We start from the raw sequence: 57,671 nt of genomic DNA, 5'->3' as shown, positions 1-57,671 counted from the left end.
ATTGCTGGACAAAACCGGTATAGCCCTGGGCGATGTTATAACCGCCGTTAACGGAAAACCGGTTAAGCAGGCGCTCTTTGAACGCGTTGGGCAATACCTGTCTTACGGCAACGAATACCGGCTTAGGGAACGGGGCGTATGGCTGTTAAGGAGCGCATCTGAATATGACACATATACCGTTGTGGGCAAAGATGCAACCCCGCGCGATGTAAGGGTGCAGCAGCTAAGCAGCTTTGAAGGCCAGTTGCAGCGCGAAGACCTTCCGGCACCTAAAACGGCCTTTCCTGATGATGTAGCCTATTTATGGATGGGAACTGCCACGAAAGCGGACCTGAAGAAATTTTTTAAAGACAATGCCAATAAAAAGGGGGTAATACTGGATATGCGCAACTACCCCGACAAATTTACCGTAGAAGACCTTTCCGGTTATTTGTATCCTGAAAAAAGAACCTTTGCCGTTTTTATGGCGCCCACAAAAACCCCGGGCATTGCAGAAAAAAACAACCAGGCCGCACTGGGCTTTATAGACGACCCGCTGGCTGCCGGCAGCAGCAGCAAAAACTACTATAAAGGCAAAGTAATACTGCTGGTAGACAACCACACCATAAGCCAGTCAGAATTTATGGGCATGTGCGTGCAGGCAGCACCTAACTGCACAACCGTAGGCACACCCACGGCCGGTGTTGTGGCTAATGTAGTGCAGTACACCCTGCCCGATAAAAGTACAGTAGACTACACCGGCTACCAGGCGTTTTACCCTGATGGCACCGTAGTGTTTAAAAAGGGGCTTAAAATAGATATACCCGTAGGCCAAACCGCACTGCACTTTAACCCGGGCCTTATTTATGAAAAAGCAATTGAGGTTATTAACGCGCAATAAATATGCCCGCACATCCCACCCGCACATTCAGTTACACTCAGTATTGAGGCCGGGCATTTTAGGCAACGTAAGTCATTCGTGCAATTTTAAAACGTCTTTACTTAACCTGATTCCAGTCCTGGTTTAACCGCAGGGCATATAGTATTCTATGTAAATAACGTAATCCATAGGTGCCCTGCACGCCATAATCTGTAATCGTTTTAACCTTGCCACCATTGTAGGTTATTTTTAATACCGCACTCTGGTCATCAGTCCATGATACATTGTAATTATCCTGTAAGTGTGGGAAATCAAGATAATTAAGCAGGGTTTTTATTTGGGTATAATCAGCTTCTTTTAATGTAGTTTTATAAGTCCCGTTCAGCAATTCGCCTTGCTGCCATGGTTTGGTGTAGTTATAATATTCAGCTTTAAATGTTGCCTTGCTGTTTTGTTCCATACTCAGCTTAAATATGGGGCATTCTCCCATACAGCCGGTAGTGGCATATTCAATTTCTTCAATTGAGAAAACAGGTGGAGCCGAATTATACTCAACAAAATCACCAAAGGCATAGCGTAAAACTGTTCGGGTTTCGGGTTTTCCGGGGCCGGTAATCCCTTTTTTCATTGGCGGCTTATAGACTACCAAAGTTGGCTGGCTATTAATAGTTTCTACTTTTGGTACAAGGCCATACCACAAGCCATCAGTAAGGTCGTGCAATTTTACATTGCCCGCCCCAAAATTCATTAGTACGAACGCATTAAAATCCCTTGACCATTCAACCAACATATCAGGATGTGTATTGGCGGAAGTATAGGTGCGGTTAACACCTGTCACTACCAGGTCAGTATAGCCATTGTTGTCAAGGTCTGCCTTAATATAAGAATAGTTTACCTTTAGCCGGGTGGCGAGGTTTTTTAGCGCTGAATCGCAGCTGATGCATGTTATATCCTGTACTCTTTTTAATATGAATTTATGGTAAAGCGTATCATGCCTGCCAATGTACTGTTCAATTTGCGCATTGGTTTGCAGGGAATCTATTTCGGTTGGTAGTAGTTCCGCTTTCGCGAATTTTGTCTCTTTACTACAGGAAACCAAAATCAAGAAGAATAGGGTAAGGTATTTCATGGCGTATAGGTTTGAACAGCTAAAATAAAGAAAAAGATTGCTTCGTCGTTCCTCCTCGCAATGACTAACTACATAAAAAAAGCCCCAAACGGGGCTTTGTATTTTTCAAATAAGAGAAAAGATTACTTCGTCAGTTCGGGCTCTGCCCTCGTGTCTTCGACTCCGCTGCGCTTCGCTCAGAATGACAGAGAATGCTTAACAGCATATCAACTGTAAGAACAACTCCCAACCCTTAACTCCTAACAAGCTAAGAAGCCGCTTTAAGCCTCTTAAGCAGTGTTTTGTTCAGGTGGTGCTCTACATAATCCTGGTCAATGTGCAGGCTGGTATCGTCTGACCCCGGAAGCTCATACATGGCTTCAGTTAGGATGGCTTCGCACAATGAACGAAGGCCGCGCGCACCCAGCTTGTACTCCAGTGCCTTGTCTACAATGTAATCAAGGGCATCATCAGTAACGCTAAGTTCTACATCATCCATAGCAAACAGTTTTATGTACTGCTTTACAAGGGCGTTTTTAGGCTCGGTTAATATAGCGCGAAGGGTTTCGCGGTCCAGCGGATCCATGTGCGTAAGCACCGGTAGCCTACCTATGATTTCAGGTATCAGCCCGAAGTCTTTTACATCTTTTGGAATGATGTACTGCAGCAGGTTGTCTTTGTCTATATTGTCGGCGTTTTTGCTGGTGCTGTAGCCCACCGCCTGGCGGTTAAGCCTTTTAGATATGATGCGCTCAATACCATCAAACGCGCCACCGGCAATAAACAGGATATCCTGTGTGTTTACCTCAATAAACTTCTGGTCAGGGTGCTTGCGTCCTCCCTTAGGCGGAACGTTAACCACAGTACCTTCCAACAGTTTAAGAAGCGCCTGCTGTACACCCTCACCGCTTACGTCACGTGTAATGCTTGGGTTATCGCTCTTACGGGCAATTTTATCTATCTCGTCAATAAACACAATACCGCGCTCGGCTTTCTTCACATCATAGTCGGCGGCCTGTAACAGGCGCGTAAGGATGCTTTCTACATCTTCGCCCACATAACCGGCCTCAGTAAGTACCGTGGCGTCTACAATGGTTAGGGGCACATTTAGCATACGGGCAATGGTTTTGGCCACCAGGGTTTTACCCGTACCGGTTTGGCCCACCATAAGTATGTTACTCTTTTCAATCTCAACCTCATCATCGCCCTGCTGCTGCAACAACCTTTTGTAGTGGTTGTATACCGCTACCGAAAGCACCTTCTTGGTTTGGTTCTGGCCAATAACATACTGGTCCAGGAACGCGCGTATTTCTTTCGGTTTCTTAAGCTCAAGTTCTCCGGCCAGTGTGGAGTTGCCGCTTTGTTTCAGCTCTTCCAGCACAATGCCGTGCGCCTGCTCAATACACCTGTCGCAAATATGTGCGCTTATGCCCGCTATAAGCAGGTTGGTTTCCGGTTTTTTGCGCCCGCAGAACGAACATTCTAATACTTCTTTTGCCATTTTTTCATTTGTTATACAATAACAGGGACGACTAAACGCCTTCCCTGTTACCTATAACTCATTATTGTTCAAATTATTCTCTTATTAACACTTCGTCAATCATGCCATAGTCTTTGGCCTCGAATGCTTTCATCCAGTAATCGCGTTCGCTGTCTTTATACACCTTGTCATAAGGCTGCTTAGAGTGCTTGGCTATAATGTTGTAAAGCTCTTCTTTAAGCTTCAGCATTTCCTTCAGATTGATTTCCATATCGGTAGCCACGCCTTGTGCACCGCCCGATGGCTGGTGAATCATTACGCGGCTGTGTGGTAGTGCGCTACGCTTACCATCGGCACCGGCGCAAAGCAGCACCGCACCCATAGAAGCCGCCATACCGGTACATATTGTAGCCACATCGGGCTTTATGTACTGCATGGTGTCATACATGCCAAGGCCTGCATACACGCTGCCGCCCGGCGAGTTAATGTAAATCTGGATGTCTTTGCTGGCATCTGTACTTTCCAGGAACAGCAGCTGCGCCTGAACGATGTTAGCAACCTGGTCGTCAATACCCGTTCCAAGGAAAATGATACGGTCCATCATAAGGCGCGAAAACACGTCTATCTGGGCAACGTTCATCTGGCGCTCTTCCATAATGTATGGCGTAAGGCCGGTTGGGGTAACGCGGTTTACCAGCTTGTCATAATATAAGTTGTTTACACCGTGGTGTTTAGTGGCATACTTTTTAAATTCTTTACCGAAATCCATAGTTTTTTATTGTTTTTTGAATGTGATTCGACAATTTAGGTCCTAATAATATAAAAACGCCAGCTTAAAAAAGCTGACGTTCAAATATACTCATTTTTTTCGATATATTATTCGCCGTACATCTCCTTGATAAACTCCTGATATGTAACGTCTTTAGTCTTAAACTTCACGTTTTCTTTGAAAAGGTTAAGCATTTTTTCGCTCATAACCTGCTCGCTAAGCCTCTTAACCTCGTCTTTGTTAGAAAGCACACGGGCAACAATTCCGTCTACATCCTCATCGGTTGGGTTTAGCTGGCCAAACTGTGCCATTTGCTTTTTGATAACCGTAGCAGTGTAGGCTTTAAGGTCGTCAAAAGTAATTTGCAGGTTGTTAGACGTGATTACTTTACCTTCAATAAGCTGGTAACGCAGGCCGTTTTCAGACTTTTTGAACTCCTCTTCAGCCTGTTCAGCAGTTAGCGGGGTTTCGCCTGCTGTCTGAAGCCATTTTACAAGGAATTCAGCCGGAAGGTCAAACTTGGTTTCAGCAATAAGGAATTCGGTAACATCGTTAAGGAATTTCTGGTCGGCCTGTTGTGCAAACTGCTGCTCAGCATCTTCCTTGATTTTAGCCTTAACCTCTTCAATAGAAGATACTGCGCCTTCGCCAAAAAGCTTATCAAAAAGCTCTTGGTTAAGCTCTGCCTTATCGTGTGTGTTTACTTCTTCAATAGTAAAGTTAACCTCAATATCAAGACCGTGAACATCATCATGGCCTACCGCAAGGTAATCCATTAGTTTGTGGTCGTCGTCAAAAAGGCCTTTAGTGCTTACGGTAACTACATCGCCTACTTTTTTACCTATGAATTTCTTAGCCTCTTTTTTAGCCTTGAAAATTTCTGTAGTGATGGTAGTGCGGTTGTTGATGCCTTTTTCTTCGTTAGTAAAAGTACCTACTATGTCATCTCCGGCTTCAACGGTATCTTTAGCTACAAGCTTGCCAAATTGCTTCTGGATGCGCTCTATCTGCTCATCAAGAAGCACGTCATCAGCAACGATGTTGAATTTTGTAATCTTGTTCTTAGCGCCAAGGTCTACAGTAAACTCTGGGGCAAGGCCAAGCTCAAATTCAAATTTAAATTCATCGGCATCCCAGTTAAAGTCTTCCGTTACTTTTGGAAGCGGGTTGCCCAGTATATCAAGTTTTTCTTCTACAAGGTAGTCGTTAAGCTTAGTTTGCAGCAGCTTGTTAACCTCATCAAGAAGCACGGCTTTGCCATACTGCTTTTGTATAAGACTCATAGGCACAGCACCTTTGCGGAAACCCGGTATTGAGGCGTTTTTCCTGTAGTCGCCAAGTACCTTGTCAACCTGCGGTTTATAGTCCTCTTTAGTAATAGCTATTGTTACAACAGCATTTAGCGCGTCAACCTGCTCTTTTGTGATATTCATTAGTCCAAATGTTTTATTCAAATAAGTGGGCGCAAAATTATGCTTTTTTTGATATGTGAACAAATTTTTAAGCCCCTGAATTACAATACTGTTAATTAGCGCCTGTCCCTGTCGTTAGTAAGGCCTGCCACAAGCGACTGGCAAACCGAAAGCACCAGGCTAAACAGCAGTGCCACCCAAAACCCGTCGAGACGGAAACCCGGCACGAGCTCGGCGCAAATCATTACTATTATGGCATTTATAACCAAAAGGAAAAGCCCCAGCGTAAAAATGGTAGCCGGCAGTGTAAACAGCACCAGTATGGGCTTTACAAAAATATTAAGCAGCCCCAGCACGGCCGCCACCAGCACTGCGGTTGTAAAGCTGTCTACATGTACCCCGTGTAAAAAATGGGCCAGCAGCAGTACAAACACTGTAGTAAAAAAGAGGTTGATAAGCGTTTTCATATCGTGGTGTTTTTTGTATAAAAATAAAAAAAGCGCCATAAAAACGGCGCTTTTGTATACAATATTTAGCAATTAGTTAGATGGCAGTACTGTAGCACCCGGCAGGTAAGCAGGGCTAACCAGCGGCAGGTGTGCGCCATAATGTTCGTTAATAACCTTTATAACCTCGCTGGCTACAAGGGCATAACCACGCGCATTAGGGTGAATACCGTCAAGGCTGAAGAGCGTGGTGCTTAGCCTTTCTGTACTAAAATAGTTGGCGGTATAAATTTGCCCGTCCTCAAGCCTTAAGCCTTCTACAAGCGCCCCTAAAATGGCGTTCATATCGGCTACGGCAAGGTCTTTAGATGCTGCAATGGCGCGTATGGTAGCGTTAAAATTATCAGTAGCGGAGTTGGCCAGTGTTTTCTCTGCATTGGTAAGCACGTGCTGGTCCTGTAGCGGATAGGTTACCCCAAATATGTTAAACGGCGCCGGCACACCCGCAGGCGCACTGCCTATAACAGAGCTTGTGGTAAGCAGTATTAAATCTGCCGAAGTAGCCTGCCTGGCCTGGCCGTAAGTAGCACCAATAAAGGCTGCAGTTTGCGCGCCCACCAGCGGTGTAAAGGCCGCCGTAAGCTGCACCTGCAGGTTAGCAAGGGCTTCGTCTTTTATAAGCACAGGGTTAGGCGTTTCTGTACTGAGCATATTAACCCTGTCTCCCTGGCCCAGGGCTGTAAGCACCTGCTTAAGCGGGCCATACAGCTGTGTGTTAAGCGCGGTTATGTTTTCTGCACCACCCAGTGCCTCGGCGGTTAGCGGTGCATAAGGTACGGTTGTAAAATACGGTATAGACGTTACATAAGGTATGGTAGCCACCACACCCTTGGCGCCGTTAGACGTTAGCGTGTTTACAATGGTTGAATACACGCTGGCAAAAACGGTTGGGTCGGTAATATCGTTACCGCCGTAGGTAGCCGGGTTCATGTTGCCCGTTTGGTCTACACCCACCCCGCCCGATGTGGCATAAGCCAAAACATCGTTAGCGCCTATCCAGTTGGTAAAGAACGTGGGGTTTAGCGACATGGCATCGGCCAGTACGGTAGTGTTAGGGTTTGTAGCCATACGTACAAAATACGGGTTTGCAAGCCCGGCAGAAAGCCCTGCGGCGTTACCATACCCGGCAGCCAGCAGGTGGAACGACTTGGCACCCGGAACCCCCATGTTATTAAAGGCCGTAGCCTGTGGCGTTAGCGTTATTGATGTGGTGCCCTGTATAGGCTCAGGCCCTCCGGCAGAAGCATCTATAATAAGGCGTGTATTAAAGCCCGGCAATGGCAGGCCGCCCAGGTTGTTTACATCGTCAGCATAAGAAGGCTGGGTAAACGCGCCGCCGCCCACAAGGGCAAACTGCTGCGCCAGCAGGTTAGGGAACGAATACATTTGGCCGGAACGGAACACAGTACCATCCATAAAACCGGCGGTTAGCGAGTTGCCCACTGCCACATAGCGGCTAAAATCGGCCTCGCCTGCGCTGTAGCTGGCATTGGTAACCTCGTTTTCAAATTCGGGTTCGCAGCCTGCAACACCCATGGCCAGGAGCGATATAAAGAGTATATTTCTATTTTTCATTGTGATTAAAAGCTATAGGTTACACCAAGGCCCGGAGAAAACACCACGTTTTTGTAGGTACCGCCAAACGATACATTTTGCCCGTCTTCGTTAAAGTAGTTGTATGAATTATCAACCTCGTCAAAGTGCAGGTACAGGAATGAGAAGTCTATACCAAACTTAGGCATAATCTGGTAGGTTAACCCACCGGTAAAGCCCATAGAGTCGTTACGCGGGGTTTCGGGTGCAAAGTAGCCGTCCTGCACGGGGCTTTCGTCAAAATACCATCCTGCGCGGAAAGCAAACTTGTCGTTTGGCTTAAACTGCGCACCCACCCTGTAGGTACTGGCATCTTTATAGTTGCGCGGGTTAACCGATGTGGGCGTACCATTGGCAAACTTAACGGTTAGGGCTTCATATACATTCCAGTAAGCATGGTTGTAATCAAACGCCACAAGCCACTTATCGCTTAGCGCTACCGATATACCGGCACTTAGCTCGGCAGGCAGCGGCAGGTCGGCATCAAACTGTGTATTGGTATAAATAGCCTGTGCAAAAGCAGGCAGGTCATGAAAAGTAGCGGCACCGCCACGGGCTTCCATTGTAATTTCAGAACGGTAGTTAACACCCAGCCTTACCTTATCGGTAGGGTTAAACATAAAGCCGGCACTCCAGCCCCAGGCCGTTACGCCTTTATCTTCTATGGTAACATCGCTGCGCATGCCCTGCTCGTTAGTAAGGCTGCGGGTAAGGTTACGGTTAAACTCTACCCCGCCGGTAACAAATATAGGGCCGCCACCCACGCTAAACTTATCGCTAAGCTTTACAGATGCTATGGGCTGTATGTAAATGGCCTTAAGGTCTATATTATTAACAAGGTGCGAACCTACCCAGTCCCTGTCCCACTCTACGGCGCTGCCGTAAGGGCTGTATACGGCAAGGCCCAGTGCAAGCCAGTCGGTAGTTTTATACGAAAGGTAAGCTTCAAACGGGGTACCCATATTTTCTGTACTGGCCCTCCAGTTGTAGGTTTCGTTCTGGAAACCGGTACGGGCAAACAGCAGGTTGCCGCCAATAGAGAAGTTAAAGCGGTCCGGTAAAAACACGGCACCCGCAGGGTTAAAGAACAATACTTCGGCACTGTTTACCACGGCTGTACCGGTATGCCCCATTGCCAGCTGTTTCTGGCCCTGAAGGCTTATACGGTAACCGCCTGCCCATGCTGCGGCTGCCGTTGTTAGCGCCATCGTTAAAGATAATAGTCTTTTCATAGGTTATAATAATGGGTTATTCTGTTTGTTATCGTTATATCAAATTTAAGTAAAAATGCATTTGCCGCAAAGGTTTTCGTAAAAATATTATGCATTCATAATAATTGCTTTCACAAAAATTACACATCTATTTTGAGAATTTATCATAACAATTCCTTAAAAATACAGCTTTATTAAATTTTTAACACCCTATGCACGCATAGCACCTAAATTACACCCAAACAACGCCTTAAATACTAAGAAAAATATAAATCGTATTGCCGTGAGAAAATCCTGTAGTAATTTACAGCATAAATCACTGAAAATGAAGTTTATCAAACCCATACTGATTACCCTTGGCGTTTTGCTGCTGCTTGTACTGGTGGCCAATTTTGCGCTTACGCGATACATTACCAAAAAGCTGCCTACCATTATAAGCGAGCAGAAAGACTTTCCTTACAACCTGAGTTATAAAGACCTCGATGTAAACCTGCTAACCGGAAGCCTGAGTGTAGACCAGGCGTTCCTGGCCCCGAAGGACAGCCTGGAGAATGCAGTTAAAAACGGGGTGTTTGCCAAGATAGAATCTATTGACGTTAGCGGGGTTAAAATATGGCAGCTGATTAAGCACGATAAGATAATTGTAAAAAAGGTTACGCTCAACAAGCCCGAGGTTATACTATACAACCGCGAGAAGAAATACAGTGTAGAGAACGACATACAAAAACCGTTTGAGCAAACCATACAAACCGGGAGCCTGTACATTAAAAACGGCAGTTTTAAAATGATGGACTCTGTACAGAACCCCAAACTGCGCGGCACCAACATTAGCTTTGAGCTGCACAATATAAAGGTAGACAGCGCCACGGTTGAAAAGAACATACCCATTCGCTACCGCGATTACAAGCTGAGCTGCGACAGCCTGTTTTTTAATGCCGGGCAATACTATAACATTACCCTGAACAACATTACCACTACTGACAGCACATTATCTATAGACCGGTTCAGGATGCTGCCCAAGCAAAACCGCAAGCAGTTTAGCAATATGCTGCCCAAAGAGCTGGACCAGTTTAATATTGAGGCCGGCAAGATAAACATACCCAAAGCCGACTGGGGGTTTGCCAATGACACGCTTTATGTTCATGCGCCGGAGGTTGCCCTCGAGAAAGTATTTGCAAACATATACCGCAGCAAGGAGCCCAAAGACGACCCTACCCGTAAAAAACTGTACAGCGAACTCCTCCGCAGCCTGAAGTTTGACCTGAAAGTGGATAAGCTGCTGATTAAAAACAGTACTATTGAATATGAGGAGCAACTGAATTTTGGCAAGCCCGCCGCCAAGGTGAGTTTCTCTAAGTTTTATGCCACCATCAGTAATGTGTACAGCCCCATTGCCAAGGCAAAACTGCCCAACACCACTATTGATGTGCAGTGCCTGTTTATGAAATCGGCGCCGCTGAAGGTTAACTGGTCGTTTAACTCGCTTGACGAAAGCGACTCGTTTACCATAGTGGGCAGGCTGCAAAACATAAGGAGCGAAGAAGTTAACCCCATAACCAAACCTCTTATGAACGCCGAAACAAGCGGCACCATAAACGAGGTGCGGTTTACTTTTAACGGCAACCGCATACGCTCTAACGGCAGCTTTGCCATAAACTATGAAGACCTGAAGGTAGACATCTATAAAAAAGATGGTAAGAAAAAGAACAAGGTTACCAGTGCGCTGGGCAACCTGCTGGTTAAAAACGACAGCAAAGGCAAACTGAAGGAGGTACAAATTGCCGTAGACCGTAAACAGGATAAATCAGTCTTTAACTTTTTGTGGCGTTTTGTACAGGAAGGATTAAAGGAAACGGTGCTGCCGAAAATAGTTACTTAAGTTTTCAGTCGCAGTCACAGTTTTCAGTTGAGTGAACCTGAAAACTGCGACTGCGACTGAAGACTATTTTAAAAAATCAATGGTATAGTCAAAAAACTCCCTTGGGTTTTCGGCGTGTACCCAGTGGCCGGAGTTGCTTATTGTCTTGATTTCATGGTCTGGGAAGTGCGCAGAGATATCAGCTAAATCACTGTCCTGTATATATTTAGACCTATCACCCTTTAAGAAAAGCGTTGGCCCGCTAAACACGCTGCCCTGTGGCAAGGCTTCGCCAATGTTCTCAATTTGCTCGTTAAACACCTTAAGATTGAACCTGAAACCCAGCTGGCCGGGCTCTACCCAGTACAGGTTCTTGGTCAGGAACTGGATAGTGCCGGGCTCTGTAATATACTGTGCCATAACGCTTTCCACTTCAGCACGATTGGGTTTTACAGAGAAATCAACAGCATTAAGTGCCTCAAGCTCGCGCTGGTGGTGCGGGGCATAGTGGCGTGGGGCTATATCTGCAACTACCAGTTTATCAAGCAATTCCGGGTGCAGCACAGCAAAAAACATCCCTACTTTACCACCCATAGAGTGGCCAATAAGGTCTACCTTGCCCAGGTTGTTAGCCGCTATGTATTCCGCAACATCCTCAACCATAGCCTCATAGGTAAATTCATCGCTATGAAAACTCTTGCCGTGGTTACGCATATCAAGCGTATGTACCTCAAACCCGGCCTTGGCATACTGCCCGCCAAGGGTTTTCCAGTTGTCACCCATACCCATAAAGCCGTGGATTACCACAAGCGGCTTGCCTTCGCCCTCTACCCTACTGTGTATCATTACTTTAGTTTTTGGAGATACATATTTACCACGTTCTCAAGCCCCAGGTACAGTGATTCCGCTATAAGCGCATGGCCTATAGACACCTCAAACAATCCGGGTATATTCTCCTTAAAGAACTTAATGTTATCAAGGCTCAGGTCGTGCCCTGCATTAATTCCAAGTCCCAGATTCTGAGCCAGTTCAGCGGCAGCCACATAGGGTTTAATGCCGTCTTTATTGCCCAGGCCATACTGGCGTGCAAAGCCCTCAGTGTACAGTTCAATACGCTCGGCACCGGTTTCAATGGCGCCTTCCACCATTTTAAGGTCGGCATCTACAAAAATAGAAGTACGTATACCGTTGTTTTTAAACTCTTTAGTCACTTCCTGCAGGAAGCTTTTATGCTTTACGGTATCCCACCCGGCGTTACTGGTAATGGCATCATCGGCATCGGGCACAAGGGTTACCTGCGCGGGTTTGGTCTCTAAAACAAGGTCAATAAACTTGCGTATGGGGTTGCCCTCAATGTTGTATTCAGTATACACCACAGGCACTAAATCACGGGCATCCTGGTAGCGGATGTGCCTTTCATCCGGCCTTGGATGTATGGTTACACCCTGGGCACCAAACTTTTGCACATCTGCTGCCACCTGTAAAAGATTAGGCACATTGCCCCCGCGTGAATTGCGCAGGGTGGCGATTTTATTTATGTTTACGCTTAATTTAGCCATTTTTTGGTCGAAAAAAGTTAATTGAAGCACAAAAGTACAAACTTATAGGGCAGATTAACCGTATTTTTAATTATTTTGCATTTTATATTACCCTACTGCAATGACAGAAATTACCGACTTTTTAAACAGCAACATAAAAGCCCTGCGCACTACCGATACGGTGGCTGATGCACAGGACCTTTTTGCCGAATACCCGTTCTCGCACTTCCCGGTTTTAGACAATGGCGTTTACATAGGCTGTGCGGGTTCTGAAGATACTGAGCTGCTGGATATTGAGAAAACCATGGATGAGGCACGCTACACTTTTGAGCGCTTTTTTGTGCGCGATACCACCATGTGGCTTGATGTGCTGGAGGTTTTTGCCAAGAATGAAACCAACCTTGTGCCGGTGCTGGATGCTGATAATAAGTACTTGGGGTATTATGAGATAACTGATATCATCCGCTTTTTTGACGAAACCCCTTTCCTTAAGGAAGAAGGCGGTATACTTGTAGTAGAAAAAGGCACTACCGAATACAGCATGAGCGAGGTATCGCAAATTGTAGAAAGCAATAACGGCAGGCTGCTGGGGCTATTCATAAGCGAAGCCAGCCTTGAAAAAGTACAGATTACCCTTAAGATAAGCCTTGGCGGGTTAAGCGAAATTATACAAACCTTCCGCAGGTACAACTACAATATAGTATCTGAACACCAGGAAGACGCTTACCTGAACACGCTTAAAGACCGCAGCGATTACCTTGACAAATACCTTAATATATAGCCTTTTATGAAAATAGCGCTTTACGGCCAGTACTACAAAGACAATACCGAAGACATTATAGAAAAGGTATTGCGCGTTTTTGACCGGTATGCACCGCAGGTGCTTATAGAGGCTAATTTTTATACTGTGCTTAACGAAAAGGGGCTGCTGCCAAAACCCTTTGATACCTTTAGCGAACACGAAGAACTCCAGGAAGGCATAGACCTGTTTATAAGCATTGGCGGAGACGGCACCATGCTGCGCGCCGCTACCCTTGTGCGCGATAAAAACATACCTATAGTAGGTATTAATGCCGGAAGGCTGGGCTTTTTAGCTACCGTACAGCAGGAAAACATAGAGGCATTGCTGCCCCAGATATTTACCGGGGGATACAAAATTTCTTCGCGCTCGCTTTTATCGTTAGATTATCAAGGCATGAGCCCGGAAGACAGCGCGCTCGACTTTGCCCTTAACGAGGTAACCGTAAGCCGCAAAGACACCACATCTATGATAACCATCGATGTAAAACTTAACGGAGACCACCTTAACTCATACTGGGCAGACGGCCTTATTATAAGCACACCAACAGGGTCTACCGGCTATTCGCTTAGCTGCGGCGGCCCTGTACTAATGCCCGATGTTACCAGCCTGGTTATAACCCCTATAGCACCTCACAACCTCAATGCACGCCCGCTTGTAATTCCTGATGATACAGATATAGAACTGCGCGTTAGCAGCCGGGAAGAGCAGCACCTTGTATCGCTTGATTCGCGTATTATATCGGTAAATGTAGAAACGGTTTTACGCCTTAAAAAGGCCGGCTTTACCATTAAGCTGGTAGAATTTCCTCAAGAAAAATTCCTTGATACCCTACGCAAAAAACTACTGTGGGGCGAAGACAAGCGAAATTAAAAATTACCAAATTTATACTGGCACATATACTACAGTAACACTTCTGCCGTTTTCAACCTGTATAATTTATAATTTGTGCATTTTATAGGTGCAAATTGTCTATCAATAGGCTAATTAGAAATCTATATTGTTATATTTGCACCCAATTTTTGTTTAATGAAGCGCATTCTGTTTTTATTATTAACCACTGTAATGGCACTACCTGCTGAAGCACAGATACATGAACTGGGGCTTTTTGTTGGCGGGGCTAACTATATTGGCGATGTAGGCCCTACAAACTACATCTCGCCAAACGAGCTTGCAGTGGGCATTTTATACAAATGGAACCGCAGCCCCCGCCACTCATGGAGGGCTTCATTTACCTACGGAAACCTTAGCTCTAAAGATGCCGATAGCGATATGGCCTACCGCAACACAAGGGGCTTTGAAATAGAAAACAACGTTAAAGAGCTTTCGGCAGGGCTTGAGTTTAATTTTTTTGACTTTAACCTGCACGAATCGGGCTTTTTAATTACCCCTTATGTTTACAGCGGGCTTAGCTATGCCTGGTTTAACGAGCTTTATATAGACACCGATGGTATAAGCAAAGAAGACGGCAACCAGAGCAGCATTGCAATACCCATGACTGTGGGCATAAAAACCCGCATTGCAGATAAGCTTATACTGGGTGTAGAAGTGGGTGCACGTTATACTTTTACAGATAATATAGACGGCAGCAACCCTGATAACCAGCGCAGGATGCGTTTTGGCAACCTGGAAAGCGATGACTGGTATGTGTTTACCGGGCTAACATTAACCTATACATTTGGCCAAAAGCCGTGCTACTGCGATTAATATGGATAACACAACTACCATAAATAAAGATAACCTGCCGCAGCACATTGCCATAATTATGGACGGCAACGGCCGTTGGGCAAAACAAAAAGGTATGCTGCGCGCCTTTGGCCACGAAAACGGCGTTAAGTCGGTACGCACAACGGTTACAGGGTGTGCCAAACTGGGCATAGGCTATCTTACCCTTTATGCCTTTTCTACCGAAAACTGGAACAGGCCCAAACTTGAGGTAGATGCTCTAATGACCATCCTGATGAACTCTTTAAAAAAAGAGCTGCCCATAATGCAGAAAAATAACATCAGGCTAAACACCATAGGCAATGCAGATATGCTGCCTAACAAACCCCGCAAACAGCTTTTTGACGTTATAGATGCCACCAAAGATAACACCGGCATGGTGCTTACGCTGGCGCTTAGCTATGGCTCGCGCGAAGAAATTTTGCAGGCCGTTAAGCAAATTGCACAAAAAGTTTTAGACAATCAATTAAACATAGCTGATATAAGCGAGTCTGACATACAAAGGCACCTGTACACCAGCACAATGCCCGATGCCGACCTTGTTATACGCACAAGCGGCGAGCAACGCATAAGCAATTTCCTGCTGTGGCAGGCTGCCTATGCCGAGTTGTATTTTACAGATGTGCTTTGGCCTGATTTTACTGAGGGAGACCTTCATACAGCCATAGCCAGTTACCAAAAAAGAGAACGACGATTTGGAAAAACCAGTGAACAAATTAAATAACACAAAGATGTTTCGCAGAAGCATTCTATTTTTTACCGCTACATTACTGCTAACCGCATTTAGTGCCTTTGCCCAGCCCGGAAGGATTGAGCCCGGCAAGTATATACTGGGCGGCATAAACATAACCGGAGAAACCACTTATAACCCGCAAACCATTGTAACCTTTACCAAGCTCGATAAAGGCCAGGCTATTAATGTACCGGGAGAAGAAATTAGTGCGGCTATAAAATCGTTATGGAAACTGGGGCTTTTTAAAGACGTAGACTTTTATGCTACCCGCATTAGCGGAGACAGTATTTTTCTTGAACTTGAGGTTAACGAGCTGCCTAAGCTAAACGCCGCACGCATTCAGGGTGTAAAGAAAAGCAAGCAGGAAGCCCTTATTAAAGAAACCGGCCTTACAAAAGATAAGTACGTAAACGAAAACCTTATTACCAATACTAAGTACTATATTGAGAATAAGTATAAAAAAGACGGTTATTTTAATACTAAAGTAGCCATAAACGTGGTAGAAGACAGCGCCAACACCGTTAATATGGTGGTTAACATAGACCGTGGAGACAAGGTGCGCATACACTCTATTACCGTTAACGGAAATGAAAAACTTAGCGATGCCAAGGTTAAAAAGGCCATGAAAAAAACCAAGGTTAAGGCTTTCCCTAACCCGCTGCGCATTTTTAGCCCGTCTAAATTTATTGAAGACAAGTATAAGGAAGACCTTGCCAACGTTGTAAAAAAATACAAGGAGAAAGGCTACCGCGATGCCCGTGTTACATCAGACACTGTTACCTATGATGCCAAACGCAATATGGTAGATATTGTACTTAATATTGAAGAAGGCCGTAAATATTACTTTGGCGAAATTAAATTCCTGGGCAACTCTGTATACACAAACCAGGAGCTGGCCTCTTACGTAGGCCTTAAAAAGGGCGACACCTACAACGGGGTACTACTAAACGACCGTATATCTGAAACTAACCCTGATGCAGAAAGCCTTACCAACCTGTACCAGAACAACGGTTACCTTTTCTCTAATATTAACGCGGTAGAGGTAAAAACGGTTAATGATACTATTGACTTTGAAATACGCATTACCGAAGGCCCTATAGCCTACTACAACAAAATTAACGTTGTGGGTAATGACAAAACCAATGACCACGTAATTTACCGTCAGTTAATGACGCGCCCGGGCCAGAAATGGAACAAGGAAGACGTGGTAAACACCATTCGCGAACTTGGCACACTGGGCTTCTTTGACGCAGAAACCATTCGCCCTGATGTTAAAAATGCCGACCCTGCTTCGGGCACGGTAGATATAGACTGGAACGTTACAGAACGTGGCTCAAGCCAGATAGAACTACAGGGTGGTTATGGCGGCGGCGGCTTTATTGGTACGCTGGGCCTTTCATTCAACAACTTCTCACTACGCAACATATTTAAAAAAGAAGCTTATGACCCGCTGCCTATGGGCGACGGACAAAAACTATCGCTACGTGCGCAGGGTAGTACGTATTTCCAAACGTACAGTTTGAGCTTTAGCGAGCCTTGGCTGGGTGGTAAAAAGCCTATACAGTTCTTTACCTCATTTTCATACAGCAGGCAGTTTTTATACAACTACTACACACGCGATGTAGACCGTTCGCAAAGCTTTACCATATCATCAATTACCATGGGCCTTTCAAAAAGGCTTAACGAACCGGATTACAACATGAGGTTGTCTCACTCACTTACCTACCAGTATTATGACCTTGACAACTACAACACCGGTTTGTTTACCTTTGGTAACGGTACATCAAGAAACTTTGCCTACACGGCAGAACTTACCCGCGAAAACAGGGGGCCGAGCCAGATATACCCAATGTATGGTGCTTTGTTCAGCCTGAGCTTCAGGACTACATTCCCTTACTCGTTTGTTAACGGTATAGATTATGCAGCACTAAAAGAACAGCCTGAATATAAATTAAGGGCTACTGCCGCAGGCACATCGCCTACAGGCCAGTATATAGCCGCCGGTGACTTCCTTACAGATGCAGGCGAACCAACGGCAGACTACCGCCAGGCCGGTGTAGATGATGCTAAGTATGACCAGAAAAGGTTTAACTGGCTTGAATATTATAAAATTAAATTCAAGGCAGACTGGTATACCAAAATTTATAATAAATTAGTACTTCGATCTTTAGCCGAGTTTGGTTACATGGGGGCTTACAACCCTGACAGGGGTCTTGTTCCGTTTGAGCGTTTTTACCTTGGTGGAGATGGCATGGCCAACTATGCGCTTGATGGCCGCGAGGTTATACAGTTAAGGGGTTATCCTAACCAGTCTTTAAGCCCAATTGTAGAAGACCGCACCAGCACCCAGTACGGACAACAAATTGGTGCAACGGTATACAACAAATTCTCTCTGGAGCTGCGCTACCCGATTACGCTTAAGCAGCAGGCATCTATTTATGCACTTACGTTTGCCGAGGCAGGCGCATCGTTTGCAAACTTCCAGGAGTACAACCCGTTTGCACTACAGCGTTCGGCAGGTTTTGGCCTTAGGGTGTTTATGCCGGCGTTTGGCTTACTTGGTATAGACTTTGGTTACGGGTTTGACCCGGTTCCGGGATACTCTCAGCCTAACGGATGGGAAACCCACTTTATCATAGGACAGCAGTTCTAAAAAAAATTGGCATGATATTTTCTAAACATAAAAAAGAAAATTATGAAAAAGTTTATAATAGCGTTTTTTACCCTTATAGCCACAGCATCTGTATTTGCCCAGGGCGGGGGCCGGGTGCTTAAAATAGGCTACATAGATATGAATTACATCCTGGAAAAATCTCCGGATTATGCCGAAGCCAAAAACCAGCTTGAGCAAAGGGCCGGCAAATGGAAACAGGAAATGGATGCCAAGAAAAATGAAATATCGCGCCTTAAAGAAGCCCTGCAAACCGAAAAGGCTTTGCTTACAAAAGAGCTTATTGAAGAGCGCGAAGAAGAAATACAGTTTCTTGAAAAAGACCTTAGCGATTACCAGCAGGCAAAATTTGGCCCTAACGGAGAGCTGATAAGCCAAAAGTCGGTACTGGTTAAGCCTATACAGGACCAGGTGTTTACTATAATCCAGGATATAGCAGAAAACAGGAAGTATGACTTTATTTTTGACAAGTCGAGCGACATGACTATGCTGTTTGCCGCTAAAAAATACGACCTTAGCGACCTGATTGTAAAAAGGCTTTCAAGGGCTGCCAAGACAGACAAAATGAGTTCTAAAGAGCGTAAGGCGCTTGAAGAGCAGGAAGCAAAAGAAGAGCTTGAAAACGACCCTGACTTTGCCGCCCGCAAACTGGCCCAGGACGAAAAGAAAGCAGAGCGCGAGCGCAAGCTTGAAGAGCGCAAGGCACAAAAAGAAGCTAAAATAAAAGAGGCGCAGGATAAAAAGGAGCAGCAAAAAGCAGAGCGCGATGCCAAACGTAACGGCACAACCGCCAAACCTGCTAACAGTACTACCCAGGCTGATAATGATGATGCTATAGAACAACCTGCGGGCACTCAAAAAAATACCGCCCCTGCCGGCGCTACAGCCAGCGAAAAAGCAGCTGAAGCCAAAGCAGAACGTGAGCGCAAAATAGAAGAGCGCAAAAAACTTATTGAAGAACGCCAAAAGCAGCAGGAAGCTGAGCGCGAAGCCGCACGTAAAAAACGTGAGGATAAAAAAGCCGAGCAGGCTGCTAAAAAAGAAGGTAACAGTACACCTGCAGATCCTACAGACGGCGATGATGCCGCACCGCAGGACGGACAATAATTATTTAAAGAAGAACTAAAAACAAAAATTAATAAAAATCGTTTAATGATGAAACAATTGAAATCTCTACTAATTGCCGGTTTACTGTTTGTTGGCATACAATCTGCATCAGCACAGGCTAAGGTGGCACATATCAATACCCAGGAGCTTATGAAAGCGATGCCTGAAATGAAAACGGCCACTGCACAACTTGAAAAGCTTGATTCTGCACACAACACAGAACTTAACAAACTGTATGCTGAGTTTCAGGCTAAAATCAAGCAGTATGATGAAGAGGCACAATCCGGCAAAGTAACTGAAGCTGTAAACAATTCACGCGTTCAGGAAGTAAAAGATATGCAAAACAGGATCAGGGCTTATGAAGAAAATGCAAGCAAAGAGCTTATGCAAAAGAGAGAAGAGATATTTAAGCCTATCCAGGATAAAGTAATGGCTGCAATACAAAAAGTAGCTAAAGCTAAAGGCTACCAGTATGTGCTTGATGCATCTGCCGGTAGCGGTATTCTTGTTGCAGATGGCCCAGACCTTCTTGCTGACGTTAAAAAAGAACTTGGCTTCTAATTAAAGCTTAATCTTACAAATTATAAAGTACAGCCCATTTTAATTGATGGGCTGTTTTTTTTTATATTTGTGCTATGCACACCAAAACAAACCCTATAGGTCTATTTGATTCCGGAATAGGCGGAACGTCTATATGGAAAGAAATACACGCCCTTTTGCCCCATGAGGATACCATTTACCTGGCCGACAGTAAAAATGCACCTTATGGGCAAAAATCCAAAGAAGAAATAATTGAGTTAAGCTTTAAGAACACCCGCCACCTTTTAAGCCGCGGAGCAAAGATTATTGTTGTGGCCTGCAATACTGCCACTACAAATGCCATAAAAGAGCTAAGGGCGGCATTTGATGTGCCTTTTATAGGTATTGAACCTGCAATTAAACCGGCAGCCATAAGCACCCAGACAGGCTCTATAGGCATCCTGGCCACAAAAGGAACGCTTACCAGCGAACTTTTTGCCCAAAAGGTATCTGAACTTAAAGACGTAAATATTATCGAACAGGTAGGCTATAACCTTGTTGCTTTAATTGAAGACGGCAAACTGAACAGCCCGGAAATTAAAGAGCTGCTTGTAACGTATCTTAAGCCTATGATTGATGCCAATATAGACTATCTTGTACTGGGCTGCAGCCACTACCCTTACCTTGTTCCGCAAATTAAAGAAATACTGCCGAAAGGTGTCCATATTATAGATTCAGGCGAAGCGGTTGCCCGTCAAACCCGCAGCATATTACACAAGCACAACCTGCTTAATGAAACACCTAAAGCTGCCGAATCTTTGTTTTATGCCAACAACAGCCCTGCCGTACTTCAAAGTATAATAGGCCCTGAATACACGGCAGAACACCTTGACTTTTAGCCCGGTTTATTTAAACCAAGAAGAATACAGCACATAGTTAGTAGAGATACGGTCTATCTCGCCGGCAAAATCTGACGCGTTAATATCTTTTACCTTTTTAGCAGGCACACCGGCATAAATAGTACCGCTTTCTACCACGGTATTTTGTGTTACTACTGCACCGGCAGCAATTATAGAATTGCTTTTTATAACGCAGTTATCCATTACAATTGCACCCATCCCTATCAGCACGTTGTCTTCTACTGTACAACCGTGCACAATAGCATTATGCCCTATTGAAACATTATTACCAATTACTGTTGGGTGCTTTTGGTAGGTACAATGAATAACAGCACCGTCCTGTATATTTACTTTATTGCCAATTTTAATAAAGTGTACATCGCCCCTTATTACCGCGTTAAACCAAACACTGCACTGTTCGCCAAGTGTTACATCGCCTACTATTGTAGCATTATCTGCTACAAAACAATCCTGTGGTATTACAGGGTGTTTACCGTTTACTTCTCTTATTAACATAGTATCTTAAAAAAAATAGTCCCGGATATACCGGGACTGAATTAACAATATCTTTTTATAATAATTATTTTTAGTTATTAACCGCAGGACAGTTACAGTGGTAAGGCTCACGCTGGCAGAACAGGTTAAGGCCTATTGTAATCTGGTGGAAACCGCTGTTATCAAATTTCACATCTCCCGTAAGGTAAGAGTAGGTATAGGCAAACATAAAGTTTTTGTAGTTAACACCAACTATAGGCGTTATGTACTGAAGGTATTGCTCTTCAACAGCTCCACCCGGTGTAGCCTGGTATTGTGCACCGTCAAGGCTCCTCCTGTATGAAAGGCCACCCCAAACCCTACCCCAGTCAAGCTCTTTATAAGCTTTAAGGTTAACGTCTATGGTTTTCTCTTTAGTTTCATCAACTGCCTGGAATAATACCGAAGGCTCAAGCTGCCATGTATCATCAGCAATACCAAAAACATAACCTAAGCTCAATAGGTATTTTTTAAGGTTGTCGCTTTCAAATGCAGAGTAAAGTTCCCTCCTGCTTGATATAAGGTTTTTAACCGTAAAGTGTGCATAAAAATCAAGGAAGTGATAAGATGCACCCAGGTCAATATTAAAATAGCTGTCTTTAGTAATAACACCCGGTGTTACAAAAGGGTCGAAAATACCGCCGTCTGAACCATAAATAAAGTCAGTACCGTCAAGCTTGCTTTGCACAAGGCCTGCACTCATACCAAACGAAAGCTGGTTCAAGTCATAGCTGCTGCGCGAAAACATGATGTGGTGGGCATAAGTAACCTTAGCACCTACCTGAGAGTGGTAACCGTTTTTATCATTAAACGCAATAATACCCACACCAGACCTTTCGCCAAGGCGCCCATTAAAACTAAGGGTTTGCAATTGTGGTGCATCGTCTTCACCAAACCATTGTTGCCTCGCGGTAAGCCTTAATTTGGCACAGTTTGCAGCACCGGCCATTGATGGGTGGATTAGATAATAGTTATCCGACAAATAGTCGCTATAAACCGCAATACCCTCTTGGGCAAAAGATAATTGGGTTAAAAACAATCCGAAAATGAAACAAACTTTCTTAAAATTCATATTAACCTCGTCGTTTAATGAGAAATGCTTTTTTATTAGATGCCTGGCTGTTACTGCAAGTTTTATGTCAAATACAAATCTTTTTTTAACCTATAACGCCGCGCCATGCCTATATTTTACATAGCGGTCAAATATATAAATTTTTGTTATAGGTTGGTTATTAAAACCTAATAATATTAGAAAAAATGCTGCCATTGCTGACAGCATTTTATACTATTTATGTTAAATACTACCTCTTCAGTGCAAAGTGGGCTTTAACCGTCCTTCGGTACTGGCCTTCGGTAAACTCTACTGTAAACCAGTAGTCGTCCGCAGGTACTGCGTTGCCGTTAAAGGTACCGTCCCATCCTTCGCCGTCAGGGCTGATTTGTTTCAGCAGCTTGCCGTAGCGGTCGAAGATGTAAATGATAGCCTGGTAGCCTTCGGCCTGTAGCCCAATGATGTTCCAGGTGTCGTTGTATCCATCACCGTTTGGCGTGAAGTAATGCGGGTAGTTGATCACACTCACATTCGCTACCACACTGATTGGGTCGTTACAGCCATCGGCAGTTGTATCCATAATGTATACCGTATGCTCGCCAGGGGCTACATCGGTAAATACATTCGAGTTTTGCCATGGGCCTTCAGGGTAAAGGCTGTACTGGTACTGCCCGTAGCCTTCTACCAATACCGTAATGGTCTGGTTCTCGCCAAAGGCGTTGCTTACCACAAAGCCATCGCCTATTGGGCTGGCAGGGCCTGACTGGATTACTTCAAAGCCTTCTGACGGGTCTGACACACATCCGTTTGGTGCAGGGCCGGTTACAATTACAGTGTACGTACCCGGGGCTTCTGCCACATAGTAGCCGTCGCCGTTCGATTCAACAAGCACACCGTCAAGGTACCAGTCGTAAATGTGGCCGTTTGGTGCCACACCGCTCTGTAGCGTAAGTGGCCTTAGTACTTCTCCGGTTACAAAGTCTACACATATCGTGTGGTTGTCGCCTTCTGTTGCAATTACAGGCTCAGGTAGCAGCTCAATAACTACTTCAAAGCTTGTAAAGTCAGGACAGCCGCTTACTGTTGATGTGTTTACTATCCTGGCCCAGATGGTTTGCGTGGTGGCATCAAACGTAGCCGGGGTGGCTATCGCATTGGTGCCGTCTATAGCATCCTGTTCGCTGGTGTAGTAGGTTACAGTATGTATTGCCGGGTCCTGGCTGCCGATGATATCGGCATCGGCCTGCGTAAGGTCGATGATGAACTGCCCGTCGTTGTCGCCATCGGTATCGCACACATCAAAGTCAGGGGTCGTAACATCGCCTGCTATGGCCTGCTCTTCTACCAGTAGCTGTAGCTGTACCGTGGTGTTACAGCCTGTTGGCTCATACTCTACATATACATCTATGGTCTGGTTGCCTGCCACTACATTGGTGTAGATATACGGTACCGGGGTACCGTTGTAGCTGAACCTAACGGTGTAGTCGCCATAATCTGCCGGGTCTACATCAGGGCCCAAAATCTCATCCATATGGGTGTTGAAGTCAAACTGGGCAAAGCCATCTGTATTCTGCTCGCATATGGCATAAGGGGCTACTGCTCCCTGTGCCGGTAGCGGGTGTACAATCAGCGGTAGCTCTACCAACTGGTAGCATACAGGGTCGTTGGCATTGGTGGTGTTGGCCATTACCCTTACCCATACGCTGCCCGTACCGCTTACGTAGTTTTCAGGATCTGTAATCTCATTTGTTGGCGGCTCGGCTATGGCGTCTGCCTGGGTTGGGTAGTACGCAAAGTGAACCGTAAAGTCGTTATCGGCTATGTCGTCCTCGGCTTCTGTAAGGTCAAATTCCTCTAATCCGTCTCCCGTAGCGTTCTCATCACACAGCTCTAAGGCATCAGGGCTGAAGTTTGGCGTTGGAAGCGGAAGGACTTTTATCGTTAGCGATGTATAGCTCCTGCAGCCGTCAGGGGTTACTACCCTTACAAAGATTACTTCTGGGTTAGACTGGTTGGTGTAGGCTGTTGCCGGGGTGATTGGAGCCTCGCCTGTCTGTGCATCGGCCTGGCTGTGGTGGTAGCTAACCACGTTGCCCACGCCTACGCCCATTGGGCCCAGTATCTCGGCTTCCTTAACCGTAAGGTCAAAGCTCGTGCTGTTGTTGTTCGGTAATTCCTCATCACACAACACAAGCATACTTGGGCGGGTTAGCTGCCATGGCGTGTTGATGATCAGCTCAAAGCTGCTCAGGCTGTAACACTCCGTGCCGGTAAGCTCTACCCTCACCCAGATTACCTGGCCATTGCTGCCGTTGTAGTGTGCAGGGGTGGTGATCCTTGGGGCGCCGTTGTTGGCCGCCGCCTCACTGGCAAAGTATTCTATCGTCAGGGTGCCTTCTTCTGCCCCTGTCTCTTCGTAGATAAAGTCTTCGTATACCGTAAGGTCGATAAAGGTCTGTGCATTCTGGTTGTTACTGTCGGTATCGTCGCACAGCTCCATATCCTCTAAGTCAGGGGCCTGTGGTGCGGCGGTTACATATAGCGTGATGGCATAAGGGGCGCTAAGGCAGCCGGTCTCATCGTTGGTGGCTACTACATAAATTTCCTGCTCATAGGCTACCATGTTTACATAGCTCTGCGGGTTAGGGATGGCGTTAAAGCCGTTCTCTGCATCCCACTCGCTCTCATAGAACGCTACGCTGATGCCTACACCGTTGTTGACCATGTCTTCCACAAGGGCTTCAAGGTCAAACGTGGCATACCCGTCGCCATCGGTATCACACTCGGTCGTCTCTGCAGCTGTTGGCACTACCAGTACCGGAAGCGGCTCTACGCGGATGTCTAACAACACAATCCTGAAGCAGCCTGTCTCGGCATCGGTTACACGTACAAATACCGTTTCAACGCCCGGCTCTACGTTGGTGTAGGCATCAGGGGTGGTAATGAACGGTGTACCGGCTACGGCCTGAGCATATGTATCGTGGAAGGTTACATCCACACCAAATGCGCCGCCTGTGATCTCGTCTATCCTGCTGGTCAGGTCAAATTCTTCCCTGGCATCGCCCGGATTGTTTACATCACACAGGCTGTATGGAAGCGGCTGGGTTACTACCGGTAGCGGGTTTACAATAAGCTCCAGTTCTACTACATCATAGCAGCCTGTGGCATTGTTGGTTACCCTGATGTATACGGTAGCGCTCGGGCTGTTGTAGCTGCCAGGGGTAGCGATTACAGGGAAGCCGGCATCGGCTGCTACCTGCGTGCTGTGGTAGGTTACCGTATATTGGGTTGGGTCTAAAGTACCCAGTACTTCCGCATTGTATTGTGCGATGTTGAACACCCCGATACCATCGGTATCGTTTGTGCCGTTGTCGCAAAGGGCATAAGGGCCGTCCGGCGTGGTGGCCTCAGGGGCCGGGTGTACGATCAGCTCCAGTGTGGCTACATCAAAACACGCCGTCTGGCTCGATTCTACCCTTAGGTATAAATTGGTCATTACGCTCTGGTAGGCTACAATCTGGCCCGCAGTTAGTGCATTGGTGCCAAAATCGGCATCCTCAGGGGTTTCGTGTACCGTTACCGTTACCGTGCCGCCCAGTGCCGACTCGATAAACGCTATTGTGCTGCTCAGGTTGAATACCGCAAAGCCGTCGTTGTTAGGGTCGCACTCTTCAAGGGCGGCTAATTCAGGGGCAATTGGTGCAGGCAGTACTTCTAACGTTACAGGGCTGATGATGGTACAACCGGTAGCTACGTCTTCTACCCTCGCATAGATTGTGGCATTTGGTGAGGCGTAAGGCGACACTAAATAGTTGTCATCAGCGCCGGCTACGGCATCTTCCATCGTGGCATAGTACGCTACCGAATAGCCTGCCGCGCCCTGGGTGATTACAGGGTCGATCTCGTCAAAATCAAAAAGGCCTACCCCAGGGGTCTCTTCACACGCATAAAACGGGTCCATGTTCTGCGCAATTACAGGCAGCGGGTTTACTACCAGCTGCAGCACGGCCACATCTGAACAGCCAAAGCCGTTCTCAACGCGTACCCAAACCTCGCCCGTGGCACTCTCGTGTGCCGTGGCATCGGCCAATGGGCTCGTGCCCGCAATGGCATCGCCTTCTGTAGCATACCATGTAACTTCTGCATCAGGGTCTGAAGTAGCCTCGCCGTTCTTAGTAGTCAGGTCAAAAATCTCAACTCCGTCTGGCGAGTTGTTGTCGTCGCAAAGAATGTAGGGAGTTAAGGAAGGGATCTCAGGACGTGGGTGTACTATAAGGTCTACCTCCACAACTGTAGCACAGTTGGTTGTAGTACCTGCTGTTACCACCCTTACGTAAACATGTGGGTTTTCTGCATCATCAGGGAAATCTACCGTTGTGTTTACATAGTTGGTAAGACCGGTTACATCATTCTCACCTGCCTCAGCATCTTCTATCGTGTTGTGGTAGGTTACCTCTAAACCTGTCTGGTTGCCGATGATCTCAGCTCCCGCAGGGGTTATGTTAAAAATACCGTAGCCATCGTTGTTGTCATCGCAAACCTCTATAGGGCTGGCTGTGCCTACAACAGGGGCATAATTAACGGTTATGGTAAACGTATGCTCGTCTGAACAAACTACATCATCATTATTACCACTTTCGGCATATATATATAATGTTGTGGTTGTGGTAATTTCTGTAGTAGCAGAAACCACATCTCCGGTTCCGCCCGGGCCTGTATAGTACTGGCCTGCGTTTAATGTTGGCAGTACATAGCTGTCGCACACGGCAATGTTAGCCGGGGTATCTACAACCGGGCTAGTGTATATGGTTACATCAAAGCTTGTTTCAGCACTACACGTGTTAGGCGCTATACCTTCAATAGCATAAATGTAAACTGTTTGGCTTGTTGTAAGGTTAGTGTTAGTTATAGCACCAATACCACCCGGCTGAGAAAAATAGTTACCGGTAGTAAGCTCAGGAAGCTGGTAAACATCGCAAGCTTCTACATCTTCAACCTCTGCAATTACCGGCAGCGGGGTAACTATAATATCAAACTCTACTACATCAAAGCACGGTGCAAACATGTTTTCAAGGCGCACATATATAGTTTGCCCTGCACTTTGAAACGCTGTAGGTTCAGTAATCTGGTCTGTATTGTTTTCTATATCGGCTGCACCGGCAGCGGTAGTATAGTATGAAACCCCATAAATATCAGGATCAAAACCATTAAATATTATACTTTCCTGGGTAGTAAGGTCAAATATTGCAACGCCGTCATTATCTTCGTCACACACCGGTACATCTTCAGGCTGGCCTGCAACCGGCTCAGGGTTTTTACAAATCTGGAATTCTTTTACAATATAACACAGGGTTTGCATATCCTGTATCATTGCATACATGGTATAACACTCGGCATTACCCGGCGGGTTAAAGTTGGTTTCGGGCCATATACCCGGCTCACCGTTTTCAATATCGGCCATATTAGTGTAGTAAAATACCTGGTAGTTTTCAGGCTCTACAAACGGCGCTAATATTATAGGGGTGTTATCGTTAAGGTTCCATGTTTCATCGTCTACAGTTGGGTCATCATCACATGCATACAGGTTTTCAGGCTCAGCTGCAAGGATTTCAGGATAGTAGTCAATAATAATATCATCTTCAAGAAAACAGTCTGGGCTTGACTCAAAATAACCCATAACGGTATAAGTACCAGGCTGGCTTACTGTTATTGTATCATTTTGTACAAATGTAATACCGTCTTCTTCCATAATCCACTCGCCGTCTTTTTTCCACTTAACAAGCATATCAGGGTTTCCTATAGAAGCTGCAAGTTCGTGTGTTTCGCCATGACAAAGCAGTAGCGCCTGGTTTTCGAGTGTAATATCGCCCGGAAGCTGTGGCTGGCCAATATCAAAACTACCTGCCTCGATAAATACCGCCGAGTTGTGGCTGTTATCGTTGCCGTTTGCAATTACAAGCTTAATAGAATATTGGTTATTTGGCACTACTGTACCAACTGCTGTAAGTACTGCAGTTTGCCCGTTAAAGTTAATAGGCGCAGTGGCAGCATCCGTACCCAGGTTGTACTGCCCGAAGAAGTCTACGTTAGCAGCTGCACAGCCACATGGTGTGGCAGGGTGCACCGTAGTTACCAGTACGTTTACCGGAGGCGTTGTAGGCAGCACTGCAAGGTTTTGTACATCTGTAGGGTTTTCAAGATCTGTAAGAATAAACGCAAACACATCTGAATAGTTACACTGGAAGTTACAGTTGTCATATTCTTCTGACGCAAAAAGGTAGTTAAAGCTAAAGCTGTCTGAAACCGGTGTAAAATTAAACTTAATCCATGTGGCGTCACGGTTTTCACCGGGCGCATAAGCAAGAAGTTCTGTATCGCCCGGCCAGCCATTTGCCACCCCATTAACAAGCAAAGTGGTATTAGGGCCGTCTACCCCCGGAACATCCTGAGAAGGAACAGCATTACCACAGGTAAGCACTACACCCTCCTGTATTGGGAACGCGGCATTGTTGCGGTTAAAGTAGGCAATACCATTAAAAGAGCCGAAGTTACTACCCGTACTCCAGGTAACGTTATCTATACCCACACAGTTTACATCTATAAGCACATCCTCTATAAGCTCAGGAATGGTATACTGGTCTGTAGATGTGGTTACAAAGTTGCCTGCGGGAGTATCTGTATCTGTACAAGTAGTACAACCCGGAACCGGATCTGGCGTGGTACTGGTTACGGTTACCGTATTTGTAAGCGAACCTACAAATGAGGCATAATCTACAGGTATAAATAAGTTAACGGTATATGTAACGCTTTCGCCGGCAGGAATTACCGGTATAACATTATTTAGCGAACCGCTACCTCCTGTACCGTTGCCGGCCCACGTCATGATTTGTATATGATACGGTTTAGGATCATTAACCACTACGTTATAGGCATCGCTTGGGCCCGGGTTAGATACTGTAATAGTATAGGTTGTTGTGGTTTCTACAATATAAGAAGACTGGTAGTTGGTTTTTACCGTTACCAGGTTAGCCTGTGGGTTAGGCGTGGCAGTATGCGTAGCCGTATTGTTTGTCGCAACCGGGTCTGGCGTATCGCTGGTTACTGTTGCTGTGTTTACAATATCGGTTTCCTGGTCAAAGCCGCTTGATACCGGTATTGTAAAGGTATAGGTAACGGTTTCATCTGCCAACAACAGGTCTATGGTATTGTTAAGGTTACCGGTACCAAAACCACCGTTGCTTGACACCCAGTAAGCCCCTGTAGCACTAAGGCCGACAGGAACAAGATCGGCCACTACTACGTTTTGGGCAGCCGACGGGCCTTCGTTAGTAACCGTAATAGTATATACAGCGTTATTACCCGCAGTATAGGTAGCGCCGCTTTCAAGGCTTTTTGTAATGGCAAGGTCTGCCGAAGTTACATCATAATCAGTATCAGAACACTGCGTACATGAAGGATCAGGATCGGCAGGTGTACTTGTAGACGAGGCTGTAAGGGTAAGCGCACCGGTGTGCCCCGCAGGGACACCTACTGTAATAGTATAAGTTACCGAAGCCCCATTAGCCAGTGTGGCAATAACATCGCTTAGCGCACCTGTGCCCGATGTAGTATTGCTACCTGTCCATGTAAAATCAGTGATACCGGCAGGCAGCGGTACAGACACGTTTACGTTTGTGGCAGCCTGCGGGCCATTATTAGTTACTGTAACGGTATAAACCGAATCTTCTCCCGCTGTATATGTAAGGTTTCCATCGGTAGTTACTATTTGTATATCGGCACCTGTTGCAGGCACATCTGTATCGCTACATTGTGTACATGCAGGAGTTGGGTCTGTTACATTAGCAATATAGGTAACCGCATTGGTAAGGTTTCCTGTAAAGGTTTCCGGAACATCAAAACTAATGGCATAGGTAACCTCCTGGCCTACAGCAAGTATACCTGTATTAGCTATCATGGCAAAATTATAAGTACTGCCATCTAAATCAGTCCACTCATAATTGGTTACACCTGCGGGTATGGCATTAGAAACCTGCACACCTGTTGTAGTAGCCTCGGGACCGTGGTTTATAACCGTAACCGTATATTGTACTGTACTGCCCGGGGTGTACGTAGCCTGGTTGTCGGTATTGATGATTTCAATATCGCTCTGCGTTCTCCAGGTTACCACCGGAGGGGGTATTTCCTGGGTATACCCGTTAGGTATTTTTACGTTAATGGTATACGTAATTGTCTGGTTTACCGCTAAAGACGGCACAGTATTGCTTAACTGCGAGTTTGTACCCGAAGTACCGTTACTGCCCGTCCACCAAAACTTGGTTACACCCGGCGGAATGGTTATGCCCGACGGAATAGGAAAGTAAGTTTGCACGTTAGACGCTGCATCCGGCCCGTTATTGGTAATAATTATGGTAAAACTCATGGTTTCACCATCCTCATACACCATTTCGGGGTTTGAGCTAAACACCGTTATGTTTGACTGCGCAAACACGGTGCTTACTGTACCCAGCAGCAATAATAGCAAGAGTAATAATTTTCTCATATAGCGAATTTTAATGTCGGTTCTATAGTTAAAAAAGCTTTAAAAAAAGCTAAAAAAAATGTTAGAGCATCCAATTTCCAAATATAGATATTCGGTTATATTTTGGCTGTTAAATTTCAAAAAATCACAAAATACATAGAAATACGTGAATTAAATAACTCACAATCACTTATTTCCTACACAATATTCAACATTAACAAGTTAAGATTAAAATACCCTACCTTACGTCTTAACGTTTTTTGTGCTAATTTTGCTTAAATTTTTATTATCATGGAAAAGATAACTGTAAAGGCTACCCAAAACCCTTCTATCATAAAGTTTGAGTTTAGCGAATTTGTTGTGCGCACCGGCAACTTCGAGTTTAAAAATATAGACGATACCGCAAACTCGCCACTGGCGCGCCAGCTGTTTTACCTGCCGTTTGTAAAAACGGTCTACATATCAGGCAACTTCCTGGCTATTGAAAAATACAGCATTGTAGAATGGCCTGATGTTCAGGATGATGTAGCAGAGCAAATACAAAGCTTTGTAAACGGTGGCGGCATTATACTTAAAGAAGACGAAGCCCCAACGGCACAAAAAACACCGGTAACCGTGTATGCCGAAAGCACCCCAAACCCGGGCGTTATGAAGTTTGTAGCCAACAAGCTGCTTACCAAAACCCACGTTGAGTTTAAAAATATAGATGAAGCAGCGCCATCGCCACTGGCGCAGGAACTGTTTAAGCTCCCGTTTGTAAAAGAGGTGTTTATTGATGAAAATTATGTATCTATAAGCAAGTATGCCATGGCCGAGTGGCCTGAGATTACCAATGAAATACGCTCGTTTATAAAAACGTTTATTGAAGACGGCAACACCGTAATACATGAAGACCTTATAAAACAAACCCCGCAGGCCGAAAAGCAGCAGGAAGCCTATTTTGACAACCTTGACACTACATCGCAGCGCATTATAAATATTCTTGAAGAGTATGTAAAACCGGCCGTACAGGGCGACGGCGGCAACATAGCCTTTGAAAGCTATGACGAAAACGACAAACGCGTTAAGGTTATACTACAGGGTGCATGCAGCGGCTGCCCAAGCAGCACCTTTACCCTGAAAAGCGGTATTGAAAACATGCTGAAGGACATGCTTAACGATAACGAAATTAAGGTTGAAGCTATAAACGCTTAATTTCATACTAATTTAGAGCCCTGCAACCGCAGGGCTTTTTTATTACTTTTATAAAAATTTCTCCTCATTATGAAAGCACGGCAATTTGTAGCCATTATTTTTGGCTGTATACTTATATACAAAACATGGCAATCTAAATACAGCAGCGACCTGGTTGATGCTTTTATATGGATAGCAATCTTTATTTTTGGGTTTACACTCTTTACCGTGGCACTTGTTAAAGACTACAACCGCTACAGGGAAGAAAAAACCTGGACAAGCTTTGCAGCAACACTTACATTTTTAGGGTTTCTATTAATTGCTGTGGCTGCAGGCTTTATAGTAAGATATGACGACAACAAGCCCACCCTTATAAAAGGCTGGTGTGACGGAGACATTAACGGTGTAACATTAGACCTGAAAAAAGACGGTACTTACGTATATTATAGTTCTTCCTGGGGTGGTGGCGACTACTTATATGGCACCTACACTATAAAAGACAGCCTGATAACACTTGACAGAACCATAGAAAGAGTTATAGTAACGCGCAATCTTGAAGTTAAGCAATCAGGCGACGTATATTACCTCTACCAGATGCAAAATGGTAAAGCTTTAGAAAATGAGCTTGAACTTAAGGTTATTGAAGACACTCGAAAAGGCAGGTAACATTATTAAAAAGCAAAAGCCATTACTACTAAGTAATAATGGCTTTCAATCATCCCCTATTGATTAAAAACTATTGCTTTATAACAGTACTTGTGTGGGTAGCGCCATTTTCAAAAACCGCCTTAACAAAGTAACTGCCTGTTTTTAGTTCAGATATATTTAGTGTAGCTGTGGCAGCGTTTACATTTTGCGCAAGCACCTCCTGCCCCAGCACGTTTACAACCGATACAGATGCTATTACCCCGGCCGACTGCACATTAAGCACACCGGCTGAAGGGTTAGGGAAGCACGAAAAGGTATTTAGGGCAACATCATTAAGCGCCATAACATCTGCACCAAACTTGAGGTCGCCTATAAGCTCGCCCGCACCGGCTACCGATGTAATTTCTATCCTGCCAATGGGCTGTGTGGTTATAATACCATAAAAAGGGGTATAGGCCACATCCTGGTCATACAGCACGGTATCATCTGTACCATATACCTTGTAATTAAAGTTACCGCCATTGTCTACGTGCAGCGCGTGGCCCACGGCAACAATATTATCTTCAGTAAACGTTAGTATAGTGTTTTCAATACCGGTATTGGCACCCAGCCTTGGTGTTGCATTATCGCCCGGCAAAAAACCCGGCGGCAAATAAACCACAACACTGTTATTAGAGGCCGAAAGCTCAAAACCGGCCACAACCTGCCCTGATGTAAAGCAGTCGTCTCCGGCATTGGTAACCACCTCTCCGCAAATTGCAGGGTCGTTAGGGCCGGCAGTAAAATCTTCGGTAATAAGTGTGCCGGTGTAGGCACTTTCAAATTCGGCCAGGGTGGTGTATGGGGTAGCCTGTGCAAACAGGCCGCCTGAAAACAAAAGGCCGGCAAATAATAGAGTAGTTTTTTTCATGGGTTTACGGTATATGTTAGTTATCAATACCGTAAAACTATTTAGATACGGGCAACCAAGCAAACCCTATGCTTTTAAAATCATGAATTTAAAAACACCTGTTTCATATTTAAAAATCAAAATATCAAACACTTACACTATTTATTTGAAAAATCTTTTGCGGCCTGTTTTAAAAATGCCGAAGGCGAAATCCCGGTTACATTTTTAAACACCGTTGCAAAAGAACTGTGCGATGCAAACCCGCAGCTTTCGGCCAGGTAGCTTATTTTATAGTTAAGATACTCCGGGTTGGTGTGTATAAGGTTACAGATGTAGTTTATGCGCAACTCGTTAAGGTAGGCATTAAAGTTTTTGCCTTTTTCGCGGTTTATAACTTCTGAAAGGTAGTTGGTATTGGTCTTAAACTGCACTGCCAGGGTGGCGAGTGTAATTTTTGGGCTGGTAAAACGGTTGGCCGCCTCAAACTGTGCCAGCTTGTGTAAAATATCCTGCTCTACCGGTACCGGCACCGTTGCCTGCGGAATATCGGTAACGGTATGGGCTGCCTGGGGCACTGCTGTATTACTGGCCAGGCGGCGTTCCAGGTTTTGAATCACGCCGGTGTAAATTGCCTTTTCCCGCTTGCGCTTTCTATATGTAAAGTAAGCAACTACTGCCCCCGCAACTACCACACCTGCTATACCCCACATCAACAGGCTTTGAGATGTTTTAGCCTTGTTTAACAATTCCTGCTGTTCGGCAGCATAAACGGTGCTTATGGCTTCTACATCTTCCTGTTTTACATGGGGCATAAGCGCCAGGTATTTTTCATTATAAAAGGTATACTTTTCAGTATCGCCCAGTGCCTTATAATTGCGCGACAGATTTAGGTAAGCCGCCAGTTGCAGCTCAGGTATGGCAAATGCCTTGTCTTTAAGCAATGCCTCTAATGTATCGGTAGCCCTGCGGTACTGCGCTTTTGCAGCATAAGCCTCAGAAAGGCTCAGGTAAATATGGTACTTTAAATTGGGGTATAGCGTATCTTTAATAACCAGCGCACGGTTAAGGTACAGCATAGAAGAATCAGGCTGGCTAAGGTGCAGAAATGACTTGCCATAATTGTGCAGCAGCGATTTATAGTAAAAAGGTGTATTGGCGCCGGCCGGACCATCTAAGGTTTCTTTAAACTTACCCAAAGACAGGCTGAAGTTTTTGTTGGCCTGCCTGTAATCTTCGGTATTGTAATAAAAGTTGCCCTGCTCGTTATACAAAAAGGCCTGCATGCTGCTTTTTTCATCTCCGGCGGGCAGTTTTTCGGTTTGCTGCCATGCCTGCTTAAGGTACAGCATGGCCTTATCGTTAACCTTTAAAGAGGCATACAGGCTGGCAATAGTGGCATATACGCGGATCGTCAGCCCTACGTCGTTCAGGTTTTCGGCAATTTGCTTGGCCCTGAAAAGGTATTCTATAGATTTTTTCCTGTCGTTTTTTGTGGCGTAAGACGATATTATTACCCCAAGCAGGTAAAACTTCTCCTCATCAGAATCGGTATTGGCAATAAGCTCTTCGGCAATTTTTACAATTTTTCCGGTATCGTTGTTATTGGTATGCTCCAGTACATTTTTAAGGCTGTCGATTCTTTTAGGCCCGGCGTGCTGAGCCGTTAACAATGTACTGCTCAGTAAAAAAAGATATAGGAAAAGCGTTTTCAAGCGGGGCCGTAGTTAGTTTATTATGTGTGCTAATATAACTAATAATGGTTTATTCCGCATTATATACTATAAACCGGCCGGCAGCCGTTTATAATTTTATCTTAAAAACGCATCAATAATTATGCCTGTTTTTGTAATTTTATCGTGTTAAAAGTCACCTCCGTTATGCTTAAGCAAAATTTACAGCTCAAATTATCGCAAAAACTATCGCCGCAGCAAATACAGCTCATGAAGCTTATTCAGCTGCCCACGCAGGCATTTGAGCAACGCCTTAAGGAAGAGATGGTAGAAAACCCCGCCCTTGAGGATACTAAAACAGACGAGTATGACTATGATGATGACTACGGCAGCAACGATGAGTATGACGACTATGATGATTATGAAGACAGCCGTATTGATGCCGACGAGATTAACATTGACGAATACCTTAGCGACGACGAAATACCCGGATACAAGCTACAGGCCAACAACTACAGCGATGACGATGATGACCGCAGCCTGCCCTTTGCCGCCACCGTTAGCTTTCACCAAAGCCTTATAGACCAGCTTAACACCTTTATACTGGATGATGATGAGCGCGAAATAGCCGAGTTCCTGGTGGGCAGTATAGACGACATGGGCTACATTCGCCGTACGGTGCCTGATATTGTAGACGATATGGCTTTTACACAGGGCATTTATACCGATGAGAAAACCGTAGAAAACGTACTGCATATTATACACCAGCTGGAACCCGCCGGTGTGGGCGCGCGTGACCTCCAGGAGTGCCTGCTGCTTCAGCTGAAAAGCAAAACCCCTACCCCATCTATTGAAATGGCAATAGATATTATAGAAAACCAGTTTGATGCCTTTACCAAAAAGCATTATGATAAACTGATTGCCCGCTATGATATAACCCAGCAGCAGCTGCGCAGCGCGGTAGAGGAAATTGAAAAGCTAAACCCCAAGCCGGGCGGCGCTTATGAAAGCAACGCCAAGCCCATTGAGCACGTAGTGCCTGATTTTAGCATTAAGATTGTAGACGGCGAGCTGGAGCTTTCACTAAACGGGCGCAATGCACCGGAGCTGCACGTAAGCAAAGACTACCAGGAAATGCTGCAAAGCTATAAAGACAGCCGCCAGAAGAGCAGCCAGCAAAAAGATGCCGTGCAGTTTATAAAACAAAAGCTGGACAGCGCCAAATGGTTTATAGATGCCATACGCCAAAGGCAGGAAACCCTTTTTGTTACCATGAATGCCATTATGCACTATCAGGAAGAGTACTTTTTAGATGGTGATGAAGCCAAGCTGAAACCCATGATCCTGAAGGACATTGCTGATATGGTGGGCCTTGACATAAGTACTGTAAGCCGCGTGGCAAACAGTAAGTATGTAGAAACGCCTTATGGCACCAAGCTTATTAAGGATTTCTTTAGCGAGGCCATGAAAAACGACCAGGGCGAAGATGTAAGTACTATTGAAATAAAAAAGATACTTAAAACCGTAATAGAGGAAGAAGACAAGCGCAAGCCCCTGCCCGATGACAAGCTTGCCGATATACTTAAAGACCGTGGCTATCCCATAGCCCGGCGTACTATTGCAAAATACCGCGAGCAGCTGGACATACCCGTGGCACGTATGCGCAAAAAAATATAAGTGCCCATGGCAGCCTTTATCCGTTCGTTTAGTTATATTTTTCACCCGCTGCTTATACCTGTATATGCCACGCTGTTTTACTTTGTTGTAACGTGGAACTACTTTAACGGCCCGGAGGTGTACCTGGTGTTTGTACAGGTGCTTATACTAACGGTGCTGCTGCCCATAAGCCTTTTTTACCTGCTGCGCTCACTCGGCAGGCTAAAATCTAAAATGATACTCGACCGCAGGGAACGTAAATTGCCCCTTGCACTGTATGCCCTGCTGCTGCTTATGCTTACACAATACAGCCTTAGGGGCGTGCCCCTGCCTGAGCTGTATTATTACTTTATAGGCATATTAATGAGCAACGTGGCCGCCCTTGCATTTGTGCTGGGCGGGCAAAAAGCCAGCCTGCACATGATGGGTGTGGCATCGCTCACGCTGTTTTTAATAAGCATATCGGCTTACTACAACATACGCTTTATATACCTTATTGCCGTTATGGTAATTTGCTGCGGTTTTGTGGCATCGTCAAGGCTGCAGGCTAAGGCACATACCAGCGGCGAACTAATGCTGGGCACGCTACTGGGTGCCGTGCCGCAAATAGGCCTGTGGTTTTTATGGCTGCTGAAGTAAAAACAAAATCCCGCCATGAGCGGGATTTTGTTTTTACAAGGCGACTTGATTAAGCCTCAAGCACGGCAATCATTTTTTCGGCAACACCTTTTGCAGATGCGGGGTTTTGGCCCGTTACAATGCGGCCGTCGGCAATGCTGTTAGCACTCCAGGGTTCAGCTGCGTGAAAAATAGCACCCTGCTCTACAAGTGCGGTTTCAAGCCTGAACGGTACATCATCAGCGGCATAGTTATCTTCTTCCTCATTGGTAAACGATGCTATGTTTTTGCCGTTTAGTATATAGCTGCCATCGCTCAGTTTTACATTAAGGAACGATACCGGCCCGTGACACACAGCACCCACTACAGCACCGCGCTCATAGGTTTCTTTAATAACCTGTTTCAGCAGCGGGTCTTCGGGCATGTCTACCATTGGGGCAAGGCCTCCGGGTACAAAAGTGGCATCATAGCCGGTAACATCTACATCGCTAAGCTTGCGGGCTTTTTGCATATCTTCCCAGCCTTTACCGGTAAGAAAATCAAGGTTATCAGGGTCAGACGCAAGGTTAAGGGCATCAAGGTAAGGGGTATCGCCGGTAAGGCTTGCAAAGTCAATCTGGTAGCCTGCGCGGGCAAATTCTGCATAAGGGTGTGCCACTTCAGGTAAAAAAGTACCTGTCCTCCTGTTGTTTGGGCCAATGGTATTGGCATTCGAAACAATGATCAAAACTTTTTTCATGACGTTTAATTTTTAAATTATGGTTGTTAGTTGATGGTTGTTGGGAGCTTCCGGATGATTTGTCCCTGGCTTTATCCGGATGATTTGCCCCTGGCTTCAGCCAGGGGATAAGGATTACAGTATCTTCTTTACAAAAACCAGCTCCCTTGTAAGCAGGTGCGGTATGATTTTTTCCGCCACTATGCTTTGGTAATACACTGAGTTTTTGTGGGCTTCGAGGGCCGCTTCACTGGCATAGCGCTCGTGCAGTATAATTTCGTTAGGGCTGGTTTCGCTTTGGTAAGCCGCATACAGCAGGTTGCCGGGTTCGGCCTGGCTTTTGGCAGCCATTTCGGCCAGCAGGGTTAGTACCAGTGGTGTTTTATCTTCCTTGATAATCCATTTAACTATTAGTTCGCGTTCCATGATTGTATGTTTTTTAAAAGGTTCTTAGATACTGAGGTTCTTAGGCGCTTAGTTTTAAGTACAGGACAAAGTTCCGTTGCTTTACCTTCTTAAAAATTGATGTAGGATAAGAAAGATGCTAAGGTACTGAGGCGCTTAGGTATTTAGGTTTTGAGCTCAAAGAACAAGACAAAGTTGGGGTATTTGCCGTTCCTTAAAATTGATGTGGGGTAAGAAAAGCTGCTTAGCGACTGAGCCTCTTAGCTACTAAGCAAAAGCAATAAAAAATCCGGGGCAACCTACTGGCCGCCCCGGATTTTATGGTTTACAGCTATGAGTGAAGCTGTTTTAAATCTGAAATCTACAATCTGAAATCTTAAATGGTTACCCCGCCACATTATACGGGTTATAGCCCATATACGGCACGTGTTTTTCGTTAAAGATAATGCCAAACTCCTCCAGCTCTTTAAGTATAGGCGTGTACACCTCGCGGTTTATGGGCAGCTGTACGCCCGGGGTGGTAATGTTGCCGTTAAGTATCTGCAGGGCGGCAATGGCCACAGGCAGGCCTACGGTTTTAGCCATAGCCGTGTAGGTTTGGTCCTGGCCTATGCACACCATGGTGCTGTCTACCTGGTGTTTGCTACCGTTTAGCTCATAGCCAAACTTGTGGTACATTACAATCATGTCTTTATCATGGGCGTTAAGTGTCCATTTATCGCTTAGTATCTTTTCCAGTATCTGTGCAGGCGTGGCATTGCGCAGGCCTATAATTTTGTTGGGGTTAAACAGGTCGAGTTCCACCAGCTTATCCCACTGAATATCATCCTGGTCTATCTTAAGGTTGTGGCGCAGCTTCAGTTCAACCGAATCGGTTGGGTGGTAGGGCAAAAACGAATTTGTAAACTCGCGGTAGCTCATGGTTTCGCTGTTTTCCATAATGTAGGTATCATCGGTCATGCCCAGCTGTATAAACATATTCCACGAACGGCTGTAGCCCACACGGCGCAGGGTGCCGCGATACAGGGTAAGCGCATCGTCAAGGCCATACACGCTGCGGTACTTAAGCGAATCGCGGTTGGCATAGCCCTCAAAACGGCCGTAGCCCTCTACTTCCATAAACTCGGTACGGCGAAATAGTTTGTTATACGGAATATACTTGTACGTACCCTCCTGAATAAACTTGGCAGCCCCGCCCTGCCCTGCCAGCACCACGTTGCGCGGGTTCCAGGTAAACTTGTAGTTCCACAGGTTGTTATCGCTCTCAGGGGCTACAAGCCCGCCACAAAACGATTCAAACAGCAGTATTTTGCCGCCTTTATCGCGAATTTCGTCCAGCACCTTCATGGCGCTCATGTGGTCTACGCCGGGGTCAAGGCCAATTTCGTTCATAAACACCAGGCCGGCTTCTTTAACCTGTGCATCAAGCTCCTGCATGGCCGGGCTTATGTAGCTGGCGGTAACCATGTGCTTTTTGTAGGCAATACAATCCTTAGCCACCTCAAAGTGCAGGTGGGCAGGCAGCATAGAAATTACCACATTGGCACGGCTTATTTCTTCCCGGCGCTGGGCTTCGTTAAAAATATCAAATGCAATGGCACGTGCACGGGCGTGCCCCTTGGTTTTGCGTTCGGCCAGTTCGGCACTCAGGTCGCCTATGGTTATGTGCAGGTCTTCGCTTTCAGACTTGTCTAAAAGGTAGTCAATCAGTATAGTTGCCGATCGCCCGGCGCCTATTATTAGTATATTCCTCATGAGTTGTGTTGAAAAATTGTCACACGAAAGTAGCAAAATGTTATATTTATTTTAGGATTTTTGGTGTTAAATAAATTTTGGGGCTTACTTTTACAGGAAGATTTTGCCACGAATTACATGAATTCACACCAATTCAGGAATTAAAAAATTTATGTTGGTTTGTGAAATTCGCGGCTAAAAAAACACAAACAAAATGGGCAGGAAAATTATAGCCACAGCGGCATTTTTAGGGTTTACAGGCATTATATTAGGCGCATTTGGTGCACACGGCCTGCAAAAAATTGTTGAAGCAAAAGACGTTGCCACATTTGAAACCGGTGTTAAGTACCAGGTGTACCACGCGCTGTTTTTACTTTTTATTGGCAACACTTCTTTTATAGCAGAAAAAACAAAAAAAGCCATTTTGTGGCTTACCGTTGTGGGTGTGGTGTTCTTTTCGGTTTCTATTTACCTTTTGGCCTTAAACAGCAAATTACCCTTTGATTTTAAGCCTTTCGGGTGGATTACCCCAATTGGAGGATTGTTATTAATACTTGCCTGGGTAGTGCTATTTTTAAACATTCTTAAACGAAAACAATAATTTAATCGTAAATTTTCATTTACAAACGTAATATTCATATCTTTGCGGCGTTACACAACCCAAACACAACCCAAATTTATGGATAATTACGGCCTTTTTACGAAAACGATTGCGTTAGACGGGATCGGAATTTCAAATGCGATGGTTAAGTATCAGCTGTCTCCGCAGGAGCTTCATGATATTACGATTGAAAACGGTGAGGGTGTAGAAACCGCTACCGGTGCACTGGCAATAAATACCGGCGAATTTACAGGCCGCGCGCCCGAAGACCGCTTTATTGTGAAAGACAGCATTACCGAGAGCCTGGTGTGGTGGGGAAAAGTAAACATTCCGTTTGAGCCTGCTAAGTTTGATGCACTGTATGACAAGGTAATGGCTTACCTTGACAAAAAGGGCGAGGTATATGTGCGCGACAGCTATGTGTGTGCCGATACCAACTACCGCCTTAACGTGCGCTGTGTTACCGAAACACCGTGGAGCAACCTGTTTTGCTATAATATGTTTATGCGCCCTACCGAAGAGGAGCTGGACACCTTTACGGCCGACTGGCATGTGGTGTGCGCACCGGGCTTTGAGGCAAACCCTGAAGTAGACGGTACCCGCAGCCCTAACTTTGCCATACTTAACTTTACACGCAAAATTGCCCTTGTGGGCGGCACGGGCTATACCGGCGAAATGAAAAAGGGCATTTTTAGTGCGCTTAACTTTATACTGCCTGTATTTAAAGACACCCTGCCCATGCACTGTAGTGCTAACGTGGGCGAAGAGGGCGATACGGCTATTTTCTTTGGCCTTTCGGGTACGGGCAAGACTACACTTAGCGCCGACCCTAACCGCCACCTTATAGGCGATGACGAGCACGGCTGGACGCATGAAAACACCGTGTTTAACTTTGAAGGCGGTTGCTATGCAAAGGTGGTTAACCTTACCGAAGAAAACGAGCCTGATATTTTCCGTGCGGTGAAGAAAGGTGCCCTGCTGGAGAATGTTATCTTTAAAGAGGGTACTAACGCCGTAGACTATACCGATGTGAGCATTACGCCAAACACCCGCGTGAGCTACCCTATTACCCACATTAACAACATACAGCCCGGCAGCATAGGGCACAACCCTAAAAATATATTTTTCCTTAGCGCCGATTCGTTTGGTATACTCCCCCCTATCTCTAAACTTACACCGGGGCAGGCTGCTTACTGGTTTATATCGGGCTATACGGCCAAGGTAGCGGGCACAGAGCTGGGCGTTAAAGAGCCGCAGCCTAATTTCTCGGCATGCTTTGGGGCTCCGTTTATGCCGCTTAACCCTACCGTGTATGCCGAGATGCTAAGCACTAAAATGAAGGAAGCAGGCGTTAACGTATGGCTTATAAATACCGGCTGGACAGGCGGGCCGTATGGTACCGGCAGCCGCATGAAGCTTAGCTACACCCGCAGCATGATTACCGCGGCACTAAACGGCTGGCTGACAGGCGTGGAGTATAAAACCGACCCAGTTTTTGGCCTGGCAACACCGCAAAGCTGCCCTAATGTGCCCGATGCGGTGCTAAACCCGCGCGAAACATGGGCAAATACAGAAGATTATGACAAAAATGCACGGGAATTAGCCGGCAAATTCAGAAATAATTTTGCTAAATTTGAGGCGTTCTCAAATAACGAAATTATTGCGGGCGGACCGCTTGCATAATTTTAATTTTAGAATAGATGTTTTTGGAAAGGCTGCCCGGGGACGGGCAGCTATTTTTTTGTCTTTAAGCTTCTTAGCTGCTTAGCCTCTTAGCTGCTGAGTGAATGCAGGGCTGATAGTGATTTAGCCTGTGTTTATCTGGCTCTGTATTTGTTAAAGAACGAAGCAATCCCGCCCGGTAATTTTTAAAGATTGCCGCGCTCCGCAAGCTCCGCTCGCAAAGACAGGACCTGAAAAATGTTGCGAAATTGCTGCTATTGCCATTCGTGGCTTTAACAGTGTTTTTTGGAAATTTAGTTGCATCTTTGTATAAATCCATATTGTTACCATGCAGCGCATTTATACCCTTGCTTTTTTGTTACTTACCTCTGTGGCTTTTGCACAGGTTTTAGAGCCTGTAAAACGCGATACGGTTGCCATAGAAAAAGACAGCGTTGCCCCTTTTGCCGACCCCTACTACCGCGAAGACCAGTTTTATGCTACCATAAACTACAACCTTATGGCCGGCCTGCCCGATGGCTATTCGCAATACTCCTTTTCAACCGGGCTGGGTGTGGGCTTTTTGCGCGATATGCCACTTAACAAGCGCCGCAACCACTCTATAGCGCTGGGTTTTGGCTATAGCTATAACAATATTAAACACAACCTTGCCGTTACCCACGATGGTACCAAAAGCAATTACAGTATTGTGCCCAAAGGCGATTATGAGCTTAACAAACTGGTACTGCATTACCTTGAGGTGCCGCTGGAACTGCGCTGGCGCAACAGCGACTCTATAAGCCACCAGTTCTGGAGGGTGTATGCGGGTTTTAAACTGAGTTACCTGGTGTATGATAAAGCCCAGTATGAACCAGAAGGCGGTGACCAGGTTAAGGTGCGCCATGACGATAATATGAACAAGGTGCAATATGGCGCTTATATATCAGCAGGGTATAATACCTGGAATTTTTATGCCTACTACGGCTTTACCCCACTGTATGACAATGCGTATATTGGTGATGAAAAAATAAAGATATACCCCATAAAGCTGGGGCTTATATTTTACATCCTGTAAGCTTTAAAAAACTGTATATTTGCCGTAAACCACCCATAACCGGCTGATATGCAAAAATGTACCGCATGCGATATTTTTAAGGGCCTTGATTTTTCTGAAAAGGAAAAAGACCTGGCTGAAGAAAAATTTGAGGAGCTTTTCCCTAAAAAGGGCGATGTACTGCTTACACCCGGACAACCTGTTACCCACCAGTATTTTGTGCTTAGCGGCTGCCTGCGCACCTACCACATTACCCCTGCCGGTAAGGAATATACCCTGCAATTTGCGGTTACTGACTGGTGGATAAGCGACTACACAGCCTTTTTTACCGGTGGCGAATCGATGTTTTATATTGACTGTGTTAAAGATGCGGTTGTATATAAAATATCCAGGGACAGCATGGAGCAACTGTATACACAGGTACCGCAGATTGAAAGCTTCTTCAGGGTTAAGATGGAACGGTTTTTTGCCAGTTTCCAGAAACGCATACTGGCCGACCTGGCCCTTACCGCCGAAGAAAAATACCTGCGCTTTATAAAATCATATCCCGATATTGAGCAGCACATAAAAAACTACCACCTGGCTTCTTACCTGGGCATTACTACCGAAAGCCTGAGCCGTGTGCGCCATGAGTTGGCGAGGAGGTGAGGCAGCAGATGGCAGATAGCAGGTAGCAGTTTTCAGGCTTACAGATTCCGCCGTGCTTTCTTGTAATAGCACAGCACGCTAAAGGTAGTCACAACTCACAACCCACAACTCACAACACCCAACCCGCAACTACTTTACCGGCTTTTTGCCCATGTAAAACACTAACGTGCCGCCGTTCATAATATCATTATGGGTTATGGTGGTGCCGGTTATGCGTTTGCCATTCAGCTCCACTTTTTGGACATAAATGTTTTTGCTGCTTTGGTTTTTGGCGGTTATGGTAAAGGTGTTTCCGTTTTCAAGGTGCAGTGTTGCCTTTTTAACCAGCGGGCTGCCCAGCTCATACGCAACGCTGCCCGGGGCTACAGGATAAAACCCAAGAGCGCTGAATATGTACCACGCGCTCATTTGGCCGGTATCGTCGTTACCGCCAAGGCCATCGGTAGTGGGTTTGTACATACGGCCGAGTATCATGCGTATGCGCTCCTGGGTTTTCCAGGGCTTTTTAACCCAGTTGTACATATAGGCCACGTGGTGGCTGGGTTCGTTGCCGTGTACATAATTGCCTATAATGCCATCTCGCGTAATGTCTTCGGTATGTTCAAAATACTTATCGGGCAGCTGCATGAAAAACAGCGAATCAAGGTGCTGCGCAAACTTTTCTGCGCCTCCGTTCAGTTTAATAATAGCCTCGGGGCTGTGCGGAATGTACAGGCTGTAGTTCCACGCGTTGCCCTCTATAAAGCCCTGCCCGTGGGTATCGAGCGGGTCGAACTCCTTTTTAAAGTCGCCGTTGGCCAGCCTGGGGCGCATAAAGCCACTCTTTTCATCCCACACGCTGTTGAAGCTTTTGGCACGGCGGTCATATTCTGCCGCTACATCTTTCTTACCCAGCTTTTCGGCCAGGCGGGCAATGCACCAGTCGTCATACGCATATTCCAATGTTTTAGAAACCGATGACCCACTGCGGTCTTCGGGCACGTAGCCGTACTTTTTATAATCGGCAATGCCATCATAATACTCAAGGTTTGACGAGGCGATACAGGCCTCCAGCGCTTTATCCAAATCAGTTGTAAGCACGCCTTTTACAATGCCATCTGCCAGTACCGAAACTGCGTGGTAGCCTATCATGCACCAGTTTTCATTAGCATAATGGCTCCATACCGGCAATGCGTGGTGCACACTCTGGTCATAATGCGCCAGCATGCTCAGCATCATGTCGTGGTTGCGTTTGGGCTGCACCACATTAAACAGCGGGTGCAGGGCGCGGTAGGTATCCCAAAGGGAAAAGGTAGTGTAGTTGGTAAAGCCCCCTGCCTTATGCACATTTTGGTCTATGCCCTTGTACTGGCCATCGGCATCCATATACACGGTAGGGTTAATGAATGCGTGGTACATGGCGGTGTAAAAGTTAACCTTATCCTCTTCGGTCAGCATATCCACACTTATTTTGTTGAGTTCCTGCTCCCACAGCTGCTGGCCTTCGCTAACGGTGCGGTCAAAATCCCAATGGTTTATTTCGGTGTTCATGTTAGCCAAAGCACCCTGTGTACTTACGGGCGACAGCGCCATTTTAAACAGCACCTGCCCCCCAGCTTCCACATCAAAATCAAAATACATTTTCAGATTTTGGGCTGCCGCTTCGGGGAAGTTTTTAGTCTGGTCAAACTTGCGCCAAAAGCCGTTGTAAATGTTGTCTTTATCGTATGTCTGCGCGCCGTAATTCTTTATGGGCTTACTGAACGCCATGGCAAAATACACGGTACGGGTGCGCCCCCAGCCGCGGGTTTGGCGGTAGCCCGTAACAAGGGTATCGTTCTCTACGCGTACAAACGTCCACACATTCTTGTTGTTGTGGTTGTAAATCCCGGCCATGAGGTCGAACACTATGTGTGCGGTTTCCTTTTTGGGAAAGGTGTAGCGGTGGAAGCCCACGCGTGTGCTGGCGGTGAGCTCGGCTGTAATGTTGTGGTCGTCCAGCAGTACCTTGTAGTAATTGGCTTTTGCTACTTCGTTAGTATGTGAAAAAGCCGAACGGTAGCCGCTACCTGGCTTATCAGCTGTGCCGGGGTTGAGCTGCAATGCGCCTGTGGTTGGCATGAGCAGGAAGTCGCCCAAATCGCTGTGGCCGGTACCGCTAAAATGGGTGTGACTAAAGCCGGTTATGGTTTTATCTTTATACTGGTAGCCGGCGCAGTAGGCATATACGGCGCCGTTGTATTTTTTGTTGAGTTCAAAGGCTATGGTATCGGTCTCGGGGCTGAGTTGTACGCTGCCAAAGGGCACTGTAGCGCCCGGAAACGTGTGCCCCATGCGCTCTGTACCAATGAGTGGGTTGATGTACTCGTAGTTCTTTTTAGGGATTTTCTGTGCATAAGCGGCCGATACAGCCAGCAGGGCAAGCAGTAGTTTTTTCATTTGGGTGTTAGTTGTGGATGATAAAGATAGGGAAAACTATTCATCCCGTTTCCAAGATTCTATATAGGTAGTCCACGGTATTGAGAGCGTGTCAACCCGCCCTATTTTTAAGGTATCCTGTGGCAGCGGGCTGTTTTGGCTTACTACAAATTTAATCTTCAGGCTGTCTTGTTTGCTGTTAAGCCCCAGTATATGGGCTTCATCATAAGCATAACTATCCATATACACCTTGTGCAGGCTGTCTTTTGTTTGCCGAAACACCAGGGTGCCGCCTGCAAGGTAGTCTCCGCCGGTTTGTTTTATAATAACGGTATCATTGCCCACAGGTTGTTTTGCTATAGTCCTTTCGTGGTGGTTATCGCGGCATCCTGAAAAGTTGGCAGCAACGGTTATAAAAAGAAGGGTTTTTAATACTGAGGACATATTAATATGTATTAGTTACGGTTTACAGGCGGTTATGTACCCGGGATTTCATCCCGGGCTAATGCGCGCGACCCTTTCAGGGTCGGGGAATAGAAATTTTTGGCACTGAGGCCACTGCGGTTTTACACTAAGAGCACAAAGGTTTTTACTCTTAAAGGTCACAATGCGAAGAACCGTACACACTGATAATTTAAAGACACAAGGGACACAAAGAAAAAGCCGTTAGATTGAGAAAGTTTGCTTCGCTATGGCTAAGAGCCCACCCCGCCCTACGTCCCGATAGCTATTGGGACCTCCGGAGGAGGAGAATGCTCAGTCAACCCTGAAATTACGGATTATTCTTTTCAATCGAGCGTAAAAACAGTTCGCTTAGCGTTAAAGCCAGAAGTTGTATTACAAACATGGCGGTATGAAACTCCGCTACCGCATTAACGGCCAAAACGGTAAGGATGGTACTCCAGATAAACCAGCGCCGTTTGAATACAAAAACAGCCCCGTTAATAACAAGCACGGCAGTAAGCTTAAGGATGGAAACAATAATAAAAATTAGCAAATACTGCCCTGCGGAATGATGTACGAGCAAATTATCCCAAAGCACTATACTCCAGAAATTGATAAAATGGACAAGCAGGGTAAAAACCAAAAGCCTTTTGAAGGAACGGGTAAGGCTGGGCTTTCTTTCAGGGCCATTTTTATGGGTTGCTAAGAAAGCCTGCCACTCTTCAAGCAGCTTCTTTAAATCGTGTATAGCGATTACAGGATAGCCGTCTATCCAAAAATCAGGATTCTTGAATTGTACATTAAAAACCCGGTACATTTCAGAAGAAGTCAGAAAATCAGGGTCGTAAGGCCGCCCTTCGAGTATTTTATTTATATCATCTAATAAACAGGCTACCTCGGTATGGTGTAATGCAGAAATTAAAAATGCCAGGCCTCCATATTCACTCTTGCCTATTACATCCATAACAGCACCACTACCGTAACCCGGTACTGTTTTCCAATAAAAAGCAAGGTTATATTGGTCTCTTTTTGTCATATTATGATTATTTTTTTGACACCAAGGTCACAAAGCTCAGAATCCTATATAGCCCCACACAACATACCATTGACTGAGTATGTGTACACATTACAAATAATTTTGAAACACAAAGACACAAGGGACACAAAGGTAAAGCCTCTAAATTAAAGCTGTTTGCGGTGCAGGACTAAATCCCACCCCGGCTTCGCCACCCCTCAGAAGGAGGGGAATTCCACTCAGCCGGAGCATGGACTTGAGTGAAGCTCAATCTGAAATCTAAAATCTTAATTCTGAAATCCTCACACAATCAGCTCTGCATACGACTTTTTAGCCGCTTCATAGCCAATGTTGAAAATCTCGTCCATTTTGTTCTTGTTGGTTTCAAAGGTGCTGTACAGCGCCAGTTCTTCGGGGCTGATGACCCAGTCGCACAGGGTAAACTTCTGCATGTTGCTGTTTGCCGAAAGCAGGTCGTAAGCACGGGTGGTAACGGCTTTTATAGAGCGCAGGTCGCCCGCTTCAATCTTCTGGATGGGGCTTACATAAATGCCTACCATCTTATCGCACCGGCCCTGCAAAACATCGGTAGGGAAATGGTTTATAATGCCGCCATCGCTATACATGCGGCCGCCTATTTCATAAGGCGAGATGACTCCCGGAAATGCCGATGAGGCCAGCACGGCATCTACCACGCGGGTTTCTGAACCAAATATCTTGAGCTTGCCGCTAACCAGGTTGGTGGCGGTTATGTGCATTTTGTAAGGAAGTTCGCCCAGGGTGGTTTCGCCAAAAATGGCCTCAAAATAATCCTGGAATGCACCCGAGTCTATAAACCCCGGCTTGCGGAAGGTAAAGTGCTTCCACGAAAAGAAATAGATGGATTTAAAGAACTCCAGTATCTGCTCGGGCTTCTTACCCGCTGCATATAAAGATGACACAATGGCACCGCTGCTGGTGGCGGCAATGTGTGAGGGCACTATACCTTCTTCATCAAAAAACTTGAGCACCCCGGCATGGGCTATGCCTTTTGTGCCCCCGCCGGAGAAGACAAAGCCCACCGTGTTTCCGTTAAACTTCATTTCCATAAAAATTTTCCTGCCTAAATTACAGTTTTTCGGGCAATGGCGTTGTTTTTGATTTATAAAGTTAATGTAATTTTGTACCAAAGTTTTGCACTAATGACCGCAACAGAAACACTTATAGAAAAGAGCCTGCAAAACAGCCACAGCTATGCTGACTACAGGCAACACGTTACCGCCCTTTTAGAGCAGGGCCTTAGCACCGGCAACACCCAGAGTGAAGCCCTTACCCACTACACCACCCTTAACGAGGCGCGCATGAACCGCCTTGACAAGACCATACACCTTACCGACGAGGCTACCCAACGCCTTAAAGCACTAAACAAAGAACACATACTGCTGGTTATAACCGAAGGCTGGTGTGGCGATGCCGCCCAGATTGTGCCGGTTATAAACAAGCTGGTTGAGGCGAACGACAAGCTTAGCCTGCGCCTGGTGCTTAGGGATGAGAACGAAGCCCTGATGGATGAGTACCTTACCAACGGTGCACGCAGCATACCCAAGCTGGTTTTGGTTGAAAAAGATACCCTTACTGCACGCGGCAGCTGGGGCCCGCGCCCTCATGGCGGCGCTGCACTTATAGCCGACTACAAAGCCCGCCCGGAAGGTATTAACGAAGAGGCCAAAACCGAACTGCAAAAATGGTACCTGCACGATAAGGGCCAAAGCACGGTGGAGGAAATCACGTTGCTTTTAGAGAATAGCGAAAATATGTAACGCTTACCAATACTAACAATAAAGGCTGCCCATGGGCAGCCTTTATTGTTAGTATACATGATTTATTTTTTAATTATGAGGGTATCTTTAACAACACCGTTTTCTAAACTGGTTTTAACCATATAACTTCCGGCTTCAAGGGCAGCAAGGTTTACTGCTACCTGGTTAGAACTACCATTGTGTGTTATAACCAGCTTGCCCGAAATATCATATACCTGTACCTGTGTTATGTTGTTGCTGCTTTGTAGTGTAAGCACATCAGTAACCGGGTTAGGATAGCTTGTAAAGCTATGGGTGTTAAACTCATCTGTACTAAGTACAAATGCCACCCGCGTATACCAGTAGCCCTGGCTGGTTACACCGTTTACGGTTTGTGTTGCATAATAGGTTTGGCCATTTACAAGTGGGGTGCCCGGCGGTAGTGGGTTTATACCCAGCAAGGCATCTTCGGCAGTGGCATACCATGTTACAGTAGCATCGGGCAGGGTTTCTATTACTATATCGTCAATAGTGGGGGTTTGCCCTTCTTCAACAATTATTTCCTGGTCGGCATCTCCACCCGGTTCCGGTACCGGCAGTATAGATACTGTTACGGCTATGCGCTGGCCTTCGCAACCGTCTATAGTTTGCGATGCATAATAGGTGCCATTTGCCAGGATTGTTGTATTTGCCAGTGCTGTACCACCGGCAGAAGACGTATACCACTGTACATTATTGCCTATGGCTTGTAAGTTTGCCACGGTGGCGCTGCCATAAAAATTTTGTACAACAGTCGTTAACGGTGCCACGGGTGTATTAATTACAACCGAAACAGCGGTACGCGGGCTTTCGCAGCCGCTTATGGTTTGCGATGCATAGTAAGTGCCCCCGGCAAGTACTTCTGTGCCGGCTAATGGCTGTGCTGCATAAGGCGTGCCATACCATTTAATATCTGTACCTAATGCTGTAAGCGCTGCAACGGTAGCGCCATTGCAAAACTCCTGTGTTTCGGCAGTTGGTGCAGCGGTGTTGCAGCCTGCCTGGTATTCATAAGCGCCCAGGTCTACAGTGGTTTGTTGTATGCGGGCGTTTCCGTTTAGGTCTGTACCGGTAGTTACATAGGTATTATTGCCTGCGTTTACAACCGGGCTTGTGGCCTGTAGTGTAAAATCTGCATTTGTGGCATCAGTAAACAATGGGTTTGTGGTACCTGCAATGTTGTTGTTGGCATCGGCTGTGGTAAAATCCTGCACAAGGGTGTTGTGCATAAGCGAGGCACTAAGGCCGTAATTTACCACAGGGGTGTTGCCGTATACAATACTGTTGTTAAGGGTTACTGTTGAGGAATCTGACACTGAAGTCCAAAAGCTTCCGTTATAAATACCTTCCAATAGTTCACCATTTAAAGATGTATTGTTTACAATTGTTGCATTATTAAGTGTAACTGTAGAATTTAAAGTATTAACAATACCCCCACCTCTTACTCCCGCCTGATTGTTTGAAATAAGCACATTCTTGCAAACAGGGGCTGATTGCTCATAGTTGCCCATTCCCCCGCCATAATTATCGCTGGTATTATTCTTAATAACTACATTAATAAGCACGGGCGAAGAGTGGTAGTTATACATACCTCCTGCAGTATTTTCTGCCGGCCCGTTATAATCATTATTAATAGTTGTGTTATATGATATTTCAACCCCTACTAATGTGGGCGAAGAGTTTATGTTTGCTATACCGCCACCCGTGTAATATTGATTTGTGTCATATAGATCATATGTGCTTGTTACCGCACTGTTATAGCTAACTACACTATTATTTAAAAGAGGCGAAGAATTAGACATATTAATTATGCCTGTACACTCATTGTTTGAAATGGTAGAATTGCTGATTACCGGCGATGACTGAAAATTGTATACTGCTCCTCCGTTTAAATTATCTCCCCACCCGCCTTCGTACATGGTCTTGTTATCGGTCACGATAACATTATCTAATACAGGAGACGAATTGCGATTGTACATACCCGACCCAAAATTTGCCGCATTTTTTGTAATAAACAAATTAGACAATGTGGGAGAGGCATTAAGGCAATATACCCCACCTGTAATGACCAGGTCTTGTTCTCCTGTATTTATTGTCATACCTGAACCTTCGGCGCCTTCTGAAGAATCGCGGATTGCAAAGCCATCCAGCACAGTTTCGGGTGTATAATTACCTGATATATCTGAAAGGAAGTTAACTACATTAACTGAATTATCGGTTGTATTTGTAAAATTATCACCATCATTATTATTCAGGTCTCCGCTTAGTATACTTAAATATTGGGTTATATCCCTTTCTTCCAGCGCTTCTTCACTTCCTGTAAAACCACCGTATACTTTTATGCCGGGCCTAAGTGAAAACGCATTTTTACGGTCTTTGGGCCATACCGGAAATGTTTTATTTAACACTTTTGCAACAGGCACATAAGTTCCGTGGGCTACCCATACCTGTTGTGCAGTATCATGCTGCATAGCGCCTTGCAGGTTTGAAGTTGCATTCTCCCAGCTGCTGCCGTTTCCTATACCTGAAGCTGCGGGCTTAACATAAATAATCCCCAAATCATCAGGTATAAGAATAACTGAGGTTATTGCGCCTGATTGCTCTTCAAATGCGCCCATATCTACTATATCGTTGCGTATCCTGTTATTATTTGCAACATCTTCATCAGAAGTTATGTATAGGTTATTGCCGCTATCAATACAGGCACTGCCTGGTTGTAGGGTGTAATCGCCTTCTTCCGGATCTGTAAACATTGGGTTTGTAGCGCCATCAAGGTTACCGTCAGGGCCTGTAATGGTATGGTCTTTTACCAGGCTGTTTCTTAGGCTAAACGTTGCAGATATGCCCTCAAATTCTGTTTCATTACCGTAAATTATTGTATTTGCTGCTTTAAGGTTACTTTCTACTAAATATATCCCCACATTATTGTTGCTTATGGTGCAATTAGTAAGGTTAGTAACGGTAAGCAGCCCATCCATAAGATACAATCCATAATCTGCATTTACGCTTACAACATTGTAGAGGGATACGTTAGAGTATACAATGTGAATATTCTTCCCAAATCCAGGGCCGTTAATATAAACATTTTCCAGGGCAGGATTTCCTTCTGACGCATATATGGTAGCAGATGTTTTAAGCTGTGAAAAAACAGCATTTGAACCATTTGAGTAGATCACAGCCGCAATGCTGCGGTTATAGGCTACACCGTCTACATAGCGGTATGTATTAGGCCCGTTTCCATTTATATTTTTTAATGTAAAGCCATTTAACAACGTATTCATGGATTTGCCATGGCACAGCACCAGATGATAAGCCTTTCCTCCGGCAAGGTTTTCGCCGTTTAATATACTTTCATTGACCGTTACATCGGGGTTTCGTTGTGACAGCAACATTTCTGTACCGGCAAAACCTCCATATACCTGTACATTATTTTTAAGCAGGAAATAATAATCTTTTGGATCAGTAATTCCCGGTAAACCCTTGGGCCTGTAAGTGCCGGCAGCCACCCATACCTGCCTAACCCCGGCGGCATCTATTGCGCCCTGTAAATCAGATGTGGCATTAGCCCAGCTGCTGCCATCTTTAAGGCCTGTGGCTTCATTTTTTACATATACAATACCGTTTGCATCGGCTACTTCATCAATATCGGCAAAGCTACCCTCTTGTTTTTCATAAGGCCCAATATCTATTACATCATCGCGCAGGCGCGGCATATTGTTGTAATCATACATAATAAAATAATAGATATTGCCACCTGCATTTATACACGGGCTTGCCGCCTGGAGTGTATAATCTCCATTTACAGCATCGGTAAAAAGTGGGTCTGTAGTATCTGGCAGGTTGGTTTCGGCAGACTGGTAATTGTTGCCCTGTAAAATGCTATACTTGGCAGGTACCAAACCAGAATTAGTATAAACCCCGGAACTGTTATTATATACTATACTGTTATATATACCCGTTGGTGTATAACCTGCACCACCCTCTATTAAAGCGGTATTATTTGCTACAATACAATTATATAGGACACCGACGCCGTTTGATCCGCAATAAAACGCCCCTCCCTTGTCTGCCGTATTGTTTAGTATGAATGAATTAAACAATTTTACATTTGGAGAATCTATGTAGAGCCCTCCGCCATAACCGTTATTACTGCCTGTGCCGCTTTGCGCAATATTGTTTTTTATAGTACTATTAATAAACGTCAAATTTATAGCAGAGCCGCTTGTATATATACCTCCCCCTGCACGTGCCGAGTTTCCGGTTATGGTAACATTTTCAAAAATAACATCAACATTTCCTTCTTTATATATGCCTCCCCCACGGCTTGTTTCAAGCGTATGAAGGCTTCGGTTTCCGGTAACAATACAGTTCCTGATTGTAATTAAATATGGAACTGAAAAATCCCCTTTTATATAGATTCCACCACCATATTGCCTTGGTGTATTGTTAAAACTACCGCTGGCATCGGCACTGCCCCCTTTAATGGTAAGCCCGTCTAAATTTGCAACACCATACCAAACGTGAACGGCATTATCTGCATAGCCACCTGTAATTACGCCATTTGCATCATAGGTATCGTCATCATTAAAGTCTCCGCTAAGTATAGTGGCATTTGCTGTAATGCTAAGGTCGCGTTCTTCAAGAGATATTTCGGTACCGGCAAAGCCGCCATAGACTTTACTTCCGCCAGAGGTAAAACTGTTATCGCGGTCATTAGGTGTTGCAAGGCCCGAGCCAGGTTTACGGCTGGGTTTGTAAGTACCCCCCGCAATCCATACTTCAAGCTGCTGGCCACCCAGGTATGTGCTTAGCATTGCCTGCAGGTCGCCCGAGGCATTTTCCCAGCTCAGGCCGGTTCCGGTTCCGGTGGCTACCGGTTTAACATAGCGCCTTGTGCTTTGCGAAAAAGAGGCCTGTGCAGCAAGCAGCAACAGCACAATACACATTTTAAGGCCGCTGTTATGTGCAGCCCACGGTTTTTTTAGTAATGGTGAGGTCATTATAGTGCAATTTAATTGATTTTTGAATAAAGAAACAGGAGGACACCTGTGTACCAGGCATGTATATTTACATTAATTGTGTAAAAGTAAAAAAATATCTTTTTTGTGATTTATTTTTTTCTTCTTTCTTATTAAATTTTAATTGTTGCCAAAGCTTAAAAACAACTTAAAATCATGTGGATTTTATGTCGCAGGATTTTTGCCGGCATAAAACTGTTTTAAAAACCAATTTCAAACTCCGAAAGTGAAAAATTAGCGTTAAAATGGTGTTAATTTGAAAGAATTTACTGTAAATAAAAAGTCCCGCCGGTGGCGGGACTTTTCGTGTGTGTAAAAAAACATTTATAAAACTTTACCAAAATATGGTATAAAGTGCAGCTGTAACGGCCACTATAATAAGTGAACCTACAAGGAAACCCGGTGTTACCTTAAACATCTTAGTATCAATCTCCAGGCCATTGGTTGCAACACCACGGCTGGTTTCGCTCTTGCTGATGATAAACATACCTACTATACAGGCAATAAACACTATAGACATCCTGTCAAGGAACGGTATTTCATAAATTCCGGCCGCATTTGGCACTGCCCACCCAATTGGGTACAGGAACGACAGGTCCATCATCTCTGGAAGGAATTTAAGCAGTATTGAGAACAGGAAGCCGCCAATTGTGGCGAATAGCGCGGCATTGCTGGTGGTTTTCTTCCAGAAGAAGCCCAGTATGAACATGGCGAAGATACCCGGGCTTACAAAGCCTGTATACTCCTGTATGAACTGGAAGCCTCCTTTTTTATCGATACCCAGGAACGGCGCAATAATAATGGCCAGTACCATAGCAACAATAACGGTTGTTTTACCCACGTTAACCAGTTTCTTTTCGCTGGCTTCGGTGTTAATTTGTTTCTTGTAAATATCTAAGGTAAAGATAGTTGCAATACTGTTTGCTTTACCTGCAAGCGATGCCACAATAGCCGCTGTAAGCGCTGCAAACGACAGGCCTTTAAGCCCGGCAGGAAGCAGGTCGAGCAATACAGGGTATGCCCTATCCGGGTTCAGTTCACCACCCTGCATCATTTCAGCCTGGAAGCTGCCGTCTTTCCAAAGCACATATGCCGCAATACCCGGAAGTACCACAATTACAGGCATAAGCAACTTAAGGAACGATGCAAATAACAGGCCGCCACGTGCGGTTTTAAGGTCGGCGCCAAGGGCACGTTGTGTAATGTACTGGTTACAGCCCCAATAGTTAAGGTTGGTAATCCAAAGGCCACCCAATAGCACGGTAAGGCCCGGAAGCTCAAGGTAATGCTCACTTTCTTTAGAAAAAATCATCTGGAAGTGGTCGCCTGCTTTATCTGTCATAATGCCAAGGCCGTCAAGGACTCCGCTACCGCCAAACTGGTCAGACACAAGGTCTAACGCAAGGTAAGTGGTAATAAGCCCGCCCAGTATAAGGAAGAATACCTGGATAACATCGGTAAAGCCAATAACCTTCATACCGCCAAGGGTAATAACAATGGCAAATATGGCAAGGAAGCCTATACACAGGTTAAAGTCAAGCCCTGATATACTGCTGATTGCAATAGCTCCCAGGTAAAGGATTGATGTAAGGTTTACAATAACATACAGCAACAGCCAGAACACCGCCATAATCATGGCTACGGTGCCATTGTAACGCTGGTGCAGGAACTGCGGCATGGTAAATATCTTATTTTTAAGATATACCGGTATAAAAAATACCGCCACAATAATAAGGGTAATGGCCGCCATCCACTCATAGGCTGCAATGGCAAGGCCCAGCTTGAAGCCGCTGCCGCTCATGCCTATAAACTGCTCAGCACTAATGTTACTGGCAATAAGCGATGCGCCAATAGCCCACCATGTAAGTGAGCCCTCGGCTAAAAAGTAGTCGCCGCTTGATTCGGTTTCTTTCTTTTTACGGTTGTATATCCATAATCCGTAGCCTACTATCAGCACGAAGTAGACCAGGAAAACGATATAGTCTTTAACGTCTAACGTGTTCATTGGGTTTTGTGTTTGAAGTTTGGGTTAATGCAAAAAAAATTATCTGTGTTTGTAATGGGTTTCAGATAGTTCGCGTAGCATGGCAGCACTTTTTTCAGGCGATATATCGCGCTGGGCCTCAGCCATTAGCTCATAACCTACCATAAATTTCTTTACAGAAGCGCTGCGCAATAGCGGCGGATAGAAGTGCATGTGCATATGCCACTCCGGGTGGTCTTCGCCATCAGTAGGGCTTTGGTGTATGCCCGATGAGTATGGGAAAGACGTTTCAAAAAGGTTGTCATACTTAATGGTAAGCCTCCTTATGGCATCGGCAAACGCAAGGCTTTCTTCTTCGGTCATTTGGGTTAGGTTACCAAAGTGCCTCTTGCTGATGATAAGGGTTTCAAACGGCCATACTGCCCAGAATGGCACAAGCACCACAAAATGCTCGTTTTCAAGCACAATGCGCTCTTTGCGTTCCAGTTCTTCGGCAAGGTAATCTGCCAGAAGGCTGCGGCCGTTAGCCTCATAGTATTTTTTAAGGTTAGCCTGGGTCTTTTCTACGTTTGTAGGTAAAGACGACTGGCTCCATATCTGGCCGTGCGGGTGCGGGTTGCTGCAGCCCAT

At 45.5% G+C, this 57,671-nt stretch carries 43 protein-coding genes (2 of these 43 running past the window's edge); 19 read left to right on the top strand and 24 right to left on the bottom strand.

Annotated elements, in window-relative coordinates:
* On the top strand, positions 1 to 880 hold the 3' portion of the coding sequence (locus AM279_RS16490; RefSeq protein WP_160316460.1) for a S41 family peptidase. Its footprint begins 773 nt before the window's first position; 880 of the gene's 1,653 nt are visible here — the last part of the coding sequence; its start codon lies off the left edge, out of view; the stop codon is at positions 878 to 880.
* A gap of 97 nt (positions 881 to 977) precedes the next feature.
* Here AM279_RS16490 and AM279_RS16485 read toward each other — a convergent pair whose 3' ends face one another.
* The 7 genes from AM279_RS16485 to AM279_RS16455 all read right to left on the bottom strand — a co-directional run bounded on the left by AM279_RS16485 (position 978) and on the right by AM279_RS16455 (position 8,959).
* Positions 978 to 1,988: a DUF6438 domain-containing protein gene (locus AM279_RS16485; RefSeq protein ID WP_054409121.1), complete on the bottom strand. Its 1,011-nt coding sequence runs from the start codon at positions 1,986 to 1,988 to the stop codon at positions 978 to 980.
* Positions 1,989 to 2,235: 247 nt separating this feature from the next.
* The gene (clpX, locus tag AM279_RS16480; protein WP_054409120.1) at positions 2,236 to 3,468 is read right to left on the bottom strand and encodes an ATP-dependent Clp protease ATP-binding subunit ClpX; all 1,233 of its coding nucleotides are present in this window, start codon (positions 3,466 to 3,468) and stop codon (positions 2,236 to 2,238) included.
* A gap of 73 nt (positions 3,469 to 3,541) precedes the next feature.
* On the bottom strand, positions 3,542 to 4,216 hold the full coding sequence (gene clpP / locus AM279_RS16475; RefSeq protein ID WP_054409119.1) for an ATP-dependent Clp endopeptidase proteolytic subunit ClpP: 675 nt from the start codon (positions 4,214 to 4,216) through the stop codon (positions 3,542 to 3,544).
* Between the two features lie 107 nt (positions 4,217 to 4,323).
* Positions 4,324 to 5,649: a trigger factor gene (tig, locus tag AM279_RS16470; protein ID WP_054409118.1), complete on the bottom strand. Its 1,326-nt coding sequence runs from the start codon at positions 5,647 to 5,649 to the stop codon at positions 4,324 to 4,326.
* Positions 5,650 to 5,744: 95 nt separating this feature from the next.
* Entirely contained in the window at positions 5,745 to 6,095 is a 351-nt protein-coding gene (locus AM279_RS16465) for a phage holin family protein (protein ID WP_054410378.1), read from the bottom strand.
* Positions 6,096 to 6,167: 72 nt separating this feature from the next.
* On the bottom strand, positions 6,168 to 7,709 hold the full coding sequence (locus AM279_RS16460; protein ID WP_054409117.1) for a G-D-S-L family lipolytic protein: 1,542 nt from the start codon (positions 7,707 to 7,709) through the stop codon (positions 6,168 to 6,170).
* Positions 7,710 to 7,714: 5 nt separating this feature from the next.
* Positions 7,715 to 8,959 (bottom strand): OmpP1/FadL family transporter, encoded by a 1,245-nt coding sequence (locus tag AM279_RS16455; RefSeq protein ID WP_054409116.1) that lies wholly within the window; start codon positions 8,957 to 8,959, stop codon positions 7,715 to 7,717.
* Between the two features lie 304 nt (positions 8,960 to 9,263).
* On the opposite strand from AM279_RS16455, the gene AM279_RS16450 reads away from it, so the two are divergent.
* Positions 9,264 to 10,817 (top strand): hypothetical protein, encoded by a 1,554-nt coding sequence (locus tag AM279_RS16450; protein WP_054409115.1) that lies wholly within the window; start codon positions 9,264 to 9,266, stop codon positions 10,815 to 10,817.
* Positions 10,818 to 10,880: 63 nt separating this feature from the next.
* Here the strand turns inward: AM279_RS16450 and AM279_RS16445 are convergent, their stop codons facing one another.
* Both AM279_RS16445 and AM279_RS16440 read right to left on the bottom strand, forming a co-directional pair.
* Entirely contained in the window at positions 10,881 to 11,642 is a 762-nt protein-coding gene (locus AM279_RS16445) for an alpha/beta fold hydrolase (RefSeq protein ID WP_054409114.1), read from the bottom strand.
* Positions 11,642 to 12,355 carry a pyridoxine 5'-phosphate synthase gene (locus tag AM279_RS16440; protein ID WP_054409113.1) on the bottom strand — a complete coding sequence of 238 codons (714 nt, stop codon included), beginning with the start codon at positions 12,353 to 12,355 and terminating at the stop codon, positions 11,642 to 11,644. The genes AM279_RS16445 and AM279_RS16440 overlap by 1 nt, the downstream gene beginning before the upstream one ends.
* Positions 12,356 to 12,455: 100 nt before the next feature.
* Here AM279_RS16440 and AM279_RS16435 point away from each other — a divergent pair, with 100 nt between their 5' ends.
* The 8 genes from AM279_RS16435 to murI all read left to right on the top strand — a co-directional run bounded on the left by AM279_RS16435 (position 12,456) and on the right by murI (position 20,787).
* Positions 12,456 to 13,115 (top strand): CBS domain-containing protein, encoded by a 660-nt coding sequence (locus AM279_RS16435; RefSeq protein WP_054409112.1) that lies wholly within the window; start codon positions 12,456 to 12,458, stop codon positions 13,113 to 13,115.
* Positions 13,116 to 13,121: 6 nt separating this feature from the next.
* A complete protein-coding gene (locus AM279_RS16430) occupies positions 13,122 to 14,006 on the top strand; it encodes an NAD kinase (RefSeq protein ID WP_054409111.1) in 885 nt (294 codons plus the stop codon).
* Positions 14,007 to 14,162: 156 nt separating this feature from the next.
* Entirely contained in the window at positions 14,163 to 14,840 is a 678-nt protein-coding gene (gene porG / locus AM279_RS16425) for a type IX secretion system protein PorG (protein WP_054409110.1), read from the top strand.
* Between the two features lies 1 nt (position 14,841).
* Positions 14,842 to 15,582 carry an isoprenyl transferase gene (locus AM279_RS16420; protein WP_054409109.1) on the top strand — a complete coding sequence of 247 codons (741 nt, stop codon included), beginning with the start codon at positions 14,842 to 14,844 and terminating at the stop codon, positions 15,580 to 15,582.
* A 7-nt stretch (positions 15,583 to 15,589) separates the two neighbouring features.
* Entirely contained in the window at positions 15,590 to 18,244 is a 2,655-nt protein-coding gene (locus AM279_RS16415; protein WP_054409108.1) for a BamA/OMP85 family outer membrane protein, read from the top strand.
* 42 nt (positions 18,245 to 18,286) lie between these two features.
* On the top strand, positions 18,287 to 19,369 hold the full coding sequence (locus AM279_RS16410; RefSeq protein WP_143090407.1) for an OmpH family outer membrane protein: 1,083 nt from the start codon (positions 18,287 to 18,289) through the stop codon (positions 19,367 to 19,369).
* A gap of 48 nt (positions 19,370 to 19,417) precedes the next feature.
* On the top strand, positions 19,418 to 19,930 hold the full coding sequence (locus AM279_RS16405) for an OmpH family outer membrane protein (protein ID WP_054409106.1): 513 nt from the start codon (positions 19,418 to 19,420) through the stop codon (positions 19,928 to 19,930).
* A 74-nt stretch (positions 19,931 to 20,004) separates the two neighbouring features.
* Entirely contained in the window at positions 20,005 to 20,787 is a 783-nt protein-coding gene (gene murI / locus AM279_RS16400; protein WP_054409105.1) for a glutamate racemase, read from the top strand.
* 6 nt (positions 20,788 to 20,793) lie between these two features.
* Here murI and AM279_RS16395 read toward each other — a convergent pair whose 3' ends face one another.
* The 3 genes from AM279_RS16395 to AM279_RS16385 all read right to left on the bottom strand — a co-directional run bounded on the left by AM279_RS16395 (position 20,794) and on the right by AM279_RS16385 (position 30,911).
* Positions 20,794 to 21,303 (bottom strand): gamma carbonic anhydrase family protein, encoded by a 510-nt coding sequence (locus tag AM279_RS16395; RefSeq protein ID WP_054409104.1) that lies wholly within the window; start codon positions 21,301 to 21,303, stop codon positions 20,794 to 20,796.
* A 70-nt stretch (positions 21,304 to 21,373) separates the two neighbouring features.
* Entirely contained in the window at positions 21,374 to 22,393 is a 1,020-nt protein-coding gene (locus AM279_RS16390) for a PorP/SprF family type IX secretion system membrane protein (RefSeq protein WP_054409103.1), read from the bottom strand.
* 229 nt (positions 22,394 to 22,622) lie between these two features.
* Complete coding sequence (locus AM279_RS16385; RefSeq protein ID WP_082344248.1) at positions 22,623 to 30,911, bottom strand: choice-of-anchor L domain-containing protein; 8,289 nt, start codon at positions 30,909 to 30,911, stop codon at positions 22,623 to 22,625.
* Positions 30,912 to 31,181: 270 nt separating this feature from the next.
* On the opposite strand from AM279_RS16385, the gene AM279_RS16380 reads away from it, so the two are divergent.
* Entirely contained in the window at positions 31,182 to 32,084 is a 903-nt protein-coding gene (locus tag AM279_RS16380) for a NifU family protein (protein WP_054409101.1), read from the top strand.
* A 69-nt stretch (positions 32,085 to 32,153) separates the two neighbouring features.
* Positions 32,154 to 32,729 (top strand): hypothetical protein, encoded by a 576-nt coding sequence (locus AM279_RS16375; RefSeq protein WP_054409100.1) that lies wholly within the window; start codon positions 32,154 to 32,156, stop codon positions 32,727 to 32,729.
* A gap of 70 nt (positions 32,730 to 32,799) precedes the next feature.
* Here AM279_RS16375 and AM279_RS16370 read toward each other — a convergent pair whose 3' ends face one another.
* Both AM279_RS16370 and AM279_RS16365 read right to left on the bottom strand, forming a co-directional pair.
* On the bottom strand, positions 32,800 to 33,621 hold the full coding sequence (locus tag AM279_RS16370) for a T9SS type A sorting domain-containing protein (RefSeq protein ID WP_054409099.1): 822 nt from the start codon (positions 33,619 to 33,621) through the stop codon (positions 32,800 to 32,802).
* A 137-nt stretch (positions 33,622 to 33,758) separates the two neighbouring features.
* Positions 33,759 to 35,312 (bottom strand): helix-turn-helix transcriptional regulator, encoded by a 1,554-nt coding sequence (locus AM279_RS16365; RefSeq protein ID WP_143090366.1) that lies wholly within the window; start codon positions 35,310 to 35,312, stop codon positions 33,759 to 33,761.
* A gap of 165 nt (positions 35,313 to 35,477) precedes the next feature.
* On the opposite strand from AM279_RS16365, the gene rpoN reads away from it, so the two are divergent.
* Entirely contained in the window at positions 35,478 to 36,947 is a 1,470-nt protein-coding gene (rpoN, locus tag AM279_RS16360; RefSeq protein WP_054409097.1) for an RNA polymerase factor sigma-54, read from the top strand.
* Between the two features lie 6 nt (positions 36,948 to 36,953).
* Positions 36,954 to 37,565 (top strand): hypothetical protein, encoded by a 612-nt coding sequence (locus tag AM279_RS16355; RefSeq protein ID WP_054409096.1) that lies wholly within the window; start codon positions 36,954 to 36,956, stop codon positions 37,563 to 37,565.
* A gap of 49 nt (positions 37,566 to 37,614) precedes the next feature.
* On the opposite strand, the gene AM279_RS16350 is transcribed toward AM279_RS16355, so the two are convergent.
* From AM279_RS16350 to AM279_RS16340, 3 genes are all read right to left on the bottom strand, one after another.
* The gene (locus tag AM279_RS16350; protein WP_054409095.1) at positions 37,615 to 38,283 is read right to left on the bottom strand and encodes a type 1 glutamine amidotransferase domain-containing protein; all 669 of its coding nucleotides are present in this window, start codon (positions 38,281 to 38,283) and stop codon (positions 37,615 to 37,617) included.
* A 114-nt stretch (positions 38,284 to 38,397) separates the two neighbouring features.
* Complete coding sequence (locus AM279_RS16345) at positions 38,398 to 38,688, bottom strand: putative quinol monooxygenase (RefSeq protein WP_054409094.1); 291 nt, start codon at positions 38,686 to 38,688, stop codon at positions 38,398 to 38,400.
* 363 nt (positions 38,689 to 39,051) lie between these two features.
* Positions 39,052 to 40,422: a saccharopine dehydrogenase family protein gene (locus AM279_RS16340; RefSeq protein ID WP_054409093.1), complete on the bottom strand. Its 1,371-nt coding sequence runs from the start codon at positions 40,420 to 40,422 to the stop codon at positions 39,052 to 39,054.
* A gap of 193 nt (positions 40,423 to 40,615) precedes the next feature.
* On the opposite strand from AM279_RS16340, the gene AM279_RS16335 reads away from it, so the two are divergent.
* The 4 genes from AM279_RS16335 to AM279_RS16320 all read left to right on the top strand — a co-directional run bounded on the left by AM279_RS16335 (position 40,616) and on the right by AM279_RS16320 (position 44,366).
* Positions 40,616 to 41,002 (top strand): DUF423 domain-containing protein, encoded by a 387-nt coding sequence (locus AM279_RS16335; RefSeq protein WP_054409092.1) that lies wholly within the window; start codon positions 40,616 to 40,618, stop codon positions 41,000 to 41,002.
* A 78-nt stretch (positions 41,003 to 41,080) separates the two neighbouring features.
* The gene (pckA, locus tag AM279_RS16330; protein WP_054409091.1) at positions 41,081 to 42,685 is read left to right on the top strand and encodes a phosphoenolpyruvate carboxykinase (ATP); all 1,605 of its coding nucleotides are present in this window, start codon (positions 41,081 to 41,083) and stop codon (positions 42,683 to 42,685) included.
* Positions 42,686 to 43,013: 328 nt separating this feature from the next.
* Entirely contained in the window at positions 43,014 to 43,739 is a 726-nt protein-coding gene (locus AM279_RS16325) for a porin family protein (protein ID WP_054409090.1), read from the top strand.
* Between the two features lie 48 nt (positions 43,740 to 43,787).
* On the top strand, positions 43,788 to 44,366 hold the full coding sequence (locus tag AM279_RS16320; RefSeq protein ID WP_054409089.1) for a Crp/Fnr family transcriptional regulator: 579 nt from the start codon (positions 43,788 to 43,790) through the stop codon (positions 44,364 to 44,366).
* Positions 44,367 to 44,495: 129 nt separating this feature from the next.
* Here AM279_RS16320 and AM279_RS16315 read toward each other — a convergent pair whose 3' ends face one another.
* The 4 genes from AM279_RS16315 to AM279_RS16300 all read right to left on the bottom strand — a co-directional run bounded on the left by AM279_RS16315 (position 44,496) and on the right by AM279_RS16300 (position 49,304).
* Positions 44,496 to 46,784 (bottom strand): GH92 family glycosyl hydrolase, encoded by a 2,289-nt coding sequence (locus AM279_RS16315; protein ID WP_054409088.1) that lies wholly within the window; start codon positions 46,782 to 46,784, stop codon positions 44,496 to 44,498.
* Between the two features lie 36 nt (positions 46,785 to 46,820).
* Positions 46,821 to 47,207 carry a hypothetical protein gene (locus AM279_RS16310; protein ID WP_054409087.1) on the bottom strand — a complete coding sequence of 129 codons (387 nt, stop codon included), beginning with the start codon at positions 47,205 to 47,207 and terminating at the stop codon, positions 46,821 to 46,823.
* Between the two features lie 328 nt (positions 47,208 to 47,535).
* Positions 47,536 to 48,243, bottom strand: coding sequence for a hypothetical protein (locus tag AM279_RS16305; protein ID WP_054409086.1), 708 nt, complete (start codon positions 48,241 to 48,243; stop codon positions 47,536 to 47,538).
* Positions 48,244 to 48,524: 281 nt separating this feature from the next.
* Positions 48,525 to 49,304, bottom strand: a complete 780-nt coding sequence (locus AM279_RS16300; RefSeq protein ID WP_054409085.1) for a patatin-like phospholipase family protein — start codon at positions 49,302 to 49,304, stop codon at positions 48,525 to 48,527.
* Positions 49,305 to 49,403: 99 nt separating this feature from the next.
* Between AM279_RS16300 and AM279_RS16295 the strand changes: the two genes are divergently transcribed.
* Complete coding sequence (locus AM279_RS16295) at positions 49,404 to 50,021, top strand: thioredoxin family protein (protein ID WP_054409084.1); 618 nt, start codon at positions 49,404 to 49,406, stop codon at positions 50,019 to 50,021.
* A gap of 62 nt (positions 50,022 to 50,083) precedes the next feature.
* Here the strand turns inward: AM279_RS16295 and AM279_RS16290 are convergent, their stop codons facing one another.
* The 3 genes from AM279_RS16290 to AM279_RS16280 all read right to left on the bottom strand — a co-directional run.
* On the bottom strand, positions 50,084 to 55,039 hold the full coding sequence (locus AM279_RS16290; protein ID WP_054409083.1) for a choice-of-anchor Q domain-containing protein: 4,956 nt from the start codon (positions 55,037 to 55,039) through the stop codon (positions 50,084 to 50,086).
* Positions 55,040 to 55,391: 352 nt separating this feature from the next.
* On the bottom strand, positions 55,392 to 57,062 hold the full coding sequence (locus AM279_RS16285; RefSeq protein WP_054409082.1) for a sodium/sugar symporter: 1,671 nt from the start codon (positions 57,060 to 57,062) through the stop codon (positions 55,392 to 55,394).
* A 39-nt stretch (positions 57,063 to 57,101) separates the two neighbouring features.
* Positions 57,102 to 57,671, bottom strand: the 3' portion of a protein-coding gene (locus AM279_RS16280; protein WP_054409081.1) for a UDP-glucose--hexose-1-phosphate uridylyltransferase. 474 nt of this gene lie beyond the right edge of the window; the window shows 570 of its 1,044 coding nt (coding positions 475–1,044); its start codon lies beyond the right edge, outside the window — the gene reads right to left on this strand; it ends in the stop codon at positions 57,102 to 57,104.

It is taken from the genome of Flavobacterium akiainvivens (genome assembly GCF_001278115.1).
Lineage (GTDB): Bacteria > Bacteroidota > Bacteroidia > Flavobacteriales > Flavobacteriaceae > Flavobacterium > Flavobacterium akiainvivens.
Note: the sequence above shows the minus strand (reverse complement) of the source record. Positions and strands in the feature narration are given on the sequence as shown.

Excerpts from the sequence above, each read along its gene's own strand:
- AM279_RS16485 (WP_054409121.1), bottom strand. The coding sequence starts at position 1,988 with ATGAAATACCTTACCCTATTCTTCTTGATTTTGGTTTCCTGTAGTAAA.
- clpX (WP_054409120.1), bottom strand. The coding sequence starts at position 3,468 with ATGGCAAAAGAAGTATTAGAATGTTCGTTCTGCGGGCGCAAAAAACCG.
- clpP (WP_054409119.1), bottom strand. The coding sequence starts at position 4,216 with ATGGATTTCGGTAAAGAATTTAAAAAGTATGCCACTAAACACCACGGT.
- tig (WP_054409118.1), bottom strand. The coding sequence starts at position 5,649 with ATGAATATCACAAAAGAGCAGGTTGACGCGCTAAATGCTGTTGTAACA.
- AM279_RS16465 (WP_054410378.1), bottom strand. The coding sequence starts at position 6,095 with ATGAAAACGCTTATCAACCTCTTTTTTACTACAGTGTTTGTACTGCTG.
- AM279_RS16460 (WP_054409117.1), bottom strand. The coding sequence starts at position 7,709 with ATGAAAAATAGAAATATACTCTTTATATCGCTCCTGGCCATGGGTGTT.
- AM279_RS16455 (WP_054409116.1), bottom strand. The coding sequence starts at position 8,959 with ATGAAAAGACTATTATCTTTAACGATGGCGCTAACAACGGCAGCCGCA.
- AM279_RS16450 (WP_054409115.1), top strand. The coding sequence starts at position 9,264 with ATGAAGTTTATCAAACCCATACTGATTACCCTTGGCGTTTTGCTGCTG.
- AM279_RS16445 (WP_054409114.1), bottom strand. The coding sequence starts at position 11,642 with ATGATACACAGTAGGGTAGAGGGCGAAGGCAAGCCGCTTGTGGTAATC.
- AM279_RS16440 (WP_054409113.1), bottom strand. The coding sequence starts at position 12,355 with ATGGCTAAATTAAGCGTAAACATAAATAAAATCGCCACCCTGCGCAAT.
- AM279_RS16435 (WP_054409112.1), top strand. The coding sequence starts at position 12,456 with ATGACAGAAATTACCGACTTTTTAAACAGCAACATAAAAGCCCTGCGC.
- AM279_RS16430 (WP_054409111.1), top strand. The coding sequence starts at position 13,122 with ATGAAAATAGCGCTTTACGGCCAGTACTACAAAGACAATACCGAAGAC.
- porG (WP_054409110.1), top strand. The coding sequence starts at position 14,163 with ATGAAGCGCATTCTGTTTTTATTATTAACCACTGTAATGGCACTACCT.
- AM279_RS16420 (WP_054409109.1), top strand. The coding sequence starts at position 14,842 with ATGGATAACACAACTACCATAAATAAAGATAACCTGCCGCAGCACATT.
- AM279_RS16415 (WP_054409108.1), top strand. The coding sequence starts at position 15,590 with ATGTTTCGCAGAAGCATTCTATTTTTTACCGCTACATTACTGCTAACC.
- AM279_RS16410 (WP_143090407.1), top strand. The coding sequence starts at position 18,287 with ATGAAAAAGTTTATAATAGCGTTTTTTACCCTTATAGCCACAGCATCT.
- AM279_RS16405 (WP_054409106.1), top strand. The coding sequence starts at position 19,418 with ATGAAACAATTGAAATCTCTACTAATTGCCGGTTTACTGTTTGTTGGC.
- murI (WP_054409105.1), top strand. The coding sequence starts at position 20,005 with ATGCACACCAAAACAAACCCTATAGGTCTATTTGATTCCGGAATAGGC.
- AM279_RS16395 (WP_054409104.1), bottom strand. The coding sequence starts at position 21,303 with ATGTTAATAAGAGAAGTAAACGGTAAACACCCTGTAATACCACAGGAT.
- AM279_RS16390 (WP_054409103.1), bottom strand. The coding sequence starts at position 22,393 with ATGAATTTTAAGAAAGTTTGTTTCATTTTCGGATTGTTTTTAACCCAA.
- AM279_RS16385 (WP_082344248.1), bottom strand. The coding sequence starts at position 30,911 with ATGAGAAAATTATTACTCTTGCTATTATTGCTGCTGGGTACAGTAAGC.
- AM279_RS16380 (WP_054409101.1), top strand. The coding sequence starts at position 31,182 with ATGGAAAAGATAACTGTAAAGGCTACCCAAAACCCTTCTATCATAAAG.
- AM279_RS16375 (WP_054409100.1), top strand. The coding sequence starts at position 32,154 with ATGAAAGCACGGCAATTTGTAGCCATTATTTTTGGCTGTATACTTATA.
- AM279_RS16370 (WP_054409099.1), bottom strand. The coding sequence starts at position 33,621 with ATGAAAAAAACTACTCTATTATTTGCCGGCCTTTTGTTTTCAGGCGGC.
- rpoN (WP_054409097.1), top strand. The coding sequence starts at position 35,478 with ATGCTTAAGCAAAATTTACAGCTCAAATTATCGCAAAAACTATCGCCG.
- AM279_RS16355 (WP_054409096.1), top strand. The coding sequence starts at position 36,954 with ATGGCAGCCTTTATCCGTTCGTTTAGTTATATTTTTCACCCGCTGCTT.
- AM279_RS16350 (WP_054409095.1), bottom strand. The coding sequence starts at position 38,283 with ATGAAAAAAGTTTTGATCATTGTTTCGAATGCCAATACCATTGGCCCA.
- AM279_RS16345 (WP_054409094.1), bottom strand. The coding sequence starts at position 38,688 with ATGGAACGCGAACTAATAGTTAAATGGATTATCAAGGAAGATAAAACA.
- AM279_RS16340 (WP_054409093.1), bottom strand. The coding sequence starts at position 40,422 with ATGAGGAATATACTAATAATAGGCGCCGGGCGATCGGCAACTATACTG.
- AM279_RS16335 (WP_054409092.1), top strand. The coding sequence starts at position 40,616 with ATGGGCAGGAAAATTATAGCCACAGCGGCATTTTTAGGGTTTACAGGC.
- pckA (WP_054409091.1), top strand. The coding sequence starts at position 41,081 with ATGGATAATTACGGCCTTTTTACGAAAACGATTGCGTTAGACGGGATC.
- AM279_RS16325 (WP_054409090.1), top strand. The coding sequence starts at position 43,014 with ATGCAGCGCATTTATACCCTTGCTTTTTTGTTACTTACCTCTGTGGCT.
- AM279_RS16320 (WP_054409089.1), top strand. The coding sequence starts at position 43,788 with ATGCAAAAATGTACCGCATGCGATATTTTTAAGGGCCTTGATTTTTCT.
- AM279_RS16315 (WP_054409088.1), bottom strand. The coding sequence starts at position 46,784 with ATGAAAAAACTACTGCTTGCCCTGCTGGCTGTATCGGCCGCTTATGCA.
- AM279_RS16310 (WP_054409087.1), bottom strand. The coding sequence starts at position 47,207 with ATGTCCTCAGTATTAAAAACCCTTCTTTTTATAACCGTTGCTGCCAAC.
- AM279_RS16305 (WP_054409086.1), bottom strand. The coding sequence starts at position 48,243 with ATGACAAAAAGAGACCAATATAACCTTGCTTTTTATTGGAAAACAGTA.
- AM279_RS16300 (WP_054409085.1), bottom strand. The coding sequence starts at position 49,304 with ATGAAGTTTAACGGAAACACGGTGGGCTTTGTCTTCTCCGGCGGGGGC.
- AM279_RS16295 (WP_054409084.1), top strand. The coding sequence starts at position 49,404 with ATGACCGCAACAGAAACACTTATAGAAAAGAGCCTGCAAAACAGCCAC.
- AM279_RS16290 (WP_054409083.1), bottom strand. The coding sequence starts at position 55,039 with ATGACCTCACCATTACTAAAAAAACCGTGGGCTGCACATAACAGCGGC.
- AM279_RS16285 (WP_054409082.1), bottom strand. The coding sequence starts at position 57,062 with ATGAACACGTTAGACGTTAAAGACTATATCGTTTTCCTGGTCTACTTC.